This is a genomic window from Lelliottia sp. RWM.1 (genome assembly GCF_016859735.1).
Taxonomy (GTDB): Bacteria; Pseudomonadota; Gammaproteobacteria; order Enterobacterales; family Enterobacteriaceae; genus Enterobacter.
This window is the reverse complement of the sequence record NZ_WLVC01000007.1, coordinates 57,672-114,822: the sequence shown is the minus strand read 5'-3', so window position 1 is coordinate 114,822 and position 57,151 is coordinate 57,672. Positions and strand designations below refer to the sequence as shown.

Genomic DNA, 57,151 nt, shown 5'->3' with positions numbered 1-57,151 from the left:
CACCTGCACGGCAAAACCCACCGTTGGCGCAATAGCAATGCGTAACGCCTGCGGGGCAACCACCCTGAACAGGGTCTGCCCGAAGCTCAGCCCCAGACAGCGCGAGGCTTCCCATTGCCCTTTTGGCAACGCCCGGATACTGCCAAACCAGATATCCAGCAAAAACGCACTGGTGTAGAACGTTAACGCCAGCGAGGCGGCAGTCCAGGGTGAAACGTCAATGCCAAACAGCGCCACGCCGAAGAAGGCCAGAAACAGTTGCATCAGCAACGGCGTCCCCTGAAACAGCTCAATGTAACCCCGGATCAGCCGCTTTACCGTATGTCCCCCCGTCAGACGCAGCAACAGCAGCGGCAAGGTCACCATGGCCCCGCCGACAAAGGCGACGAGCGAAAGCAGCACCGTCCAGCGCCCGGCGAGCAACAGGTTGCGGATAATGTCCCAGTCGGTAAAGGTGGTCATCATGCCTGCACCCCCAGCCATTTGCGTCCTGCTGCCATCATCAGCTGGCGCAGAATAATCGACAGCGCTAAGTAAATCCCGGTCGTCACCAGATACACCTCAAAGCTCAGGAACGTGCGTGACTGGATCAGGTTGGCGGCAAAGGTCAGCTCTTCATAAGAGACCTGAGACACCACCGACGAACCCAGCATGACGATAATGCACTGGCTCACCAGCGCGGGATAAATTCGCTGCAACGCCGGGGGCAGTACCACGCGGATGAACGTCTGCGTACGGGTCAGACCGAGCACGCGCCCGGCTTCCCATTGTCCTTTCGGCGTCACCTGGATCCCGGCGCGGACAATCTCGGTACTGTAAGCGCCCAGATTGACAATCATCGCCAGCAGCGCGGCTTCCCCCGCCGTCATTTTCAGCCCCATGTTGGGCAGACCGAAGACGATAAAAAAGAGCTGTACCACAAACGGCGTGTTACGAATCACTTCTACGTAGCCGCCCCAGATCCGGCTGAACCAGGTCGGCCGCCCGCTGCGAATGGCGGCCCCGAAAATACCGATAGCCAGCCCGCCAATCGTCGCCATCACGGTCAGTTGTACCGTGACCCACAGCCCTGCCAGCAAAGCGGGTAAATAGGGCCAGAGTTCAGAAAAATGAAGTTGTTCTGTCATTCACTCGCCTTAAACGCCAAGGCTTGCAGGCAGAGGGGCTTTCATCCACTGTTCCGACAGCGCGTTCAGCGTACCGTCCTTGATCCCCTGCTCGATCAGCGCATCCACTTTCGCTTTCAGAGCGGGCTCATTCTTTTTCAGGCCAATAAAGCACGGTGAATCTTTCAGCATAAAGCTCGGTACGGGGGCTTTATCCGCGTTCTGGCGGGAAATTGCGGCCACCACAAGGTTGCCGGTTGCCACGTACTGCACCTGGCCGGAAAGATAGGCCGACAACGTGGTGTTGTTGTCCTCGTAGCGTTTCACATCGGCATCTTTCGGTGCGAGGCTGGTCAATACCATGTCTTCCACTGCACCGCGCGTCACACCAATGGTTTTACCGCTCAGCGCACTGGCGTCTTTCAGTTCTGCCCCTTTCGGGCCAAACACACCGAGGAAGAACGGCGCATAGGCGCGACTGAAATCAATCACCTTTTCACGCTCGGCATTTTTACCGAGGCTGGAGATCACCAAATCCACTTTATCCGTTTGCAGATACGGCACGCGGTTGGCGCTTGTGACCGGAACCAGTTGCAGTTTGAGCTTCATCTGCTTCGCCAGATAGCGCGCCATATCGATGTCATAGCCCTGCGGCTGGAGATCGGTTCCGACCGAACCAAACGGTGGGAAATCCTGCGGTACGGCAATGCGGAGGGTTCCGCGTTTTTCAATGTCCTGAAGCTGGTCAGCATGTGCTGGCAGTTGTGTAAACAGACAAGCGACCCCGGCCAGTGCAATCAACAGTTTTTTCATGGTGTTTACCCGTTACGTTAACATGAAACAAAAGATTCGTTGAGTTAACTTTTGCAACTAATGTGCCAGGGTACACAAAACCGATGCTCACGGATAAAAATCATTACGAAGACAGGAAATACAAGACATTTAAAAAACGAAAGGGGAAATAATGACTCATTTCCCCTTTCGTTTATTGCACCAATTTAATGCAAAGCACCAGCCTGACGCCCCATTATCGTTGCTCCAGCTCATCCAGCTGTTGGTAAAGCGTGGCGATCTCGTGAATGCGTGGGCGGCCTTTATCCAGAATCTCATGCAGAAAAGCATTGGCTAGCAGGTTGATTAAACTGTTCACCGACGAATAGCTGTCGTAGGCGGATACGCTGTCGAGCGGAGCACAAAGCTGCCAGTTCGACAGCGGAAAAAGACCGTGCGCCTGCGGCTCACACATCAACAGAACCGGAATACCGTCGGTTTGCAACTGTTGCAGCAGCGGGCGAATAATGCGGGGACGGCGGCGAAACGCCATAACTACCACCAGATCGTCCGGGGTGAAATCCACCAGCTCTTCGCTCAAACTCTGCCCCGGCTGGGGCAGCACCAGCACCTGGCCGCGCGCCTGTAACAGCTGCTGGCGCAGGTGAAGCGCCGCAGGATAGGCATTTCGCATCCCAATAATGATGATCCGCCGCGCCCTGACCATGCAGGCCATCGCCTCGGCAAATTGCCGGGCATCCAGGGCATTCACCCACTGCGTCAGGTTGGCCATCTCCTGCTTGTAGTGGCGCGCCAGCAAAGTGTTGCCCTGTACCGCATCACGGTTATCCGTCAGCGGCATGCCGCTCTGACGCAACGTGCGCAGCTCCTCACGCATATCCTTATACTTTTCGTAGCCCAGACGCTTAAACAGGCGGCTTACCGTGGCTTTCGATACTCCGCTCAGTTGTGCCAGTTCGGCACTGTTGTAGCTAATGAGGTCGTCGAAGTGATCGAAAATGAAATCGGCTACCCGCTGTTCCTGCGGCGAGAGTGACCCATACTGCCCTTTCAGTCGTTCATCAAGCTGTTCCATAAGACCTCTGTAACTTTCGTTTCACTGCACGCCTCTCATACTCCAGGCGGCAATGCGCGTTACTGCAACGCGAATGGATGTAGGGTATCTGCCTTTCATTATGCATGCCATCTTATTAAAAAGATGCGTTATGGCTGGCGTGAAACTTTTCTCTCAGAACTGGAACAGCTTTTGCAACCCTCAGATCCTCTTTCGGGTCATGAGGACTCCCCATGCACAGTAATGTTTCCGTACACGGGATGGCAGTCGCCCCCCACCATCTTGCCAGCCAGAGCGCGCTGGCTGTCTTGCGCGAAGGTGGCAGCGCCATTGAGGCGATGGTCGCGGCAGCCGCCACGATAGCCGTTGTCTATCCCCATATGAACGGTCTGGGCGGCGATGGCTTCTGGCTTATCATCCCACCCGATGGCGAGCCGGTTGCTATCGATGCCAGCGGTGCGGCAGGCTCGCTGGCGACGCTGGACGCCTACCGCGATCACGCGCATATCCCTCATCGCGGCCCGCGTGCCGCCCTCACCGTGGCAGGCACGGTGAGCGGTTGGGACGAAGCACTGAAGGTTTCGCACGAAATGTGCGGCAAGGCGCTGCCATTGAGTCGCCTGCTGTCTGATGCCATTGGTTACGCGCGGAACGGCACGCCGGTTACGGCCTCTCAGGCCAGTGCCACGGCCAGTAAATTAGCCGAATTGAAAGAGGTTCCCGGTTTTGCCGAGACCTGGCTTGTGGACGGTGAAACTCCTCAGGTCGGGAGCCGTTTTTATCAGCCTGCGCTGGCCTCTACCCTGACACAGCTGGCCGAAGAGGGGCTGGACAGTTTTTATCGTGGTCCGCTGGCGGAATGTCTGGCCCGCGGCATGGAAAAATATGGCCTTCCCATCACCCTTGCCGATCTGAATCAGCACGTCGCGCGGCGGACCACACCACTCAGGCTACAGCATCAGCAGGGCGAGGTGTGGAACCTCGCGCCACCCACGCAGGGGCTGGTGTCACTGGCCATCCTCGGGATCACCGATTGCCTTAACATGGCGGATGCCGATGACGCGACCACCCTGCACCGCATTGTGGAAGCCACCAAACTGGCCTTTGGTCTGCGGGATGCCCACATCACCGATCCGCGCGATCTGAAAACGGATATTCAGGGCCTGCTGGAGCCCGCCAAACTTCAGGCGCTGGCTGGGCGAATTGACGATAACCAGGCTGCGCCGTGGGGCACAGGTAAAGGCCCAGGGGACACGGTGTGGATGGGTGTCATGGACAGCAGTGGCCTTGCTGTCTCGTTTATCCAGAGCATTTACCATGAATTTGGCAGCGGCGTGGTCCTGCCCGACACGGGGATTGTCTGGCAAAACCGTGGGGCATCTTTCAGTCTCGATCCTGCCCACCTTCTGGCCCTCGCCCCCGGTAAACAACCGTTCCATACCCTGAACCCGGCAGCGGCAAGACTGCATGACGGACGGGTGATGGTCTATGGCTCTATGGGCGGTGACGGACAACCGCAGACCCAGGCAGCCCTGTTTACACGCTATGTGATCCAGGGCGTGCCGCTACAGGAGAGCATCACCCGCCCGCGCTGGCTACTGGGGCGCACCTGGGGCCAAACCTCCGACACCTTAAAACTGGAGGGACGCTTCTCATCGCACACGCTTGACCATCTGCGGGCGCTGGGCCATGACGTCGAAGTGTTCCCGGACTTTAGCGAAGCGATGGGGCACGCAGGGGCGATTGTTCGCCACCCCAACGGCCTGTTTGAAGGCGCATTCGACCCACGCAGCAACGGCTCCGCCGCCGGATTCTGAGGAGAAACCCACCCATGACTACCCCCCAACCCGACTGGCATACCTACCTGGCCCAGATGGAGTCCCTTCTGGGCGTCGAACTGGATGACGCTCGCCGCACCGAGCTACAGCTCCAGTTCAGCCGCATTGCGGCCATGGCTGCGCCGTTGATGGCATTGCCACTGGATGACCGTCTGGAGATCGCAGGAGTATATAAAGCATGATGCTACACGCCATGAGTATGAGTGAAATCCAGCGGGCGTTAGCCGCAGGCGAACTCAGCGCCCGCGAGATTGCGCGTCAGACACTGGATGCTATCGCTGACCTAAACCCGCAGATCAACGCCTGGACCGCCATCACCGAAGAACGGATGCTGGCGGAGGCCGACAATATCGATACCCTGCGTCGGGAGAAACGTCCCCTGCCGCCGCTGGCCGGAATTCCCTACGCGGTGAAAAATCTGTTTGATGTTGCCGGGCATACCACCCTCGCCGGCGCGGAGCTGTTCAGCCAGCGTCCTGCCGCCACGGCAGATTGTTTTGCGGTGCGTCAGTTGCGTAGCGCCGGAGGATTGCTCTCCGGAATGGTCAACATGGATGCCTACGCTTACGGGTTTACGACCGAAAACAGCCACTACGGTGCGACACACAACCCGCACGATCTGGCGCGCATTGCCGGAGGGTCGTCGGGAGGATCAGCTGCGGCCGTGGCCTCTGGCCTGGTCCATTTTTCTCTCGGGACAGACACCAACGGCTCCATTCGCGTGCCCGCCTCTTTATGCGGACTCTACGGGCTGAAGCCAACCTTTGGCCGCCTTTCCCGTTCCGGCAGCCACCCGTTTGTCGCCAGCCTGGATCATATCGGCCCTTTCGCCCGTCGGGTGAGCGATCTCGCATCGGTTTACGATGCCCTTCAGGGACGCGATACCAGTGACGGTTTTCAGGCGGAGAGTTCGCGGGAGCAAACCCGTCCGTTGCTTTCAAGAGGGCTGGAGGGATTGCGTTGCGCTGTGCTCGGCGGGTACTTCGCGACCTGGAGCGACAGCGATGCGCGTGATGCCGTTGCACGCGTGGCAAAAGCGCTTGATGTGCGCGACGAATTGCTTTTCCCGGAGGCGGAACTGGCCCGTTCAGCTGCCTTTATCATCAGCGCATCAGAGGGGGGAAATCAGTATCTTCCGGCGCTTCGCACCCTACCGGAACGGTTTGAACCGCACTCCCGTGAACGTCTGCTGGCAGGGGCGATGATCCCTTCTGCCTGGTATATCCAGGCTCAGCGTTTTCGTCGCCACGCCCAGCAGACATGCAAAGCCCTGTTTACCCAGGCCGACGTGCTGATCGCCCCCGCCACACCCTGCAGTGCTACGCGGATTGGTGAGCAAACAATGGAGATCAACGGTCAGTCACTGCCAGTTCGCGCCAGCATGGGGATGCTCACTCAACCAATTTCGTTTTTAGGGCTACCGGTCACGACCGTACCGCTGCGTACCTCTGAAGGACTTCCCATTGGCCTGCAACTGATTGCTGCGCCGTTTAACGAACAGGCCTGCCTGCGTGTTGCGCGGGTACTGGAAGAGAGCGGGATCACCGATGCCCGTCCAGCGGAGATGGTGCAATGATCAGTCACGATGACATTAACCTGCCATGGGTACTGGCCGACGTCACCGCAGCGTTTTATCGCTATGAGGATGCGCTGGTCAGTAACAATATTGCGGTGCTGGATGAACTCTTCTGGCATGACAAAAACACCGTGCGACTGGGGGCGGGAGAAAACCTGTACGGTATTGATGAGATCCGTGCTTTTCGTGCCGCGCGCCCTTCAGCCGGATTGCAGCGGGTGTTGCGCCATACGGTGATCACCACTTTTGGGGAGGATTATGCAGTGTGCAGTACGGAGTTTACGCGTGAGGGAACGGAGCGAATTGGACGCCAGCAACAGACGTGGGTGAGATTTTCTTACGGGTGGAGGATTGTGGGGGCACAGGTGAGTTTAATGTCCAGTTGACGGACTATGCGGTTAACGCCGTTCACCTTTTGACCTGTGAATATTGTCATTTCTCAACCCGTGAACGGGATAAGGGGGCCGCGCTCCCTCTTATCCATCCCCGCGGCCCCGCAGAAAATCGGTGCTTCGCACTGCGCTCCCCCCTCCAGGCAGCAGAGAAGTCTGGATGATCTTTATCTCTGGAAAGGATGCGCTTCCCGCCAGTGATCGGCGATCTGCTGGCGCGTACAGACCCACACGCGGTCATGCTGCTGGACGTAATCCAGAAAACGTTGCAGTGCGCGGAACCGTCCCGGACGTCCCAAAAGACGGCAGTGCATGCCAATGGACATCATTTTGGGAGCGTCTTCGCCCTCTTCGTAGAGCACATCAAAGCTGTCTTTCAGATAGGTGTAGAACTGCTCTGCGGTGTTGAACCCTTGCGCCGTGGCGAAACGCATGTCGTTGGCATCAAGGGTATAGGGCACAATCAGGTGCGGCTTGCGTGCGCCGTCACTGCACGCCACCTCAGTCCAGAAAGGTAAATCGTCACCGTAGTAGTCACTGTCATAGTCAAACCCACCGTGCTCCACCACCAGCTGACGGGTGTTGGGGCTGTCGCGTCCGGTGTACCAGCCCGTTGGCGGCTTGCCAAACAGATCGGTCAGAACGTGCACCGCTTTTTGCAGGTGCTCGCGCTCCTGAGCGATGTCCATATTCTGATAGTGGATCCAGCGCCAGCCGTGGCTGACGACATCGTAATTCGCGGTTTTAATAGCCCCGACGATATCAGGATGGCGCGCCAGCCCCATCGCCACGCCGAAGACCGTTAAAGGCAGCCCGCGCCGGCTAAATTCATGATGGATACGCCAGAACCCGGCCCGGCTGCCGTATTCATAGAGGGAATCCATCGACATATGTCGGTCCGGGTAGCTGGCTGCTCCGATGATGTCCGAGAGAAATTGCTCAGAACCCGCGTCACCATGCAGCACATGGTTCTCCGCCCCCTCTTCGTAATTGAGAACAAACTGGACGGCAATACGGGCCTGGTTTGGCCACTGCGCGTGCGGTGGTTTCCCCGCATATCCGCGCAAGTCACGCGGATAGTCCTGTTCAAAAAGCGCCATCACGACCCCCTTAAAATTAAAATGGATTCAATGCCTGAAATTTACCGCTCAACGCCTTGCGTTCCGGAAAAGCGAGATCGCCCTGTTTACTGGTCGATAGCCCCAGTGCCACCAGCGATTCAACCATCTTCACCGCCGCACTGACGCCGTCAATCACCGGCACATGCAGCTCACGCGTCAGCTCCTGCGCCAGGGTCGCCATCCCGCCACAGCCCAGCACAATCGCCCCGCTGCCATCCTCTTTAATCGCCTGAATACACCGCGCCCGGACTTTCTCCTGTGCCAGACCGCTACCGTCTTCAAGTGCCAGAACCGGTAAGTCGATCGCATGCAGGGCAGCACAGTGATCCTGAAAACCATACTGGTGCAGAAGGTGGCGAGCGATGATCAGCGTGCGCGGCAAAGTGGTGACAATAGAAAAACGCGTCGCCACCATTGTCGCCATGTGCATGGCGGCTTCCGCGATGCCTATCACCGGCCCCTGAGCCAGCTCACGCGCAGCGAGCAGACCCGGATCGCCAAAGCAGGCGATAACATGACCATCCACCCCATGCTGACGTCCCGCGCTGATTTGCTCGAGAACGCCGACCGCCGCAATGGCTTCATCAAAGTGACCTTCGATAGAGGGCACACCTTCGCTCGGGCAAACGGCCAGGATCTCGGTTCCCGGCGCCGCAACGGCTCGCGCGGCTGCACCGATGGTTTCAGTCATCCCCGGATTGGTATTGGGGTTGATCACTTGTATACACACAGATGACATTACGACTCCTTGTGGCCCGCAAACAGCCGGGCAAAATCAGGTAAGCATTCACCCGCCCGCTCAAAGCAAAGGCTGGCGACAATATGTTCAAAATGGTGCATCAGGGCATCACTTAACGGCTGAAGTGCTTTCTGGCGCAGCAGATCCACCAGCTGCTCATGGTCGTTACAGCGGCAACCCTGACGCCACGGCGCGCCCCATGCGGCGATGACCAGTGACGAACGCTGGCTCAGGCTGGTCACCATTTCAGTGAGCACCTGATTGCCTGAAATGGCCTGCAACTGAATATGAAAATCAGCAGAGTGACGGATCGCCGCCGGGCCGTCGTAGGCCTCGTGCGCCTGCTGTTCCTGACGGATGATCGCCTCCAGTGCCGCCAGGTGCGGCGGCTGACAGTGCGCCAGCACATCGGGCAGATTTGCCACCTCCAGTAATGCGCGGGTACGAAAGATATGCTGTGCCTCTTCTACCGTCGGACTGGCGACGTGTGCACCACGTTTGGGCGTTAACGTGACCATTTGCACAGCCGCGAGTCGTTGCAGCACCTTGCGGATGCCCGTGCGGCTAACGCCAAACACCTCGGCCAGCGCCTCTTCCGGTAATTTGCTTCCCGGCAGCAACTGATGTTCGACAATGGCTGTCATCAGCGACTGATAGATGGATTCGTCTTTGTCATGCAGGTCTGGCGCGGCATGCAGACTTTTCACGTTGTTCATTAACCACTCCACTTTTTACTTTCCGATATCGAATCGTATACATAAAAATAAAATATTGCATACAAGATTTATTATTTTGGCCTGGATCCTGCAACACCGTTTGTAATCCCATTAAACGGGTTTTCATTCACAGGAGCAGGTTTCATGCCAAATACACAAAACGCGCATCAGGTTAAGGCCGCTGATTCCGGTGCTGTATACAGCCCTCGGCTTTGCAATGAGGATCTGGCACCCACGCGTGACCAGAACTGGAGCTGGTACAACATCTTTTCTTTCTGGATGTCGGATGTTCATAGCATGGGGGGATATGTTGTCGCCGCGAGTTTCTTCACGCTCGGGCTGGCAAGCTGGCAGGTGTTGCTCTGCCTGCTGGTGGGGATTTGTATTGTGCAGTTATGCGCCAATCTGGTGGCGAAACCAAGCCAGATGGCGGGCGTGCCTTATGCAGTCATCTGCCGTCAGGCCTTTGGCGTGTTCGGGGCCAACATTCCGGCGGTGATCCGCGGGCTTATCGCCTTTGCCTGGTACGGCATTCAGACCTACCTTGCCGCAAATGCCCTGATGCTGGTCGGGCTGAAATTCTGGCCGTCGCTGAGCGCCCTGACCACGGATTCATTCCTGGGGCTGTCGCATCTTGGCTGGGTCTGCTTTGCCATCATGTGGGTGCTACAGGCGATGGTCTTCTGGCATGGTATGAGCGCCATTAAGCGCTTTATCGATATCGCCGGTCCGGCTGTCTATGTGGTGATGCTGGCGCTGGCAGGATGGATTGTATACAAGACGGGTTTCGACGGGATCTCCTTTACCCTCGCCAGCAAATCGCTGAGCGCGGGCGAGCAAACCTGGCAGATGATTACCGCTACGGCACTGGTTGTCTCTTACTTCTCCGGCCCGCTGCTCAACTTCGGTGACTTCTCCCGTTACGGTAAAAGCATGGGTGAGATCCGCCGGGGCAACCGCTGGGGCTTACCATTCAACTTCCTGTTGTTCTCGATTGTCACCGTGGTCATTGTTTCCGGCACGCAGTCGCTGTTTGGCCGCATGATCACCGATCCGATTGAAACCGTCAGTCGTGTAGGTAACGACCTGGCCGTGGCGATTGGCCTGCTGACCATGATTACCGCCACTATCGGTATTAACATCGTGGCGAACTTTGTCTCCCCGGCGTTTGATTTCTCCAACTGTTCACCACAGAAGATCAGCTTCCGCACCGGCGGGATGATTGCCGCCGTCGGCTCTATTCTGTTAACCCCGTGGAACCTCTTTAACTCCCCGGAACTTATCCACTACACCCTGGATGTGCTCGGCGCGTTTATCGGCCCGCTGTTCGGTATTCTGATTGCGGACTTTTATCTGATTAAACGCGGCAACGTTTCCGTAGACGATCTATTTGACGATACGCCGAAAGGCAAATACTGGTATCGCAACGGCTTTAACCCGAAGGCCATTGGGGCACTGATTCCCTCCGTGGCGATTGGTCTGGTCATCAGCTTTATCCCTTCCCTGCACGAAGTGGCAAACTTTAGCTGGTTTATCGGTGTGTTCCTGGGGGGCGCAACCTACCGCTGGCTGGCACGCGAAGAGCGCGTTGCAGCCACAGAGACACACTTTCGCGCAAACATCGCAGCGCAAAAAGAGTAACCCCGCCTGACCTGGCCGCAGCACAGTGCTGCGGCTCCTCTCATACTGGCACTGTTTTTGCTTTTTCCTGCTTACCCGCAACGCAAACAATAAGGCAGGAATCATGATGGATTATCAGACAGCGATCCGCGGCGCATTCTTTGATATTGCCGAAGTCTGCGACAGCGCAGACGCTATCGCCCACCACGCACGCTACCTTGACGATGGGTTGTTGTTTATTCAGGACGGCAACATCGTGGCGCACATGGCCTGGCGTGAAGGTGAGCAGTACCTTGATCCCCATAAAGGTTACACCGACCTGCGGGGCAAGCTGTTGCTGCCTGGCTTTGTCGATGCACACGTCCATTATCCGCAAACGGAGATGATTGGCGCGTTTGGCGAGCAGCTTCTGGAGTGGCTAACCACCTACACATTTCCAGTGGAGAGTCAGTTTGCCGATGAAGCGTATGCCGCCGGGATAGCCGAATTTTTCGTGAATCAACTGGTGAGCCACGGCACGACGACGGCGCTGGTGTTTTGCACATTACATCCTGAATCCGTCGACGCGCTGTTTCGCGAGGCCCTGCGCCTCAACATGCGGCTGATTGCTGGTAAAGTGATGATGGACCGGCATACACCTGATTACCTGACCGAAACCGCCGGACAGAGCTACCGCCAGACGCGGGAGCTTATCCTGCGCTGGCAGCATCAGGGACGGCTGGGGTATGCCATTACACCACGCTTTGCCCCGACCTCCTCCCCTGAGCTTCTCGCTGCAGTCAGCCTGCTCAGAGAGGAGTTTCCGGACACCTGGCTGCAAACCCACCTGAGCGAAAACCCGAACGAAGTGGCCTGGGTAAACGATCTCTGGCCGGAGCATGAGCGTTATCTGGATGTGTATCACCACTATGGACTGACCGGAGAGCGCAGCGTTTTTGCCCATGGTATTCATCTGCACGAGAAAGAGTGGCAGTGTCTGCATGATACCGGCTCGGCGGTCGCGTTTTGCCCCACGTCTAACCTGTTTCTCGGCAGCGGTCTGTTTCGCTTACCCGCCTGCTGGCAAAACAGAGTGCGGATGGGCATCGGAACAGATGTGGGGGCGGGAACGACGTTCAGCATGCTGCGCACGCTGGGCGAGGCCTATAAGGTCGGTCAGTTACAGAGCTACCGGCTACGCGCCAGTGAAGCCTTCTACCACGCCACGCTGGGCGGCGCACATGCCCTGCGACTGGATCACAAAATTGGTAATTTCACTCCAGGTAAAGAGGCCGATTTTGTGGTGATTGACCCGGCAGTAACCCCGTTACAGCGCCTGCGTAATGGACGCTGTAAGGATGTGTATGAGCAGTTATTCGTGCTGATGACTCTGGGAGATGAGCGCAATATTAGCGAAACCTGGGTCAATGGTCAGCAGGTATGGTCAACTGCCACGGTAAGTTGACCAGCCTCCCGGTGCAATGACAAACGGCAGATGGAAGTGCTCATCTGCCGTCTCTCCCACCACAAAATCAATTTGCGCGCAGGGGTAGACCGTATTGCGGCCCGTTGCGCTAAACCACAGACCTGTCTCCGCCACCAGGCGGTAGTGCCCCGCCGTCAGGAAGGGGACAAATTCACGGATACGACCGTTATCATTGGTGATCTCCGCCGCAACCACCTCACCGTTGCACTCAAGACGAACCGTCACGCCCTGTGCGGGTTTACCTGTGGAGATATCGAGAATATGGGTACTGAGTGTATTCATTCGCCAACCACTCCTTCCAGCCGTAATAACGTGATTTCGCGCAGTTGCGTCAGGGCTGACTGCACCTCTTCAGCATCGCTATTTTTCAGACGCTGTTCCAGTGCCTGCAGGATCGCCTCTCCGCTACGTCCTTTCGCGCGGATCAAAAAGACACGCCCAAACCGGGCCTCATAACGGGCATTCCCCTCCCTCAGAGACTGTGTAAGATCGGCGTCGCAGTCGTTAACCGCAGACTGCTCCTGGCGAGACATCGCCGCGTGCGTCTGCTGGCCTGCTGGCTTTTCCCCGATACGGGGATGAGCGCTGAGCGCCTGAGCCAGTGCGGCTTCGTCCCAGGCGAGAGAAATCCCATGCCCATAATCAAACAAGGCTGACAGGCTGGCAAAAGGACGGGCATCTGCCAGGGCCTCAGACCAGCTCTCAATGGCCACACACGGACGTAAGCAGGCGACAGCCTCGTCGTGCTCCAGTCGATTAAAATCATTCAGTGCAATCATGGTGTTTCCCGTTGAAATCGTGTTGTCAGGTCATTGCACAAAGCACGCCACTCTTTCGCACTCTGTGAAACAGTCGATTCCCGGCCCCTGGTTTGGAAATTATTGATTCACAAAATGGCAACATCAGGGTCAACACGCACCACGTCAGTGCACATCACGCGGGAATGATGCCGTTAACTCTTACTTTGCCACTCTGGTACGCAAATTGCTCTTTCCCGTTACACCACCTGCAAAAGGAGAGAAGCATGAAAGCCATCGTGATTGGTGCGGGGATTGGCGGATTAAGCGCAGCCGTGGCACTCAAAAATGCCGGCATTGTGTGTACCGTGTTTGAAGCTGTGAAAGAGATCAAGCCCGTAGGCGCGGCCATCTCCGTCTGGCCTAACGGCGTGAAGTGCATGAACCATCTTGGCATGGGCGAGATGATGGAAACCTATGGCGGCCCGATGCATGAGATGGCCTATTGCGACTATCAACGCGGCGATATTCTCACCCAGTTTAGCCTCGCGCCGCTGGTGGCGCGTACAGGCGGCAGACCCTGCCCTGTATCGCGCACCGAGCTGCAACGGGAAATGCTCGATTTCTGGGGACGCGACGCGGTGCAGTTCGGCAAACGCGTCACGCAGGTCAATGAGACGGCCGAGGGCGTCACCGTCCACTTTATGGACGGTACAACGGCGCAGGGCGATTTTCTGATTGCTGCCGACGGCAGTCATTCAGTGTTGCGTCCATATGTTCTGGGCTATACCCCGGAGCGTCGCTATGCCGGTTACGTTAACTGGAATGGTCTGGTGGAGATTGACGAAACCATCGCCCCTGCACATCAGTGGACGACGTTTGTCGGCGAAGGCAAACGCGTATCGCTGATGCCCGTCTCCGGGGGGCGTTTCTATTTCTTCTTTGACGTACCGCTACCAGCGGGGCTTGCTGAAGATCGCAGCACCCTGCGGGCCGATCTCACCCGCTATTTCAGCGGCTGGGCCGAGCCGGTACAGAAACTTATCGCGGCGCTTGATCCCACAACCACCAACCGGATTGAGATCCATGATATCGATCCGTTCGACAGCCTGGTGCGCGGCAACGTCGCCCTGCTGGGCGATGCAGGACACAGCACCACGCCGGATATCGGCCAGGGCGGTTGCGCCGCAATGGAAGACGCCGTGGTGCTGGGAGATTGTCTGCGCGAAAAACACAACATTGAGCTGGCGCTACGTCAGTATGAGGCCCTGCGCTGTGACCGCGTCCGCGACCTGGTACTCAAGGCACGCAAACGCTGTGACATCACTCACGGCAAAGATATGGCGCTGACTCAGGCGTGGTACAAAGAGCTCGAAGCAGAAACCGGCGAGCGCATTATTAATGGCCTGTGCGACACCATTCAGGGCGGACCTTTAGGCTGACACTGTTGCCTTACCGGCAGGAAGGATAACCATGAGAAGAGAACTCCCTACCCCACCCGCCCATTGCACCTTTGAGCCAGAAGACTGGCTGCGCCTGGCGAAATGCTGGCATCCGGTCGCGCGGGCATGTGACATTGGCCCGGCCCCGGTTAAAGCCACCTTGCTCGATGAACAACTGGTGATCTATCGCATTAAAGACCAGGTGGTGGTTGCACGCGACGTCTGCCCCCATCGCGGCGTGCCGCTGACGCTCGGATTTCACGACGAGGAGGGCATTATCTGTCCTTACCACGGTTTACGTTTTGGCGAGGACGGACGTTGTAACCGAATTCCCTCAAGCCCTGACCAGCCCGTGCCGGCAAAACTGAATCTGACCAGCTTTGCCGTGGAAGAGCGCTATGGCCTGATCTGGACCTGTCTCGCCTGGGAGCCTGAAAACCCGATGCCGCTCCCCACGATGCCCCACTGGGACGACGCAGGGTTTCAGCAGATTAACTGCCCGGCGTTTGAGGTTAACGGCTTTGCCGGTCGCCAGGTGGAAGGGTTTCTCGATGTCGCCCACTTCGCGTGGATCCACACGGATACCTTTGCCGACCCGGATAACCAGGTCGTTCCGGTGTATCAGCCGCAGGAAACCGGGTTTGGCTTCATTGCGGATTACTGGAGTTCGGTGAGCAATTACCCGGCCAACTCTGATTTGCGTGCGCCGGAAGGCTTCCAGTGGTTGCGTCATTTTGAGATGCACCTGCCATTTACCGCCACGCTTACGATCCACTTTCCGGGCGAATCACGGCTGGTGATCATGAACGCCGCCTCACCGGTATCTTCCCGCGTGACGCGTATGTTTGCCCCTATCGCGCGGAATTTTGACCTGCATATTCCGGTTGAAGATGTTCATGCCTTCAATTTACGGGTGTTTGAAGAAGATCGCCTGATGGTGGAGACCCAGCGGCCGGAAAGACTTCCGCTGGATCTCACTCTGGAAGCCCATATTCCTGCGGACAGAAGCTCTATTGCCTATCGCCGTGGGCTGAAAAAAATGGGTTTTGGCGAATTTTTCCTGGTGTGACTGGAGGCGCGTCATGAGTGAGATGCTGAGCGTTATGGTTGAGGGATTATGGCGTCAGGGCGATAAGAGCCTGGCGGTCAGGCTGGTTTCAGCCAACGGGGAGACACTTCCTGACTGGCAACCTGGGGCACATATCGACGTCCATCTGCCTTGCGGGATTGTCCGTCAGTATTCGCTGACCGGGCAGCGTGAGGAAAAGCGCTATCTTATCTGCGTGGCGCGGGAAGCGCAGTCTCGCGGCGGATCACGCTATATTCATGAGACGCTACGCCCCGGTCAGACGTTGCTTATCTCCTCACCGCGCAATCTGTTCCCGCTACAGGAGGCACAGCACGTTCTGCTGCTGGCTGCGGGTATTGGCATTACGCCGCTGTACGCGATGGCCTTGCATCTGGAGGCCTCAGAAACACCGTTTACGCTGCATTACTATGTCAAACACCCAGGCAGTGCTGCCTTCCTTCAGGCCCTGTCACGCCCGTTCAGGTATGGTACTTACGTGCTCCATAGCTCCCGTGACGGGCAGAGCCCACGCACCACACTGATGGAGGTTCTGCCTCCGCCTGATGGGGGTTTACATGCCTACGTCTGCGGCCCGGAAGGTTTTATGGCTCAGGTACGTGATGCTGGCGTGTCCCTGGGCTGGTCCGAGACGCAGATCCACAGCGAGGCTTTCCAGCCGGTGTCGTCCTGTTCTGGCAGCGATAACGGCGACGTTTTTACCGTCACCCTCTCCTCTACCGGTGAAAGCTGGCCTGTACCTGCGGATAAGACCATCGCCCAGGTGCTGCTGGCTAACGGCGTTGCGGTTCCGCTCTCCTGTGAAATGGGGATTTGCGGCGCGTGCCTGACGCCCGTGATTGATGGTGTGGTGGATCACCGGGATACGGTTCAGTCGGCGGCGGAGAAAGCCGCTGCGGATCAGCAGGTAGCGCTGTGCTGCTCCCGGAGTCACTCAGGGGAACTGGTGATTGGGCTATAGGGATGGTTGAACCACAAGGTGATGTGTCATGCCTTGTGGTTTGTCTGTGGGTTGTCAGAACGCAAAAATGGAATAATCCACGCGTAAGTTCCCGGTCAGATCGGGGATCCCATCTCTTTTCCGCTCGCCGTAGAGATAGTGCTCTTTTCTGTTGAGTGACATATACAGAATGCCCAACTGGTCATCACCATTTTTCTTGAGCGCATCGGCCGCCACCGTCGTCAAAAACTTTGTGACTATCACACCTGCGGCATACGCGGGATTTGCCGCCCCCAGAATCAACGTGCCCATGTTTGCGGCAAAACGGTCAAACTCAGGATGGTTCACAATGCTATCGAGTTGCTCACCGATAGCTCGTACGTTGTCGTCTCCCTCCGTTGCAATAAGACACCAGTTAAAATCCTCCGGGATCGCCACAGACTGATAGAGCACATATCCGGTATCCCCAAACGTCAGAACCGCATTGTCTTTAACGTTGGCAATTTCAGTCAGCACCCGCGTCGACGCAATCTGTCGAACAGCCTGTTCAAGAAGCTGTGCCTTCCTGGCTGTATCGATTTCGGCGATCCACGCATCCAGTATCGGTATTTGGTCATCGGCCGTGACAAAACTGATCAGCTTAACTTGCGCAAGGTCACGTTTGAAAAAGAGAAACGCATTCTCATGGTTATCAAATATGCGCAGTTTATTAATCCGGAAATAAAACATGATCGTCTCCTGAGGCGAATGGGCTCATTCATTTACGCGTCTATGAAAAACACACCGGCGCTGGACTGCTCAGGATAAAAGTGTATGCCTCATTTTATGGCCAAAAACTGCGACTAACGATTGACTGCCCGCCTCAAATTACGACGAACCTCTTAACGCTCATCTCTCACCCTCAGTGCATATTCTCAGTCTACAACCTGCAATGTTTCCGGGAGCAACCAGCCGTGTTTCGCGGACAATAAGGGGAACAACATGTTTGGACTGGAGATGCTTGATGTACTGATTGGGCTTATGACCGTCTATTTCATGTTTGGAATAGCCTGCACGTCCATCGTGGAGGCCATTTCTGCCGGAACGGGTTTTCGTAGCAAAAATCTGGAAGCTGCGCTTAACGAGTTATTTTCAGGAGAACTGGCCCCAAATACGCAATTTGTCACGCAATTTTTTGACCATCCATTGATCCAGTCGCTTAGCAAAGGGAACGCAGGACGCCCCTCTTACATTCCGTCGGCAATTGTCGGACAGGTTGTGCAGGCGCTCGTCATTGGGCGGAGTGCGATGTCGACACTCTCCGCTGGGGTAAACGCCCTGCCGGGCTCCGTCGAGGATAATCGCATAAAAGGTGTTCTTGACACGCTGGTGATGCAGACAGGTAACGACACCGACAAATTTCGTAAAGCGGTTGAAGCACAATTCGATGCTGCAATGGATCGTGCTTCCGGCTGGTACAAGCGCCGAACGCAGACCATAACGCTGATTGTTGCGGCCTTCCTGGTCAGCAGTGCAAACGTTGACACAATCAACCTGGCGACATTGCTGGCAGCCAATCCGGTAGCACGGGAGCAGATGCTGGTAATAACGGAACAATACACGCGAGAGAATCCCCATCGCGTCAGTAATGACCCTGGCTCACCGCCCGTCGATCCGGCCGAAAAAGCCAGAACTGACTACAACCAGGCCATGTCGGCTGTGCAGTCTGTTGGTTTCTCGCTCGGATGGAAGACCCTTCCCATCGGATGGGGATACCTGACAAAAGCCATTGGTTTGCTTATCACCATCTTCGCCGTCTCGCTGGGCGGCCCGTTCTGGTTCGACATTCTTCAGCGCGTTATGCAGATACGCTCCACCGGGCCAAAACCGCCTGAACCCGGCAAATCCAGGAAAAAGAACACATAAGGCCGGATGTATATCGGGCTTTTACTCTTTTCCGCGAGCGCCGTCAGGCACGAACTCAGCAGATAGCCTTATCGACTCATGCTCAGAAAAGGGGGTTTTATGATACTCACGCCTGTACAAAAAAGCCTGTGTGAACGCGTTCTGAATGCGTTCGAAACAGGCTCTGCCGGAGGGGATTATGCGGCAATCGCCATCTTCCATGATGGCCCACACCGGATTCGACAAATCACCTATGGCCGTTCGCAAACAACGGAATATGGAAACCTTCAGGAACTGATTAGCCAGTATGTCAACGCGAATGGGCTATTCAGCGCGGCACTGGCCCCGTTCGTGTCTCTGATTGGGCAAACACCCCTGGTGGATCATGCCCAGTTCATCTCTCTGCTGGTGCAGGCTGGCAGTAAAGACCCCGTCATGAAGTCCGTGCAGGATACATTTTTTGATGCGCGATATTTCACTCCCGCATTTAACTGGGCGCAGAAGTACGGTTTTCAGGAGGCGCTCTCCATGCTCGTCATCTACGACTCCTTCATCCATAGCAATGGTATTCTCCCCTTCCTGCGCTCCCGCTTTCCGGAAGTTCCCCCAGCGAATGGCGGCAATGAACGTAAATGGATTACCCAGTATGTTGATGTCAGGGACGCATGGCTAGCGACACACAGCAACCCTGAGCTCCACCCTACCGTTTACCGAACCAAATGCTTGCGATTCGAAATTGCGCGCGGGAACTGGGATCTCTCTCAGATCCCCATTAATGCGCATGGCGTCCTTGTCGAACCGTCGCCCACCATACCGCTCCCGACGGGTAATACGACCCAGCCGGTTATCGCCAGTACCGTCGCGTTTATCGGCTCGCCCGCGGCGGGGAGTGGCGGCGCCGCTCCCGTCACAAACAGCTCCCCAGCGGTTGCTCTTGCATCAGGCTTTGCAGCCAATGTCGCGTCCAGTGCCATCGAGCAATGGACCTTCTTTGGTGGACAACGTTACAACCGCAAAGGATCTATCCTGCAGATTGGGCATAAAGAGGGTGAAGATGGCTGGTGGCAACGGGTCGGCCAGTACTGGGAGAACATTGGACGAGATGATCTGGACGGCCGGGATCATGAATGGCCCTGGTCGGCAGCCTTTATTTCCTGGATCATGCGCCAGTCTGGTGCGGAGAACCGCTTCGCATATTCCGCCTCGCATGCGACGTACATCAGCAAATCTATCCGGGACAGAAACCAGGGGAATACCAACGCACTGTATTGGGGATTCAGGCTAAACGAACGCAAACCCCAGGTGGGGGATTTGGTGTGCTGGGACAGGGACAGCGATAAAGTCGTCGATTACGATCATCAACATCTGGGTCATTACAACAGCCATACGGATTTGGTCGTTTCCGTGAGCGCTGATGAAATCGAGATTATTGGCGGCAATGTCGGAAACTCGGTAACGCGACGCCCGCTGGCACTGACTGATGAGGGCTTTCTCTCTGCCAGTGTTCAGGGTGGCGAAACGCTTTTCGCTTTGATGGGATACCGGTTTCCGTAAATCGTATTCTGAAATGAAAAAACCCTGTGATATTGCTATCACAGGGTTTTCAAATTTGGCGGAAGCGTAGAGATTCGAACTCTAGAACCCTTTCGGGTCGCCGGTTTTCAAGACCGGTGCCTTCAACCGCTCGGCCACGCTTCCTAAGTGAGGCGCACTATAAACACCTCATTGCGTCCTGTAAAGCATGAACACAATCGTTCGCCTGAAAAATAGCCAAAGCGCGTTTAATCGGTTGAATAGACAACGCATTGGCCATTTTATCAGCATAAAATCGTACCGCTGAGCCTTAGTGTTTTTTGATGTACATATCTTTGGTGTAGTAATACCCCAGTTTATCCGGAGTAAAGCCCCCCACCCACGGTTTCACCAGATGCGTGCGGACATAGTGATATACCGGAATTGCCGGCACATCACGGCCCAGTAGATCTTCCGCCTGCTGATAGAACGCGCCGCGCTCTTGCGTGGTTTTCGCTTTTGCGGCGTTAACCAGCGCTTCATCATAGGCCGGGTTGCTGTACTGGCTGGTGTTTTCGCTGTCACCGGTGCGGAAGTTGTTCAGGAAGGTCGCCGCATCGTCATAATCCGCAATCCAGGCGTAACGCACTGCATCGAAGTTATGGGTATGCATCGTATCCAGCATGGTTTTCCACTCCTGGTTTTGCAGCTTCGCCTCCACGCCGAGATTTTTCTTCCACATGGAGCTGGCGGCAATCGCAATACGCTGATGCGATTCGGAGGTGTTGTAGAGCAGATTAAAGCTCAGAGGATGACCCGCATTGAAACCAGCTTCATTCAGCAGCTTTTTGGCTTCGGCAATGCGTTTGTCCATCGGCCAACTGGCGTAATCAGGATTGTGCAGCGTCACGCCGCCAATCTCAGGCTGGCTGATAAGCCACGCCGGACGCTGCCCCTGCCCTAACACTTTTTCAGCAATGATGTCTTTATCAAGTGCCATGTTCAGCGCTTTACGTACACGCACGTCGTTGAAGGGAGGCCGCGTGGTGTTGAATTCATAATAGTAAGTGGCAAGCTGCGGGGAAACGTCCAGCTCTTTGCCCATGGTTTTTTGCAACTGCGCAAACTGATTGATAGGCACGGTATAGACGATGTCAATTTCCCCGGCCTTATAACGGTTTACATCGGATGCTTCAGAGGTGATCGGCAGGTAGGTCACTTTGTTGATCACGGTGTGCGCATTGTCCCAGTAGCGCGGGTTACGCTCGGCAACTATCCGCTCGTTGACCACCCACTGCGATAATGTGTAAGCTCCGCTGCTCACAAAGTGTTCCGGCTTGGTCCATTTATCACCATAGCGGCCAATCAACACTTTATCGACGGGAACCAGTGACGGGTGCGCCAGCATCGCAAGGAATGCCGCATTTGGCTGGGTGAGCGTCACTTCCAGTGTGGTGTCGTCAATGGCTTTTACGCCCAGCGAATCAGGGGCTTTTTTCCCTTGTGCGATATCCGCCGCATTGGTGATGTGCATATTGCCCGGGTAGCTGGCATACGGAGAGGCGGTTTTCGGGTCAACCAGACGCTGCCAGCTCCACACCACATCCTGTGCGGTAATGGCGGTTCCGTCACTCCAGGTAATGCCCGGACGCAGGTGGAATGTCCAGACCGTATTGTCTTTATTTTCCCACTTTTCAGCCAGACGAGGCTGTATCTCACCTGTAGGGGATACACTCACCAGCCCTTCGAACAAATCGCTGATAATATTGAATTCGACATCGCTTTCGACTTTATGCGGGTCGAGTGAAGCGGGCTCGCTACCATTATTCCTGACCAGTTCCTGTTTCTCTGCCAGTTGGGTTCCTGCCGGCACATTAGCCGCCCACGTCGCTGTGCTGGCGCACAGGATGCCTGCGGTTAACAAAGAGAGTGTAAAGTTAGTGCGTGTTTGTGGTTTCATTTCCTTCGCCTTATTGTCTGTTTTTTTGACGATCCGGGAATTACTCTTAGCGTCCAAAGTGAAAGAACGCAATATTTTTCAGTAACCTATAAGATGTTGATCTGAATAAACTCGCTAAACCGCTGTTCATTCTGCGGAAAAGTATTTCTGTAGAAGAAACAACCACCCCTTAGCCTAAGGTGTTGAGTAAAGATGGGTAAAACCACTTTGTTACTGACGCGCTGTTTTCTATTCTTGCCGTTAATTACATCTGTCATAAGAGAGTGACTCATGGATCGTATTATTAGTTCTTCACGCGACCGCACATCGCTGCTCAGCACCCACAAAGTGCTGCGTAACACCTATTTCATGCTCAGCCTGACGCTGGCGTTTTCTGCCATCACCGCGACGGCCAGTACTGTACTGATGCTGCCTTCGCCGGGGCTGATCCTGACGCTCGTCGGTATGTATGGTTTGATGTTCCTGACCTATAAGACGGCGGATAAACCGGTTGGTATTTTGTCTGCATTCGCCTTCACCGGCTTCCTGGGCTACATTCTGGGGCCCATTCTGAACGCGTATTTGTCTGCCGGTATGGGTGATGTGATCGGCATGGCTCTGGGCGGAACGGCGCTGGTGTTCTTCTGCTGCTCGGCCTACGTACTGACCACGCGCAAAGACATGTCCTTCCTGGGCGGTATGCTGATGGCCGGTATTGTGATTGTGCTGGTCGGCATGGTTGCGAATATCTTCCTGCAACTGCCTGCCCTGCACCTGGCGATTAGCGCTGTGTTCATCCTGATCTCCTCAGGTGCAATCCTGTATGAAACCAGCAATATCATTCACGGCGGCGAGACCAACTACATCCGCGCAACAGTGAGCCTGTATGTGTCGCTGTACAACATCTTCGTCAGCCTGTTGAGCATCCTGGGCTTCGCCAGCCGCGATTAACTCATACTGAGCTGAAACAGGCCCCGCTTATGCGGGGCTTTGTTTTTTGCTACACTGCACCGGTTTTTGACTGACGTGTGAATGACTATGTTGAGCTTTGAAGGTAGAGAGATCGAAACCGACAACGACGGTTATCTGAAAGAAAGCAGCCAGTGGAGCGAAGCGCTGGCAGAGGTGATTGCAGAGAAAGAGGCGATTGTCCTGTCGCCAGAACACTGGGAAGTGGTGCGATTCGTGCGCGAATTCTATCTGCAATTTAATACATCTCCTGCTATTCGCATGCTGGTAAAGGCGATGGCGAACAAATTTGGCGAAGAGAAAGGCAATAGCCGCTATCTGTATCGTCTGTTCCCGAAAGGCCCGGCAAAACAGGCGACCAAAATCGCCGGTCTGCCAAAACCAGTGAAATGCATTTAATAGCGAATACCAAAATTAACGTATTCCCGGCCGGGTTGATGGGGTTCTGTCAGAACGTTATCGACCCGTGCGCTGCGTGGCCCACCGGCTTTCAGCCATGCCACAAGCTTGCTGACCTGTTCCGCATCACCACAGGCAACCACCTCCACGCTTCCATCATCCATATTGCGCGCATACCCCGTTAAACCAAGCTGGATCGCCTCGCGCTGCGTGCTGTAGCGAAACCCAACGCCCTGAACCATGCCGTAAACCCAGGCCATTGTGCAGACTTTTGACATCTTCATTTTCCTTATCCGTGCCTGGCGCGTTGCATTTCCTCACTGAACTCGGGAAAATGGCGGCCATTTCATTGGAATCGACAGAATAGCAAATTATGAGTGTACGTTTAGTGTTAGCCAAAGGCCGCGAGAAGTCATTACTGCGCCGCCATCCCTGGGTCTTTTCCGGCGCAGTTGCCCGCATGGAAGGCAAAGCCAGCCTCGGTGAAACCCTCGATATCGTTGACCACCAGGGAAAATGGTTAGCGCGCGGCGCATACTCGCCTGCATCCCAAATCCGCGCCCGTGTCTGGACATTCGATAAAGACGAAACGATTGATATTGCCTTCTTCACCCGCCGCCTGCAGCAAGCCCAGCAGTGGCGTGAATGGCTGGCAAAACGTGACGGACTGGACAGCTACCGCCTGATTGCCGGTGAGTCGGACGGGTTGCCAGGCGTGACAATCGATCGCTTCGGTCACTTCCTGGTGCTTCAGTTGCTGAGCGCGGGCGCGGAATACCAACGTGCGGCGCTGATTAGCGCCCTGCAATCCCTCTACCCGGAATGCGCGATTTACGATCGTAGTGATGTGGCGGTTCGTAAAAAAGAGGGTATGGAGCTGACACAAGGCCCGGTAACAGGCGAACTGCCACCCGCCCTGCTGCCTATTGAAGAACATGGCATGAAACTGCTGGTGGATATTCAGGGCGGTCACAAAACCGGTTATTACCTCGATCAACGTGACAGCCGTCTCGCAACACGTCAGTACGTTGCAAACAAGCGCGTCCTCAACTGCTTCTCCTATACCGGCGGGTTTGCGGTTTCCGCACTGATGGGGGGCTGCAGCCAGGTCGTGAGCGTCGATACCTCCCAGGAGGCACTCGATGTGGCCAAACAAAACGTCGAGCTGAACAAGCTGGATCTGAGCAAAGCCGAGTTCGTCCGAGACGATGTCTTTAAGCTACTGCGCAAATACCGCGATCAAGGTGAAAAGTTCGACGTGATCGTGATGGATCCACCGAAGTTTGTCGAAAACAAAAGCCAACTGATGGGGGCATGCCGCGGTTACAAAGATATCAATATGCTGGCTATCCAGCTGTTGAATCCAGGCGGTGTACTGCTGACCTTCTCCTGCTCTGGCCTGATGACCACAGATTTATTTCAGAAAATCATCGCTGACGCCGCAATAGATGCTGGCCGTGATATACAATTTATAGAGCAGTTCCGTCAGGCAGCCGATCATCCGGTGATCGCTACCTACCCGGAAGGGCTGTATCTGAAAGGGTTTGCCTGTCGCGTCATGTAACTTGAAAAGAGAGATGTTGCCCACACATTGAGTGTATGTAATGTTTCCCGGGAGGTGACTATGATTGCCAGCAAATTCGGTATCGGCCAGCAGGTCCGCCACACCTTGCTAGGGTATTTGGGTGTGGTCGTGGATATCGACCCGGAATATTCCCTCGATGAACCGTCAGCAGATGAACTGGCGGTCAATGCAGAACTTCGCGCTGCGCCCTGGTATCATGTGGTGATGGAAGATGACGATGGACAGCCTGTGCATACGTATCTTGCGGAAGCCCAGCTAAGCGGCGAGTTGCAGGAAGAACATCCGGAACAACCCACAATGGATGAGCTTGCCCAGACCATCCGCAAACAGTTGCAGGCCCCTCGCCTGCGGAACTGATAATGTTAAAAAGCCCGGTATCCGCCGGGCTTTTTTTGTTACTTCGCCAGTCCCAGACGGGGAAGTTCAATCGCCGGACAGCGATCCATCACCACCTTCAGCCCCGCCTCACGTGCCAGCACCGCAGCTTGTTCATTGATCACGCCTAACTGCATCCATAGAGTTTTCGCGCCAATGGCGATAGCGTCTTGTGCTACGCCCCATGCCGCCTCTGAGTTGCGAAAGACATCCACCATATCGACTTTTTCAGGCACGTCGGCCAGCGTGGCATACCCTTGCTGGCCTAACAACGTCTTCCCGGCGACTTTTGGCGACACCGGAATGACATGGTATCCCTGATCCAGGAGATATTTCATCACCCGATAGCTTGGGCGATCGGGTTTATCGCTCGCCCCCACCAGCGCAATAGTACGAGTCGACGTCAGAATGTCCGCAATATCGTTCTCTTTCATGGTCTTCCTCCTGGCTTTTTCTAAAGTGTACGTCAAACCGGACATCACAACCATCCATCCCATACAGATGTATGAGGGCAAAATAGCGGAATATGTCTATATGTTAGTAAACGTGATAACCGAAAAATTTAGATACATTATTGCGAAAAAGATATTTTCAACAGGAGCACCCTATGAGAACCGGCATTGCCTCTGCTGTGATTGCTTTAGTGATGCCAGTCTGCGTATTTGCGACCACGCTTCGGCTCTCTACCGATATTGACCTGTTGGTGCTGGACGGTAAAAAAGTATCCAGCTCGCTACTCCGTGGTGCAGACAGTATTGAACTCGATAATGGCCCGCACCAGCTTGTGTTTCGGATCGAAAAAACAATCCGCCTCGCAAACCACGAGCAGCGGATGTACATCTCTCCGCCGCTTATCGCCAGCTTTAACACTCAGCGCATCAGCCAGGTTAATTTTAGTCTGCCCCGTCTGGAAACAGAAAAAGAGTCACAGGCTTTCGAATCAGCCCCTCGCCTTGAACTGCTTGATGGTGACGCGATGCCTATACCGGTAAAACTGGATATTTTGGCATTGACGAAAACGCCAAAAGGTCCTGATTACGAAGCCGATACTGAGATCTACAACAAAGCAGGGAAACGTGCTTCGCTACCGCAGTTTGCCACAATGATGGCTGATGACAGCACGCTGCTCTCCGGTGTATCGGAACTGGATGTTATTCCACCGCAATCTCAGACACTCACCGAACAACGCCTTAAATTCTGGTTCCAGCAGGCTGACCCCGATACACGTGCCCGGTTTCTGCAATGGGCGAAACAACAACCTTCGTCCTAAGCCACATTTTTTTGCCCTTTCTCTTGCAGCATCAGGCGCTTCCCGTCATCTTGTAGCCAGTTAACCTGACGGAAAAGATTATGGAACTGACAACACGCACGCTCCCGGAACGCAAACACATTGCGCTGGTGGCGCACGATCACTGCAAACAGATGCTTCTTAACTGGGTTCGCCGCCATCAGGCGCAGCTGGAAAAACACACACTCTCTGCGACGGGCACAACCGGCAATCTGATCAGTCGCGAAACAGGATTAGCCGTCAATGCCATGTTGAGTGGCCCGCTGGGTGGCGATCAACAGGTAGGCGCACAAATTTCGGAAGGTAAAATTGATGTTCTGATTTTCTTCTGGGACCCGCTTAATGCCGTGCCACATGACCCGGACGTCAAAGCGTTGCTGCGTCTTGCCACTGTATGGAATATCCCGGTGGCAACCAATCTCTCAACAGCGGACTTTATTATTGACTCGCCACAATTCAACACGCCGGTGGAGATCCTGATCCCGGATTATCCGCGTTATCTGGCAGAACGACTGAAATAGAGGTCGTGCCGGGTGGGATGAATACCCACCCGGCAATCAGACTAGGGTTTTTTCGCCACGGGCACATCTATCCCCTTCAACACCTCAACAAACCCTGACGGCTCATCTTTGTTGAACAGTAGCCATACACGATGGCGCGCACGCGTAAGTGCGACATACAACAAACGACGCTCCTCTGCATCCGGATAGTCTTCAGGTGTGGGCAATAATGCCTGCTCCATCACCGACTCACGCGCTGGCGCTGGGAAACCGTCACTTCCGTCTTTTAGTCCCACTACAATGACATAATCTGCCTGCTGCCCTTTACTGGCGTGGATCGTCATGAAATCGATCTGGAGCGTAGGCCAGCGGGTTGCTGCTTTTTCAAGCGAAGCAGGTTTGAGATGGTGGTATCGCGCCAGTACCAGAATACGTTCGTCCGGTTTAGCGTAGCCACTCAGTTTGTCGAGAAGCGGTTCAAGCTGGTCATCAGCCAGCAACATGACGGCTTTCTTATCTCCCACTGTCAGGCTGTTGAGTGGTTTAACCAGTTGATGCGGGTTTTGCTGAATAAAGCGGTTGGCTATTTCGCCAATCCGCGAATTGAAACGATAAGTTGTATCTAAATCGCTGCGGTCACCTTCACCAAAGTAGTGGTGAAACGCAGTGGTCAATGAAAGTTGCGCCCCGCTGAAGCGGTAAATTGCCTGCCAGTCATCACCGACGGCAAACAACGAGGTATGTTTGTTTTGCGCGCGCAAGGCCGATAACAGTGCCGCACGCTGCGGGGAGATATCCTGAAACTCATCCACAAGGATATGCTTCCAGGGGCTCACAAAGCGGCCTTTTTCCAGAATAATAATGGCCTGGTGGATAAGTCCGGAAAAATCGACCGCGTTTTCATCCTTCAACGCCGTTTTCCAGGCTTTCAGCAGCGGAGCCATCAGTTTGACGCGTTTTGAAAACAGTGCACGGATCGTTTCCGGCGCACTCTCAATCATCTCTGCCTGAGTGCCGCCATGCATACGCATCAGGCTTACCCAACGGTCAAAACGCGAACCTAAGCGGCGTGCCAGTTTTTCATCCTGCCAGAAGCTGCCTTCAGGGATCTCCCAGTTCAACTCTTCTTCCAGCCACTGCCGCCACCCTTTTGCCTGCGCTTTTTTCTCACTGCACTGTTGCTGCCAGGCGCTGATAAAAAGTGCCTGACGGGCCCGAGTATCATTTTCCAGCTTACTAATAGAGGGGACTTTTTTGCTGCCCTGCTGGATTATTGATAACGCCAGTGCATGGAACGTCCTGGCGGTGATATCACGAGTATGTAGCCGCGTCTGGATACGTTCATCCATCTCCTGTGCTGCCTTGCGGCCAAATGCCAGCAGCAGAATTTGGTCGGCAGTAGCTTCACCTGTCGTCAGCAACCATCCCGCGCGGGCAACCAGCACCGACGTTTTACCACTCCCTGCCCCCGCCAGCACGAGTAGCGATTGCTCACCGTTGACCACCGCACGAGCCTGCGCAGGATTCAAAGGTGACGATTCAATATGGCTGAAGAAATCGGCGTACTGCGTAAGCATGGTCTCGGTCCATGCCTGATTATGGGCAAGCCGGCTTTGGTCAACATCATTCAACCACGCCTGGCATTGACGCCAGGCGTCCCGGCAATTATCAAACTCATCCAGACGTGAAACGGGAATGGGAAGTGCGGCAAGCGCCCGGCTTATTTTTTGCTGCAAACCCGCGGTTTGCTGGCGGGTAAGCCATTTCTGCTGCTCACTGCTTTGCGCGATCTCATCCAGAACCTGGTGCAAAACCTGTGCCGCGACGAGGCTCATATCGCCACTCCACTGCTGCCAGAGCGTATTCAGATGATGATGAAAACGCAGCGTTTCAGCCCACTCCGTCCCGTGAAGTCGTACCACTTTTCCCGCCGGAAGTACGAACTCCAGTTCGCCCCATACCAGCCCTCGCTTGCAGTGGATCGCCAGAAGTTGATTAAACGGAATGAGATATTCGTGACGTTCACCAGAGACTTTAACCCCTGCATTAAGCAGCACAACCTTGTCGTACGGGTGCTGCGCCAGGCGTTTGCCCAAAGAAGTTGCTTTCAGTTCCATGTCCAGCCGAATCCACGAAGAGATAATTTACCTGACAGTTTAACTGCCAGTTTTAAGGTGCTCCAGCCTAAAAAAACGTTACAATCACTTAGCGTTAATCATATCGAAAGGAACTGAGGATTTATGCGTACCGTTCTGAATGTTTTGAATTTTGTCCTTGGCGGTTTTGCCACCACACTTTCCTGGCTTTTTGCCACTCTGGTAAGCATTGTGCTCATTTTTACCCTGCCACTGACACGCTCCTGCTGGGAAATAACCAAACTGTCCTTTATCCCATATGGTAATGAAGCCATTCATGTTGATGAACTGAACCCGGACGGAAAAAATTCGCTGATGAATACAGGCGGAACCGTACTGAATATCCTGTGGCTGATTTTCTTTGGCTGGTGGCTGTGTCTGATGCACATCTTTGCTGGCATTGCACAATGCATCACGATCATTGGCATTCCGGTGGGTCTCGCTAATTTCAAAATTGCCGCTATCGCGCTGTGGCCAGTCGGGCGTCGGGTTGTCCCGGTAGAAGTCGCGCAGGCTGCACGTGAAGCAAATGCCCGTCGTCGTTTTCAGTAATAAGGACTGGCCCTGCTGATGCTAAGCCCATTATTTCGCCGCTATACATGGAACAGCACCTGGCTTTATAACGCCAGGATTTTTATCGCACTGTGCGGTACTGTCGCCCTGCCCTGGTGGTTGAATGACGTCAAACTGACCATCCCACTCACCCTTGGCGTTGTTGCCGGGGCGCTGGCCGATCTGGACGATCGCCTGACCGGACGTCTGCGAAATCTGGTTATTACATTACTCTGTTTTTTCATCGCCTCTTCATCGGTCGAACTGCTGTTCCCGTGGCCATGGCTGTTCGCGTTGGGACTGACACTCTCCACCAGCGGTTTTATTCTGCTGGGCGGGCTGGGCCAGCGTTATGCCACCATCGCGTTTGGTGCACTACTGATTGCTATCTATACCATGCTGGGCGTGTCACTCTATGACCAGTGGTATCAACAGCCTCTGCTGCTGTTGCTGGGTGCAATCTGGTACAACCTGCTCACGCTAACCGGGCATCTTATTTTTCCGGTTCGGGCATTGCAGGATAACCTCGCCCGCAGCTACGAACTGTTGGCCCAATACCTGGAGCTCAAATCCCGGTTATTTGACCCGGATATAGAAGAAGAGAGCCAGGCCCCGCTTTACGATCTCGCCCTGGCAAACGGGCAGCTTGTCGCGATGTTAAATCAGACGAAAGCCTCCCTGCTCACGCGCCTGCGCGGCGATCGTGGACAGCGAGGGACGCGCCGCACATTACATTACTACTTTGCTGCACAGGATATTCATGAACGTGCAAGTTCATCACACGTTCAGTACGCCGCCCTGCGTGAGAAGTTTCGCTATAGCGATGTTATGTTCCGCTTCCAGCGCTTACTCTCAATGCAATCTCAGGCTTGTCAGCAACTGGCAAGGTCCATTTTGTTGCGCACGCCCTATCAGCACGACTCGCGCTTCGAGCGAGCCTTCAGCCATCTTGACGCAGCACTCGACCGCGTTCAGGCCAGCGGAACATCTCCGGAGCAAATAAAAGCCCTGGGTTTCCTGCTCAATAATTTGCGTGCGATTGATGCCCAACTGGCGACCATTGAGTCCGAACAAGCAATGGCAATGCCAGGAAACGACGCAGAAAACCAGTTGGCTGATGATAGCGTGCACAGCTTTAGCGATATGTGGTTGCGTTTGAGCCGCAACTTTACGCCAGAATCCGCGTTATTCCGCCATGCGGTCAGGATGTCACTCGTGCTCTGTGTAGGCTACGCCTTTATCCAGATCACCGGATTGCACCATGGTTACTGGATACTGCTAACCAGTCTGTTTGTCTGCCAGCCAAACTATAACGCCACGCGCCACCGACTGGCGCTGAGAATCATCGGGACACTGGTGGGGGTTGCCGTCGGATTACCCTTGCTGTATTTCGTTCCCTCACTCGAAGGGCAACTCATCCTTATTGTGATTACTGGCGTACTCTTCTTCGCATTCCGTAATGTGCAGTATGCACATGCGACCATGTTCATCACACTGCTGGTATTACTGTGCTTCAACCTGCTAGGGGAAGGGTTTGAAGTCGCACTTCCCCGCGTCATCGATACCCTTATTGGCTGTGCTATTGCCTGGGCGGCTGTGAGTTTTATCTGGCCTGACTGGCGCTTTCGCAATTTACCACGCGTGCTGGATCGGGCAATGAATGCCAACTGTCGATACCTTGATGCCATTCTTGAGCAGTACCATCAGGGACGTGATAACCGTCTGGCCTATCGTATCGCCCGGCGCGATGCGCATAACAGTGATGCAGAATTAGCTTCGGTTGTATCCAATATGTCAACGGAGCCACGAGCAACAACTGAGATACGGGAAACCGCATTTCGTCTTTTGTGTCTCAACCACACATTCACAAGCTATATCTCTACACTGGGTGCGCACCGTGAGAAGCTGACCAACCCCGGCATCCTTACCCTGCTGGATGATGCGGTATGTTACGTTGACGATGCCCTGCACCACCGCCCATCAGATGAGCCACGAGTTCAACAGTCTCTGGACGAACTTGCTCAACGTATTGCTCACCTGGATCCTGGCTCCGACAACAAAGCGCCACTGGTCCTCCAGCAAGTCGGCCTGCTTATTGCTTTGCTGCCGGAAATTTGCCGACTGCAGCAGCAAATTGCTACCTGGCGGAATGATTCTCACGTGGCTCAGTCAGCGCATTAAACCATTCTGTTAGCTCCCGGCGAATGGGCGTCGGGAGCGCCGCTTCATGCAGCCCCTCGATTGCACCTTCCAGCGCAAACAGCACTTTAATACCCAGTTGTTTGTTGTTCTTTCTTATTTTCAGCCAGCTTGTCTTTGCACCAAGCCCTCGTAGCGTTTCTTCATTTGTGATACCCGCTTCATAGAGCAGTACTTCGATCTGAAACGTCAGGTTCGGAAGATCTTTCAGTCGGTTTCGTTGATGTCGCTGATGTCGCTCCTTCCTTGCCGATTCCAGTGCAAAGGAAGAGAGCTGAAGTAACCTTTCCCTGTCCTGCCAGAGCCCCTCATCCACCCGGTAATAATTGAGAAGGACTGGACGCCCCCGTTTCAATAAAGTCAGAAAAGAAGAAGAGTGCTTTACACAGTACCTGGTGCTTTGCTCACAGGCGCGAAGATAGAGCTCACCCTCGGAAACCATGGCAAATACGGCATCGTCAACCGCAAGGGTATAACCGCCAAAAAGTGCACGATGCTGGATATCGCCTAACGAGGAGAGATATTCCTGTGATTTATAAATCCGTTCACAAGATATCTTTTTCATGATATTTCCCTTTAAAATCATCAAGTAACAACGCTTTTTCTTACTACCGGATCCAGTAGCAGAAAAATAGGCAACTTCTTCTTCTTGAGCAAGATGATTTTTCACAACATGCCAACAACAAACAAAATTTGCGAGTTGCTTTCCGAAAATGAGGTTGATCTTTAGGCACACAGGGGTTACTGTATATTCATACAGTAACTACAGGGCTGGAATGATTATGTACACTTCAGGCTATGCAAATCGCTCAACATCTTTCTCTTCTACCGCAGGCAATGTCGCGCAGAAATCCGTCGAGCGCGTTTCAACAGGGCTTATCAGCGAAGTGGTTTACCGTGAAGACCAGCCCCTGTTAACGCAACTCTTATTGCTGCCGTTATTGCAGCAGCTTGGTCAACAATCTCGCTGGCAGCTTTGGCTAACACCCCAGCAAAAATTGAGCCGCGAATGGGTTCAATCAGCAGGACTCCCGCTGACAAAGGTGATGCAGATTAATCAACTCTCGCCGTGCGATACAGTTGAGTCGATGATCCGGGCATTACGTACCGGAAACTACAGTGTGGTAATTGGCTGGTTGCCGGAAGAATTGACGGAAGAAGAACATTATCGGCTGGCTGAAGCTGCAGAAGAAGGTGATGCGATCGGTTTTATCATGAGACCTATTCGCCCTGTTCCTCACGGCAAAGGACACCTGTCTGGGCTAAAAATTCACTCTAATTTGTATCATTGAGTAAAATTGAGATTTTTCTTGGAATTTTTTTCGACCACAAGACGCGCAATTAGTTCAATGCGGTAAAACTGCGGCAAGGCTTGTCTGGTGCGGTTCTCATTAATTTTACTGCACAAAATCCGTTCAAAAAATGTTAAATAATAGGTATACGGAACTTTTTTTTTCATATGCCTGACGGAGTTCACACTTGTAAGTTTCTAGCTACGTTGTAGACTTTACATCGCCAGGGGTGCTCGGCCTAAGCCGAAGATATCGGTAGACTTATATTTGACCACGCCCCCAGGTGAAGGATTTAACCGTGATTTCTCCTTGAGATTTTCATGGCAAATTTTGGATGATAACGAGGCGCAAAAAATGAAAAAGACAGCTATCGCGATTGCAGTGGCACTGGCTGGCTTCGCTACCGTAGCGCAGGCCGCTCCGAAAGATAATACCTGGTATGCAGGTGGTAAACTGGGCTGGTCTCAGTTCCATGACACTGGCTGGTACAACAGCTCCCTGAACAACGACGGCCCAACTCACGAAAGCCAGCTCGGTGCAGGTGCGTTCGGTGGCTATCAGGTTAACCCGTATGTTGGTTTTGAAATGGGTTACGACTGGTTAGGTCGTATGCCATACAAAGGCGACACCGTAAATGGCGCTTTCAAAGCTCAAGGCGTTCAGCTGACCGCTAAACTGGGTTACCCAGTAACTGACGATCTGGACGTGTACACCCGTCTGGGCGGCATGGTATGGCGCGCTGACTCCAGCAACAACATTGCTGGTGACAACCACGACACTGGTGTTTCCCCAGTATTCGCTGGTGGTGTTGAGTGGGCTGTGACCCGTGATATCGCTACTCGTCTGGAATACCAGTGGGTTAACAACATTGGCGACGGCAACACCGTTGGTGTTCGTCCAGACAACGGCATGCTGAGCGTAGGTGTTTCCTACCGTTTCGGCCAGCAGGAAGAAGCAGCGCCAGTAGTTGCTCCGGCTCCGGCTCCAGCTCCAGAAGTACAGACCAAGCACTTCACTCTGAAGTCTGACGTTCTGTTCAACTTCAACAAAGCAACTCTGAAACCAGAAGGTCAGCAGGCGCTTGATCAGCTGTACTCTCAGCTGAGCAACCTGGATCCTAAAGATGGTTCTGTAGTAGTTCTGGGCTTCACTGACCGTATCGGTTCTGACGCTTACAACCAGAATCTGTCTGAAAAACGTGCTCAGTCTGTTGTTGATTACCTGATCTCTAAAGGTATCCCAGCTAACAAGATCTCTCCACGTGGTATGGGTAAATCTAACCCAGTTACCGGTTCTACCTGTGACAACGTGAAAGCTCGCGCTGCACTGATCGATTGCCTGGCTCCAGATCGTCGCGTTGAGATCGAAGTTAAAGGCATCAAAGACGTTGTAACTCAGCCAGCGGCATAAGTTATCGTCTTTAAAAAAAACCCCGCATAGCGGGGTTTTTTATTGTCCAAAGAAAAGTGAAACGCTATTTTTTACCCAGCAGCGCCTGTAAATCGTTCTTCAGTGTCGACATCTGGCTCGCATACTTTTCTTTGTGCTCGGCATCTTCAATCAGTTGCACAATCGTTTCAGATAGTGTTTTTCCACGCCGCTGAGCAAGCCCTGCCAGTCGCTGCCAGACCATAAACTCCAGATCGATAGACTTTTTGCGGGTATGCTGATGCTCAGCATTAAAATGCCGTTTACGGCGAGCGCGGATAGTTTGCTTCATCCGGTTCAGTAACGCCGGATTGATATGCTTCTCTATCCAGCTATTAACCTTCACCGGTTCATTTTCTAAGGTCAGCAAAATATCCACTGCGTCTTTCGCCGCGCTGGCTTCGATATAGCAGGTGATCAGCTCGCCTTCACGATGCTTTTTGACCAGGTACTTCCATTTCCATCCGCTTTCGAGGTTTTCCAGTTGTTGATATTTCATTGCGTTCTCAGTGTTACCACGTAACTCTGTTCAGAATATCAGTTTTTTGGCAATCTGCTGAAAAGAAATCATATCCTGTGAATCGATACGGTGCTTTCGCTGCCGGAAATGCAGAATACCGCATGGGCAGAATCCACCGCTTACGGTATACTCCACGGTTTTACATCTGACTAAAAAACATCAACTTTGACCATTACGAAACTTGCATGGCGTGACCTGGTTCCAGATACCGAGAGCTATCAGGAACTGTTTGCACAGCCAGAACTCACCAAAGAAAACGAATTCATACTCAGCGAGACACAACCACGTTTGCATTATGCGCTGGAGCAGGTGTTAAGCCCATGGGCAACATCTCCTTTCATGCTGCTCAAAGCTCCGGAAGAAGCCGAGTACCTGACACTTCTGGGTGATGCAATGCGTCAGTTGCAGCCAGAAACGGACTCAGTCTATGGTGGTCAATATCGTATCGCTGGGCGTGATGTTACTTTCGAACCCGCTTTGAAGGCTGATGACCGCTTTGCGGCAAAAGGCGAAGTGATCACCGCTAATTGGGTCGAAGCTGAACAACTGTTTGGCTGTCTGCGCCAATTCAACGGCGAATTATCACTGCAGCCTGGTCTCGTACATCGAGCGAACGGTGGTGTGCTAATCATCGCTCTGCGCACGCTTCTTGCCCAACCGCTGCTATGGATGCGCCTGAAAACGATTGTCAGCCAGCAACGTTTTGACTGGGTCGGATATGATGAGTCTCGCCCATTACCCGTTGCTATCCCATCAATGCCGTTGTCACTCACAGTGGTACTGACAGGCGATCGTGAATCGCTGGCCGATTTTCAGGAGATGGAGCCAGAACTAGCCGATCTCGCCGTCTACACCGAATACGAAGACAATCTTCAGATTGCCGACGGTGATGATATGGCCCAGTGGTGTCAATGGGTGATGTCCGTTGCAACACGCTATCAATTACCGACACCGGCGACTGACGCCTGGCCTGGCTTAATTCGTGAGGCAGTCCGCTATACAGGCGATCAGGAAACATTGCCGCTTTGCCCACTGTGGATCAGCAAACAACTTCGCGAAGTGGGAGTCATAAGCGGAGAAGGCTCCTTTACAGGGGAGCAGCTTACCCAAATGCTTGCACAGCGCGAGTGGCGTGAAGGCTATCTCGCTGATCGTATGCAGGATGAAATTCTGCTCGAACAGATTCTGGTAGAAACCGAAGGCGAGCGCATCGGCCAAATCAATGCCCTGTCGGTCATTGAGTTCCCAGGCCATCCTCGTGCGTTTGGTGAACCTTCACGTATCAGTTGCGTCGTGCATGTTGGTGACGGTGAATTTACAGACATCGAACGTAAAGCAGAACTTGGCGGCAATATTCATGCTAAAGGCATGATGATCATGCAGGCGTTCCTGATGTCGGAGCTGCAACTTGAGCAGCAAATCCCCTTCTCTGCTTCACTGACTTTTGAGCAGTCCTACAGTGAAGTCGATGGTGACAGCGCCTCAATGGCTGAGCTGTGCGCGCTCATCAGCGCCCTGGCTGAAGTGCCAATCAACCAGAATATCGCCATCACTGGTTCCGTCGATCAGTTTGGTCGTGCGCAGCCTGTTGGCGGGCTGAATGAAAAAATTGAAGGTTTCTTCTCTATCTGCCAGCAACGTGGTCTTAATGGCAAGCAGGGTGTCATTGTCCCTGCGGCCAACGCTCGCCACTTGAGTCTGAGCCAGGAGCTTCTTAACGCCGTGGAACAGGAGCAATTCGCTATCTGGGCCATTGAAGGCATTGAGGATGCTCTTCCTTTACTGACTAATCTGGTATGGGATGGTGAAGGTCAAACAACATTGATGCAGACGATACAGGAACGTATCGCTCAGGCAACACAGCAGGACGCTCGTCATCGTTATCCATGGCCGTTACGCTGGCTAGGCTGGTTTAATCCGAACTGATCGGACTTGTTCAGCGTACACGTGTTAGCTATCCTGCGTGCTTCACTAAAATAAGGCTTACTGAGAACATGGTAGATAAACGCGAATCCTATACAAAAGAAGACCTTCTTGCCTCTGGTCGCGGTGAACTGTTTGGCGCTAAAGGCCCACAGTTACCGGCTCCGAGCATGCTGATGATGGACCGTGTCGTGAAAATGACCGAAACAGGCGGCAATTTCGATAAGGGCTACGTAGAAGCGGAACTCGATATCAATCCGGACCTGTGGTTCTTCGGTTGCCACTTTATTGGCGATCCGGTAATGCCAGGTTGCCTGGGCCTTGATGCAATGTGGCAGTTGGTTGGCTTCTATCTGGGCTGGCTCGGCGGCGAAGGCAAAGGCCGCGCACTGGGTGTAGGTGAAGTGAAATTCACCGGTCAGGTTCTGCCTTCTGCGAAGAAAGTCACCTACCGTATTCACTTCAAACGCATTGTTAACCGTCGTCTTATTATGGGCCTGGCGGATGGCGAAGTGCTGGTTGATGGCCGCCTGATTTACACCGCAAACGATCTGAAAGTTGGCTTGTTCCAGGATACGTCTGCTTTCTAATTACTTTTCTGTTTTACATCACCAGAAAAGGCGAAACCTCCGCATTGCGGAGGTTTCTGTTTCTAAAGAGACGTCATCAAGCAAGAATTACCCTGTCTCCGATGGCTTCTCGCCAGCCTCCCAACCATTGTGACCTTTGATTTATCGTCTGATAAGGACACATTTCTTTTGAGCGTCCGGCGATGCCCGCCTGATAACCACGTTGATGAGCCCGTTCCAGGCGATCTCGTTTCTGTCTCTTCATGCCTCGTTTCCCTCATTCTTTGGTCTGGTGGAAAGAAAACAGTGGCTGCAAAATGTGCAACCACAGATAACGAATAACCCGAATCACTCTCAGCGTCAATGCGCAAAATTCACGCCAGTGTCATATTTGTGAGCTATACAAAAAACCATTTGTACAAAAAATGTGATGCGGCACAGGTAACAAGCTGAAGTCAAAACGAAAAAAAAAGCGCAATCAGCGTGTTGCTGACCGCGCCTTATGTCGATGAATTTTACTTATGGAAGCGGCGAAATCTCACGAGCGATACTGGCCGATTCTTGCGCCCACCCTTGCGCTAACACTTTCACCATCTCGTCGTATCCATCTTTTTGCTGTTTCAACTCAAGATGGAAAGGACGTTTAATCAACTGCCCCTGATGGTTTAATAGCCACTCACCGCTTATCACCACTTTGCCATCATAGCGACCATGGAATCCTGTCACGGTAACATTCAGGGTGTCCTGATCACTTCCCAGAGGCTGTGAGGCGACAACCCAGCCTGGGAGCTGGCTCCCAAGATTGGCAACCAGCGTATTACGCAACTGCTGGTCAAGCGGGCTGGCCCACAGGTTATTCGTGGCAATAACGTACTGCACATCGCTGGTCTGATAGACCACACCATTACCGGCGAGATAATCAGGCACAGCGACTTGCTCTACCCATAGCAGGCGATTACCCTGGCTGGCCGTGCTTTGCCCCCCTGTCTGCGTCGAGAGGGGCAACTGATAGTAACTCTTATTTTCGACACCAGAACTGCAGGCCGTTAAAAACAGAGCGCCAACAATCAATAGCCACTTTTTCATTCTTTTGCCCTCTTCGGCTCAGGATCCTTTTTGTCTTTCGCTTCAAACACCAGCGCATTGCTCTTCTCATTGAGCGTTTTAAGCACAGGCTGCAGTTCACGTAAAACCTGATCAAGACGTTGCATATCTGCCACCATCTTGTTATAGGCAGCCGAGCCCGGCTGGAAGCCCTGCATACTGCGATTCAGCTCGCGCAATGTTTTCTGCATATCCTGCGGCAATTGCTGCATAGACTGGCTTGCAGTGATCTTGTTGATATTATCCAGCGTGGTCTGCAGACGGCGCATCGTCGCCTGGCTCTCACTCAGCGAGCTTGTTGCGGCTTCAATCATCGGATTCAGTGGCAGATTATTAATCTTATCCAGTGTTTCCATAAGACGCTGCTGGATCTGCGCAAGGCCGCTACTCACTGTTGGGATAATCTTGTAGCCGCCAAATTCGCGGATACCGGTAATTGCAGGTGCTTTCGGATAGAAGTCCATATCCACATACAGTGCCCCCGTTACCAGGTTACCGGTTTTCAGCGACCCGCGCAGGCCACGGTTCATTAATTCAGTGATGTGCGCGCCAATATCCTGATTTTCACCAATCTGGTTGATGAGACGCTCAGGTTCAATACGGATCAGAACAGGGATACGGTAATCATCATCCAGGACCTGACGAAGTCCAGGAACAAAGAACGGAACTTGCCCAACGGTCCCCAGACGAATGCCACGGAACTCAACAGGCGCTCCCGGCTGCAAACCGCGAACCGAGTCTTTAAAGAACATCAGGTAGTCAATGTGATCGGTATAGAGAGCATCCTGAATGCTTTTCTGATCATCAAACAGCCTGAACGGCGTCTTTTCTGCAACAGGCTGACCGAGATCCATACCTTCCGGTACATCAAAACTTACACCACCGCCAAAGAGCGTGGTTAAGGATCCCATTTCTACACGCATACCCGCCGATGTCAGATCCACCGCGATCCCGCTGTCTTTCCAGAAACGGACGTTACTGGTCACCAGCCGGTCGTTAGGTGCATTGATAAACAGTTGATAACTGATGGTTCTTTTTTGCGGGTCAAACGAACTCGTCTCAACAGAGCCAACGCGATAGCCGCGGAACAATACGGGATCACCCGCCGTTAACTGACCGGCTTTTTTGCTGTCGAGGATCACACGGATACCTTTTGCATCCGGCGGAGCAAGTGGCGGTGAATCCAGAAGATTATATTTTCCGGGTGCGTTGCCCTTGTTTCCCGGCTGCAGCTCAATGTAAGCCCCGGAAAGTAACGTCCCCAAACCACTGATACCCTCACGACCAATCTGTGGTTTTACAACCCAGAATACGGAATCACTGTGCAACAGTTTTTCCATTCCAGCATTCAGACGAGCCTTGATTTCAACATGGGTCAAATCATCAGTCAGGGTTGCCGTTTCCACGACCCCCACATCTACGCTACGGCTTTTGATGGTGGTTTTACCCCCTTCAATTCCCTCTGCATTTGTGGTGATAAGCGTGACTTCCGGCCCCTGGTGACTGTAATGATAAAACAGTATCCATGCACCAATCAGTGCAGTTACGATTGGGAAGATCCATACCGGAGACCAGTTTTTGACCTTCTGCACTTTAGCCTCTCCACTCTTATTTTCCATGCTCTTACTCTTCCTCATGGCTTGACTCTGGCTCACGATCCCACGATAAACGAGGGTCGAAGGTCATGGCCGCAAACATGGTCATAATAACGACCAGCGCAAACATCAGCGCCCCCATAGCGGGATAAATACTCATCAGTCCTCCCATACGCACCAGCGCCGACAGGACGGCAATGACAAAAACATCAATCATTGACCAGCGACCGACAAATTCAACAACTTCATAAATCAGGTGCATGCGCTCACTGTCGCGCTTACCGTGTCCCTTCGCATCCCAGCAAAGCCAGGCGATCGCGATCATTTTTAATGTGGGAACCATAATGCTGGCAATGAAAATCACCAGTGCTACGGGATACGACCCTTCCCCCCATAACAATATGACACCCGCCATAATTGTTGATGGCATTTTATCGCCGAGCAAATCGGTGATCATAATGGGCAATATGTTGGCAGGTAGATAAAGCATGATGGATGTCACCAGCAGGGCCATCGTCCACTGGAGACTATTCTTACGCCGTACATGACCTCTTGTGCCGCAGCGCGGGCACACATCCATCCCGGCAGGCAAAACCGCGGTACAGCAGGAACATGAACGTAGCCCCTGGCGGATCCCCGGCACTCCCACTTTTACCGTCTGTGGGAATGTCGGTGCTGGTGCAATGTCATCCCACGCCCAACGTCTGTCTACGCACTGAAAAGCCCGTAACTGTAGTACACAATACAAGCACCAGGGAACAAAACTGCTACCGATTCCTACATCGCCATACGCCATTAGCTTCACAAAACTAACCAGAATCCCCGCCAGAAAAATCTCCGCCATTCCCCAGCTTTTCAGCTGAAACAGGATCCGCGCGAGTTTTATTTTGAGAGCAGCAGGCATCCGCACACGATTAACCAGCAGCAGGATCACCACCAGACAAAAAGCCGGAACAATCTGGACAAACAGGAGAAAAAACGTGCCCAGGCTGGCGTAATTTTCTGAGAACATCACGCCAGGTATTTCGAGTAAATCAACCTGGCTGGTTATCCCTCCCACCTTCATATAAATGAAGGGGAAGAGATTCGAGAGCAACAACATGAACAAGGCAGCAATAGCATAAGCAGTGGGACGCTGCCTTGGCGCGTCCCACTCTGTTGTCAGCGTAGCGCCACAACGTGGGCAGAGAGCTTTATGTCCGTGACCCAGCTCTGGCAGCGCCACGAGCATATCGCATTGCGAGCATAATATATGCCGGTCGGCATGGTGCTGGTCACACATATGTTATCCCTGTTTATACGCCGTTTTTCAGAGACTCAAGGTACTCCCAGCGTTCAAATGCTTCCTCCAGTGCCTGTTCAGCCTGGGTAAGCTCTGCCAATATTTTCTGAGTATAGTCGTGCGACTGCGTAAAGAAGGAGGCATCTGCTACCTGAATTTGCAGAGCTTCGAGTGACGCTTCCAGCTCCTCAAGACGCTGAGGCAGCCCTTCGAGTTCGCGTTGCAGGTTATAGCTCATTTTCACAGTCGGTTTTTTAACAGTTTCTGCTTTTGCGACAACAGGTTCCGTTCCCACTTTGAGTTTTGACTGTTTTTGTATGAGCGACTGAGATTGCTGTCCGCGTGCATCGTGATACCCGCCGACGTACTGACCAATACGCCCTTCACCTTCAAAAATCCAGCACTCGGTTACGGTGTTGTCAACGAACTGACGATCGTGACTCACCAGCATCACCGTACCCTGATAACCATCGATCAGCTCTTCCAGCAGTTCCAGGGTTTCGACATCCAGATCGTTCGTCGGTTCATCAAGAATCAACAGGTTACTTGGTTTCAGGAATAAACGGGCCAGCAAAAGACGGTTACGCTCACCACCGGATAACGCACGGACAGGCGTCATGGCACGTTTAGGATGGAACAGGAAGTCCTGCAAATAGCCCAGTACATGGCGTGGCTTCCCGTTCACCATCACTTCCTGTTTACCCTCGGCAAGGTTGTCCATCACCGTTCTGTCCGGATCCAGCTCAGCACGGTGTTGGTCGAAGTACGCCACTTCCAGTTTCGTGCCGCAATGCACGCGTCCGCTATCAGCCTGTAACTGGCCTAACATCAGTTTGAGTAGCGTAGTTTTACCGCAGCCGTTAGGGCCAATCAGGGCAATTTTATCGCCACGCTGTACCTGGGCAGAAAAGTCTTTGACCAACACTTTTCCGTCCACCTGATAGTTAACGTCTTCCATTTCAAAGACAATTTTTCCGGAGCGGGACGCCTCTTCAACCTGCATCTTCGCGCTGCCCATCACTTCACGGCGCGCACTGCGTTCATTACGCATCGCTTTCAGGGCGCGGACACGGCCTTCATTACGGGTACGACGCGCTTTGATCCCCTGACGGATCCAGACTTCTTCTTGCGCCAGCTTGCGGTCAAACTCAGCATTCTGGAGTTCTTCAACGCGCAGGTTCTCTTCTTTTTCCAGCAGATACGTATCGTAATCACCTGGATAGGTGACCAGCTTGCCGCGATCGAGATCGACAATACGGGTCGCCATGTTGCGAATAAACGAACGGTCATGCGAGATAAAGATAATCGTGCCGTTAAAGGTCTTCAGGAACCCCTCCAGCCAGTCGATAGCTTCAATGTCCAGGTGGTTAGTTGGCTCGTCCAGCAGCAACACTTTCGGACCACTTACCAGCGCGCGGCCCAGTGCCGCTTTACGCAACCAGCCACCAGAGAGAGACGCCAGTTCCATATCAGCTTCCAGGCCCAACTGCTCCAGAACCTCGGTGATGCGGCTTTCCAGTTGCCACAGTCCGTGGTGATCCAGCAGTTCCTGTAAGCGCGCCATCTCATTGAGGTTTTTCTCGCTTGGATCGGTCATCACCAGATGTGAGATGTCGTGATAACTCTTCAGGTATTCCGCCTGTTCAGAGATCCCTTCTGCGACAAAGTCATACACGCTACCCGCAACATTGCGCGGCGGATCCTGCTGCAAGCGGGAAACAATCAGATCCTGCTCGTATACAATACGTCCGTCATCCAGACCTTGCTCACGGTTAAGGATCTTCATCAGCGTGGATTTACCCGCACCGTTACGGCCTACCAGACAGACTCGTTCATTATCTTCGATGTGCAGTTCAGTATCATCGAGAAGGGGCGCATCGCTGAAAGACAGCCAGGCGCCGTGCATGCTAATTAGTGACATTTATTTTTCCTTTCAGACTGCGGTAATCAACCAGCAGTTGTGGATTTGACGATTACGGGCAAAGTCCTGAGACAGCGTTTTTTGGCTAATTTCTTGTGCTTTCAATCCCAGTGCTGCCAGCCCGTCATTATCCATGCGGAAGCCGCGTTTGTTGTTCGAGAACATAATCGTGCCGCCTTTACGCAGCAGACGTTTTAGATCGGTCATCAGACGCAAATGATCGCGCTGGACGTCAAAGGTATCTTCCATTCGCTTGGAGTTAGAGAATGTCGGTGGGTCGATGAAGATCAGATCAAACTGCTCATCTGTCTCACGCAGCCAACCCAGCACATCCGCCTGAAGCAGACGATGTGGGCGACCGGTAAGCCCATTCAGACGCAGGTTGCGCTCTGCCCACTCCAGATACGTGCGGGACATATCCACGGTGGTCGTGCTGCGTGCGCCACCAAGCCCAGCATGCACGCTGGCGCTGCCGGTATAGGAGAACAAGTTAAGGAAATCTTTACCTTTACTCATCTGACCCAACATACGACGTGCGATGCGGTGGTCAAGGAACAGACCTGTATCCAGGTAATCAGTCAGGTTGACCCAAAGGCGAGCGTTGTATTCGCCCACTTCGATAAAATCACCTTTTTCACCCATCTTCTGATACTGATTTTTCCCTTTCTGGCGCTCACGGGTTTTCAGAACCAGCTTGTTTGGCGCAATACCAAGCACACTGATAGTGGCAGCAATAATATCTAACAGACGCTGACGTGCTTTCTGCGCATCAACGGTTTTTGGTGGAGCATACTCCTGCACCACAATCCAGTCCGCATAGCGGTCAACGGCAACGTTATATTCTGGCAGGTCTGCATCATATAAGCGGTAGCATTCGATTCCTTCCTGCTTCGCCCATTTTTCAAATTTTTTCAGGTTCTTACGCAGGCGGTTAGCATAATCTTCCGCCACAGATGATGGCTTACTATCACCCTCTTTTTCCGTCAGATGGTAGTTTTTCTGCACGCAGTCCAGTGGACCATTTTTGGCTTTGAACTGACGCTCAGCACGCAGTTGCAGGCAACTCAGCAGCTCCGGGGAGGCACTAAACAGTGACAAATTCCAGCCACCGAAAGCGTCTTTCATCGTGCGACCCAACAAGCTATGCAGGGCAATCAGCGCAGGTTCACTATCAAGACGTTCACCGTACGGCGGGTTACTGATTACCGTTCCGTAGGGGCCTTTTGGCAGAGGATTGCTGAGCTGCGCCACATCCTTCACCTCAAAGGTGACAAGATCGGCGATACCTGCGCGACGGGCGTTGCTGCGCGCACGCTCAATGACCCGAGAATCACTGTCTGAACCATAGAAATGCGACGTGTAATCCGCCAGCCCTTTACGAGCGCGAACCTGCGCTTCGGCTTTGACTTCTTTCCAGATGGCCTCGTCATGCTGCGCCCATCCACTAAAACCCCAGTGTCCACGATGCAGACCCGGAGCCCGGTCTGTTGCCAGCATTGCTGCTTCAATGAGTAACGTGCCAGAGCCACACATCGGATCGAGCAGAGGTGTACCGGCCTGCCAGCCTGAACGCATCACTATTGCTGCTGCCAGGTTCTCTTTGATCGGCGCGATACCCGCACGATCGCGGTAACCACGCTGGTGGAGACCTTCTCCGCACAGATCCAGGGAGATATTCGCCGTTTCTTTGTTGAGCCACACGTTAATGCGCAGATCGGGATTTTCACGATCGACATTCGGACGCTCCAGGTTTTTACGGGTGAAGCTGTCGACAATCGCATCTTTTACCTTCAGCGCACCGTACTGGCTGTTACGAATTTCGTCATTCAGCCCACTAAAATGCACGGCGAAAGTTGCATCTGGTGCAAAAATCTCTGTCCAGTCAATGGCCTGTACGCCAAGGTACAAGTCAAGATCGCTATAAACCTTACATGCGCCCAGAGGCAGCATGATGCGCGACGCCAGGCGACTCCACATCAGGCTCTGGTAAATAAGCCGCGTGTCGCCCTCAAAGTGGACACCACCCTGAACCACCTGACAGGCTTGCGCCCCCAGGCCTTCAAGTTCAGTTTTTAACAGCTCTTCCAGCCCACGGGCCGTACTGGCAAACAGAGAATTCATATCGTCACTTATTACTCTAAGAAAATTGCTGCGCATTATAGCTAATATGGAGTGTATGTCATAAAGTTGAGGGCTTATTTTCATTCGTTCGAGGGTATGAACAGTGGTGACGTTATCCAGGCTTTTTATTCATCCGGTCAAATCAATGCGCGGCATTGGCCTGACTCATGCGCTTGCTGACGTCAGCGGTTTCGCCTTTGATCGCATTTTCATGGTAACTGAACCAGACGGAACCTTTATTACGGCACGTCAGTTTCCACAAATGGTGCGCTTTACACCATCCCCTTTGTATGATGGTTTACACCTGACTGCCCCCGATGATTCCAGCGTCGTCGTCCGCTTTAGTGATTTTGCGCCTGTCGATGCGCCGACCGAAGTCTGGGGTAACCATTTCACTGCCCGTATCGCGCCTGATGAGATCAATCAGTGGTTGAGTGGCTTTTTCTCCCGTAGCGTCCAGCTACGTTGGGTCGGCCCCGAACTGACCCGGCGAGTGAAGCGCTATGAAGCGGTTCCACTCTCCTTCGCTGATGGATTCCCGTTCCTGCTTACCAGTGAAGCATCTCTGCGTGATGTGCAAAACCGATGCAAAGCGAGCGTTCAAATGGAACAGTTCCGTCCTAACCTGGTCGTTACAGGAGCACAGGCGTGGGAAGAGGACACCTGGAAAGTCATTCGTATCGGTAGCGTGATTTTTGATGTAGTGAAGCCCTGTAGTCGCTGCATCTTTACCACGGTCAGCCCCGAGAAAGGCCAAAAACACCCGTCCGGCGAGCCACTTAAAACACTGCAATCTTTCCGGACAGCGCAGGATAACGGCGATGTTGATTTTGGACAGAATCTGATCCCGCGTAACAGCGGCATGATTCGCGTGGGTGATGAAGTCGAGATCCTCGCAACAGGTCCTGGCAAAGCGTATGGGACCGGAGTGACAGAAGAAACGGTCAAGGTGGAAGTTCACCCAACACGTGCAGTGACGCTTCAGTGGCAAGGGCAAACGCTGCGCGGGAATAATCAGCAGGTGTTGCTTGAGCAACTCGAACAGGCAGGTATTCGCGTTCCGTATTCATGTCGCGCGGGGATCTGCGGGTGTTGCCGTGTGACGCTGGTTGAAGGGGAAGTCACTGCGCTGAAGAAATCAGCCATTGGGGACGATGGTACAATCCTTTGTTGTAGCTGTGTGCCTAAAACGTCATTACAGCTAGCACCTTAAACAGCTTGCTCAAGGCTGAAAGCATCTGCACGTAGCTGTGGTTTGAGCCTGTCATTCATCACTTTAATCGCATCACCCAACTGCATCATGCGTCCGGCAATCGTCACACTGGGTTGCGCCAGCAAACACAAGGCTGCATTTTCACCGGGTTCAACCACCAGCAAACTCACCTCTTCCGCCGTATCGCTGAGACTCACACTGGCAGCATCACCTGTCACCGGCATCCAGCTGATACCGTGCGCCAGAAAATGCCAGCTTTTAGGCATCTGGGGTTTAAGGAAACGGATAGCAACCAGGGCGTTTAGCACCAGTTCAGCACGCTGTTCTTTAGACAGCTCAAGGTCACGGCATTTCTCTTCAAATGAGAAATAAAGCGCAGCATCATCGACGCAAAAGCCTGAAGGGGCGAACGCATCCGGAGTAAGCATACGGCGTGCAAAACGAGAGCGAAACAACATGCCATTGGCTAAATCCAGCATCATGCGATCATGTTCGTCGCAAAAATACCAACGCCAGTTATCGTCAGGTTTAATTCGCATTTGTCTCTCCCGTCCCCGAAACATCCTGTTCTAAAAATGTCCTGATTGTCGCTTCGTTTATAACATCAATAATAAAAGACCATAATGTCTAAATAAGCAACAGTGACGGAATATAAAACAACCAGGGCTGGAAATAAAGCCCTGGTTGTCTGATTACGAGAAAAGATTAGATATGAGTGACGATTTCTTTAATCAACTGCGGGCCTTTAAAAATAAAGCCAGAATAGATCTGAACCAGAGATGCTCCGGCAGCAACCTTCTCACGTGCAGCAATGACAGAATCAATTCCACCCACACCAATAATGGGAAGCTGTCCTTTTAATTCGGCAGACAGAGCACGAATAATTTCTGTACTTTTTAATTGTACCGGACGACCACTCAAACCACCCGTTTCGTCACAGTTTTTCATTCCCTGAACCAGGGAACGATCGAGGGTGGTATTGGTTGCAATAACACCATCGATATTATGCCGAACTAAACTATCTGCCACCTGGATCAATTCTTCGACAGAAAGATCCGGAGCGATCTTAACCGCGACAGGAACATATTTATGGTGGATCGCCTGCAGCTCATTTTGTTTATTTTTAATGGCACTCAGCAGATCGTCCAGTGCTTCACCATATTGCAAAGAGCGCAGCCCCGGCGTATTCGGTGAGGAAATATTCACCGCAATATAACCGGCATAAGCGTAGACTTTTTCCATACAAATCAGATAGTCGTCTTTGCCCTGCTCTACTGGCGTGTCTTTATTCTTGCCAATATTGATGCCTAACACGCCGTCAAAATGTGCTTTTTTAACGTTCTCAACCAGATGATCAACACCAAGGTTATTAAAGCCCATCCGGTTGATCAACCCTTCGGCTTCCACCAAACGGAACAAACGCGGTTTATCATTACCTGGTTGCGGACGCGGTGTCACCGTCCCGATTTCGATGGAGCCGAACCCCATCGCACCCAGTGCATCAATGCACTCGCCATTTTTATCCAGACCCGCCGCCAGACCCAGTGGGTTTTTGAAGGTCAGTCCCATGCATTGCACAGGTTTTTCTGGCACGTTCTGACGCACCAGTGCTTCCAGTGGCGTACCCGTGATACGGCGTAATTGCTGAAATGTAAATTCATGAGCGCGCTCTGGATCGAGCTGGAAAAGGGCTTTACGAACGAAGGGGTAGTACATGAACTCTCCTGGATTCCCGGTGTGCAAACCGGGGGCGTATTATCTGCGATTGTCTCAAGAAAGGGAATTGACCTGCGGCAAAAAAGACGCGTAAAACGCAATCGTTTACTTCGCAGCCCTCTCTTTATGCAGTTTTCTGCATTTTAATTGCAGATAAATCATTTAGTGGAATAACACCGCAATGTCACACTCCTGAAAATTGTTATTAATGTTAGATAAAAGCAAACAATTGGTTATAAGGAGCATACATGCGCGTCATCACTCTGGCTGGAAGTCCACGCTTCCCTTCTCGTTCCAGCGCATTACTGGAATATGCCCGTGAAAAACTTAACGCTCTGGATATTGAAGTGTGCCACTGGAATCTGCACAACTTTGAACCGGAAGATCTGCTCTACGCCCGATTCGATAGCCCGGCGCTCAACACCCTGATTGAACAGCTCAAAGAGGCTGACGGGTTAATCGTGGCGACCCCCATCTATAAGGCTTCTTTTTCTGGCGCATTAAAAACCTTGCTTGATCTGTTACCGGAACGCGCTCTGGACGGCAAAGTGGTTTTGCCGCTGGCAACCGGCGGTACAGTAGCCCATTTACTGGCTGTCGATTACGCCCTGAAACCTGTCCTCAGTGCCTTAAAGGCGCAGGAGATCCTGCACGGCGTCTTTGCTGATGACTCGCAGGTTATTGATTATCAGCATAAACCGCACTTCACGCCGAATCTGCAAACCCGTCTCGACAGCGCACTGGAAACCTTCTGGCAGGCCTTGCACCGCAAAGATGCTCAGGTTCCTACATTGACTCAACCACAGGGGGTTGCACATGTTTAAAACATTGACCCGTATTGGGCTGGCAGGGCTGATGGCGATTTCAGCCCTGGCTCAGGCGGCGGAGAATGCACCAGAAAGCCTGCGAATTGGCTACCAAAAAGGCAGCGTCAGTATGGTTCTGGCAAAAAGCCACCAGCTGCTGGAAAAACGCTATCCGGAGACAAAATTCTCATGGATAGAGTTTCCTGCCGGACCACAAATGCTGGAAGCGCTCAATATCGGCAGTATTGATCTCGGCAGTACTGGCGATATTCCACCTATCTTCGCGCAGGCTGCCGGAGCGGATCTGGTTTACGTTGGCGTTGAACCGGCAAAACCCAAAGCCGAAGTCATCCTTGTTCCTGAAAACAGTGCCATTAAGAACGTGGCTGAGCTAAAAGGTCACAAAGTGGCGTTCCAGAAAGGCTCCAGTTCACACAATCTGCTGCTGAGAGCCTTACAGGAAGCGGGGCTTAAATTCACTGATATTCAGCCTGTTTATCTGACTCCGGCGGATGCGCGAGCTGCGTTCCAGCAAGGAAATGTTGACGCATGGGCTATCTGGGATCCGTACTACTCCGCAGCGTTACTACAGGGTGGCGTAAGAGTATTAAAAGATGGCACAACGCTGAAACAGACCGGTTCGTTCTATCTCGCAGCGCGTCCATATGCGGAAAAAAACGGAGCATTTATTCAGGGCGTTCTCGACACCTTTACTCAGGCAGATGCGTTAACCCAGAGCCAGCGTCAGGAAAGCATTACGTTACTGGCAAAAACAATGGGGTTACCTGAGCCTGTTATCGCCAGCTATCTCGATCACCGTCCACCGACCACGATTACCCCGCTGAATGAACATGTTGCGGCACTTCAGCAACAGACTGCAGATCTCTTTTATCAAAATCGCCTTGTACCAAAGCAGGTAAACATTCGTGACCGTATCTGGCAACCCGCAAGCAAAGAAGGAACGAAATCATGAGTCTGAATCTTTTCTGGTTTTTACCCACCCACGGTGATGGACACTATCTTGGCACAGAAGAAGGTTCCCGCCCGGTTGACCACGGCTATCTGCAACAAATTGCGCAGGCTGCAGACAGGATCGGTTTTACCGGAGTACTGATCCCAACAGGACGCTCCTGCGAAGATGCGTGGCTGGTGGCCGCGTCGATGATCCCGGTCACCCAACGTCTGAAGTTTCTCGTGGCGTTGCGCCCAAGCGTTGTCTCCCCTACCGTGGCTGCGCGCCAGGCGGCAACCCTTGACAGGCTTTCAAACGGACGAGCCCTGTTTAACCTGGTGACAGGCAGCGATCCACAAGAATTAGCGGGCGATGGCGTGTTCCTTGATCACACAGAACGTTATGAAGCCTCTGCTGAATTCACCCGCGTCTGGCGTCGTTTGCTGGAAGGCGAAACCGTCACCTTTGAAGGAAAACATGTTCACGTCCGTGATGCGAAGCTCTATTTCCCTCCGGTACAGCAGCCACGCCCCCCTCTCTATTTTGGTGGGTCATCCGATGTCGCGCAGGATCTGGCCGCAGAACAGGTTGACCTCTATCTGACGTGGGGCGAACCGCCTGAGCAGGTAAAAGAGAAAATTGCCCAGGTGCGCGCCAAAGCTGCGGCACTGGGTCGTAGCGTGCGTTTTGGCATTCGCTTGCATGTCATTGTGCGCGAAACCAATGAAGAAGCCTGGCAGGCTGCTGACCGTCTGATTTCACATCTGGATGATAACACCATCGCGAAAGCCCAGGCGGCGTTTGCCAAAACGGATTCCGTTGGGCAACACCGGATGGCCTCACTGCATAATGGTAAACGCGAAAACCTGGAGATCAGCCCGAATCTGTGGGCGGGTGTCGGCCTGGTTCGTGGTGGCGCAGGGACTGCACTGGTTGGGGATGGTCCAACCGTCGCGGCGCGTATTAATGAATATGCGGCGCTTGGGATCGACAGCTTTATTTTGTCCGGATATCCGCATCTGGAAGAAGCGTACAAAGTGGGTGAACTGTTATTCCCGCATCTGGATGTTGCCATCCCGGAAATTCCACAACCCCGGACATTGCAGCTACAGGGCGAAGCCGTGGCTAACGAGTTTATTCCCCGGAAAGTCGCGCAAAGCTAAGGAGCCACCATGTCTGCCACATCGCAAAAATGGCTGCTGCGTGCTGCCCCCTGGTTTTTACCCGTCGGGATCGTCATCGTCTGGCAACTCGCCTCTTCTGCGGGCTGGCTATCGAGCCGCATTCTGCCCTCTCCGGAAGGGGTCGTTGAAGCATTCTGGTCACTCAGCGTGAGCGGTGAATTATGGCAACATCTCGCGATCAGCTCCTGGCGTGCAGTGATTGGCTTTTCGATTGGCGGAAGTATTGGCCTGACGCTCGGCCTGATTAGTGGCTTATCCCGTTGGGGCGAGCGGTTGCTGGATACCTCAATTCAGATGCTACGCAACGTGCCGCATCTGGCATTAATTCCGTTGGTTATTTTGTGGTTTGGCATCGATGAAAGCGCCAAGATTTTTCTCGTGGCTCTGGGAACGTTGTTTCCGATTTACATTAATACCTGGCATGGGATCCGCAACATCGATCGTGGTCTGGTGGAGATGGCGCGCAGCTACGGGTTATCTGGCTTTTCTCTTTTTATCCATGTGATCCTGCCGGGCGCCCTGCCCTCCATCATGGTTGGCGTCCGGTTTGCTCTCGGTCTGATGTGGCTGACATTAATTGTCGCCGAGACTATTTCAGCTAACGCCGGAATTGGTTATCTGGCCATGAATGCCCGTGAATTTCTGCAAACCGACGTGGTGGTGGTGGCCATCATTCTTTACGCCCTGCTCGGTAAACTGGCAGATGTCAGCGCCCAGTGGCTGGAACGAAGCTGGTTACGATGGAACCCGGCCTACACGACTCAGGAGGTTAAAGCATGAATACCGCCCGACTGAACCAGGGGACACCGCTTCTACTGAGCGGCGTCACTAAACGCTACAGTAAAAACACCATTCTTAATGCGCTGGATCTGCATATCCCCGCCGGGCAATTTGTGGCCGTTGTGGGTCGTAGCGGCGGCGGCAAGAGTACCCTCCTGCGTCTTTTAGCAGGGCTGGAATCTCCCAATGGCGGCGAGATTCTGGCAGGTACAACACCGCTGGCAACTATTCAGGATGATACCCGCATGATGTTTCAGGACGCTCGCCTGCTGCCCTGGAAAACGGTGATTGATAACGTCGGCCTGGGTCTGAAAGGTAACTGGCGGGGCAACGCGCATCAGGCATTGGCAGCTGTGGGTCTGGAAAACCGCGCCGGTGAATGGCCTGCCGCGCTTTCAGGCGGACAGAAACAGCGCGTGGCGCTGGCCAGGGCACTGATTCACCGCCCCGGATTGCTGCTGCTCGATGAACCGCTCGGTGCACTCGACGCCCTGACACGAATAGAGATGCAGGATCTCATCGAGACCCTGTGGCAGGAGCATGGCTTTACGGTACTGTTGGTAACTCATGACGTGAGCGAAGCTGTGGCAATGGCCGATCGCGTGTTACTCATAGAAGAAGGTAAGATTGGTCTTGATCTGACGGTTGATATTCCACGCCCGAGACGTGTCGGCTCTGCAAAACTGGCTGAGCTGGAAGCGGAAGTGCTGGATCGGGTAATGAAGCGTGATGTGAGTGAAAGAGCATTAATTAAAGCTAATGGCTGATGCCCTCATCCCGGCCCTCTCCTGAACGGAAAGGGAAAAAACCGATGACCCGGTCTAACACGGGGCGAGAGAACATCGTAGCCCGGTAAGCATAGCGCTACCGGGCTTTTTCATATTACGCCAGCGCCTTAGCAATCTTCTCGTACAGATCGCCAGACAAGTTTTCCAGCCCTTTTAACTGCTCGAGCGCGGCGCGCATTTTCGCCTGGCGTTTCGCATCGTAGCGTTTCAGACGAATCAGCGGCTCAATCAGACGTGAGGCCACCTGCGGGTTACGGCTATTCAGTTCAGTCAGCATTTCAACCATGAACTGGTAGCCACTGCCATCTTCAGCATGGAACGCCGCCGGGTTGCTGCTGGCAAATGCACCAATCAGCGAACGAACACGGTTCGGGTTGCTCATGGTAAAGGAGCGGTGCGTCAGTAATCCACGCACAGTTTTCAACACATCCGCAGACGGGCTGGTGGATTGCAAAATGAACCACTTATCCATAACCAGACCATCCTGATGCCATTTGTCGTCATACTCTTGCATCAACGCATCACGACACGGCAGTTCAGCGGCAACGCTTGCGGCAAGCGCAGCGAGCGCATCCGTCATGTTGTCAGCCTGGTGATACTGCGTACTAACCAGCGTGTCGGCCAGTTCCACTTCGCCAAAGGCCAGATAGCGCAGGCAGGTATTACGCAGAGAGCGTTTGCCGATATCCGCATGTTCCACACGATACGCGTCAAGCTTGTTGGCGTTGTATATGGCCAGGAACTCATCCGCCAGCTCGGTTGCCAGTGTGCGGGTTAGCGCTTCGCGCACCGCCACGATAGCAATTGGATCGATGATATCGAACAGTTCAGCAATCTCGCTTGCCGAAGGTAGCGTCAGAATTTCTGCGGCCAACGCGGGGTCGATCGCTTCATCAAGCAGGATCGCGCGGAACGCATCAGCCACGTGAACCGGCAGAGACAGCGGTTGTCCTTGCTGATGACGATTAACGTTCAGCTTGATGTAGGTTGCCAGCAGGCTTTGTGCGGCATCCCAGCGAGAGAAGTCATTACGCGCATGACGCATCAGGAACGTGAGCTGCTGATCGCTCCATTTGTATTCCAGCTTCACTGGCGCAGAGAATTCACACAGCAGAGCAGGAACCGGCTGGAAGTAGACGTTATCGAAGATGAACGTCTGCTCGGCCTGCGTGACGTTCAGCACATGATGTACCGGGTGACCGCCTTTTTGCAGTGGGATCACTTTTCCTTCGTTATCATACAGTTCAATACTGAACGGAATATGCAGAGGATGTTTTTCTTCCTGCTCAGCCGTCGGTGGTGTGCGCTGGCTGATGGTCAGGGTGTACTGCTCCGTTTCCGGGTTGTAATCGTCTTTGACCGTGACAACCGGCGTACCAGCCTGGCTGTACCAGCGACGGAAATGGGACAGGTCGACGTTAGAGGCGTCTTCCATTGCCTGCACAAAATCATCACAGGTGGCCGCACTGCCATCATGACGTTCAAAGTAAAGCTGCATCCCCTTCTGGAAGTTTTCTTCACCGAGCAGCGTATGGATCATGCGAATGATTTCAGCACCTTTCTCATACACCGTCAGGGTGTAGAAATTGTTCATTTCAATCACTTTATCCGGACGGATCGGATGTGCCATTGGGCTGGCATCTTCCGCAAACTGCAGACCACGCATCGTACGCACGTTGTTGATACGGTTAACCGCGCGCGAACCCAGATCGGAGCTGAACTCCTGATCGCGGAAGACCGTTAAGCCCTCTTTGAGGCTCAACTGGAACCAGTCACGACAGGTCACACGGTTACCTGTCCAGTTATGGAAATACTCGTGACCAATAACGCGCTCAATATCGAGGTAATCTTTATCGGTTGCGGTATCAGTTCGCGCCAGTACGTATTTGGAGTTAAAGACGTTGAGGCCTTTGTTCTCCATTGCGCCCATGTTGAAGAAGTCGACTGCAACGATCATATAAATGTCGAGATCGTATTCAAGACCAAAGCGCTCTTCATCCCACTTCATCGAATTGATAAGGGAGGTCATTGCCCACGGAGCACGGTCAAGGTTGCCACGGTCAACAAACAGCTCCAGCGCGACTTCACGACCTGAACGGGTTTTGAAGGTATCGCGCAGTACATCAAAGTCACCCGCGACCAGCGCAAACAGATAGCACGGTTTCGGGAACGGATCCTGCCACTGCACCCAATGACGGCCATTTTCCAGCTCGCCTTCACCTACACGGTTGCCGTTAGAGAGCAGGAATGGGTAGAGGGCCTTATCAGCGATAATTCTGGTGGTGAAACGAGCCAGAACATCCGGACGATCGAGATACCAGGTGATGTGACGAAAACCTTCCGCTTCGCACTGGGTGCAAAGCGCAACACCAGAGAGGTAAAGCCCTTCCAACGCGGTATTAGCCGCAGGACTAATTTCGTTCACGATGCGCAGCGTGAAGTGTTCAGGCAGGCTGTTAATGACCAGTTGGTTGCCTTCTTCTTTATAGTCAGACCACACTTCATCATTAATATGCACGGAGACCAGCGTCAGGTCTTCACCATCAAGACGCAGCGGTACTGCAGTCGCGCTCTGGCGCGATACCTGGCTCACCGCCGTCACAACGGTTTTAGTGGCATCCAGGTCAAAAGTCAGATCGATATCGCTAATCAGGTAATCCGGCGCACGATAGTCGTGGCGGTATTTGGCTTGTGGCTGTTGTGTCATAGAAAACCTTATGCATCGTTTGTCGAATAACGAATCCAGTCTATTCCTGTTGTGTAGATCGCGCTATGCAGAATGTTCATCTTTTCAGTTACAAACACCTTTTTCGCTACATTTGTATAACACGCGGCACAAAATGCCCTCGACCATAACGTGAGCTTATGTTGTGATCGGGGTTCAATAAATCGCTAAACAAGGTATACTCCAGCGGTTTCTGTAGTTGTTTATTGTACTAAACGCTCCTGTGAGAGGATGCTACTGCGCACCTATGACTCAATTCGCTTCTCCGGTTCTGCATACGTTGCTGGATACCGATGCGTATAAACTGCATATGCAGCAAGCCGTTTTTCACCACTATTACGATGTCCATGTCGCGGCTGAGTTTCGCTGCCGGGGTGATGACTTGCTGGGTATCTACGCAGATTCCATCCGCGAACAGGTCGATGCTATGCGGCATCTGACGCTGCAAGACGATGAATATCAGTGGCTTTCAGGGCTACCTTTCTTTAAACAAGACTACCTGAACTGGCTACGTGATTTCCGCTATAACCCGGAACAAGTGACCGTTACCAACAACAACGGTAAGCTGCATATCCGCCTGGAAGGTCCGTGGCGCGAAGTGATCATGTGGGAAGTCCCGCTTCTGGCGGTCATTAGCGAACTGGTTCACCGCTACCGCTCACCGGAAACCGGTGTCGAACAGGCCGTAGCGTCACTGGAACATAAACTGGCCGAATTTACTCAGTTGACCGAAACACTGGATATGTCTCACTTCCGGTTGATGGACTTTGGCACGCGCCGTCGTTTCTCCCGCGAAGTACAGCAGGCCATTGTTGAGCGCCTGCAAAAAGAGTCCTGGTTTGTCGGCACGAGTAACTATGATCTGGCCCGTCGTCTGGATCTGACCCCGATGGGCACTCAGGCTCACGAGTGGTTCCAGGCGCATCAACAAATCAGCCCCGACCTGGCAACCAGCCAGCGTGCGGCTCTGGCCGCCTGGCTCGATGAATATCCAGATCAGCTCGGTATCGCACTGACTGACTGCATTACCATGGATGCCTTCCTGCGTGACTTTGGGCCCGAATTCGCCACACGCTATCAGGGATTACGTCATGATTCAGGGGATCCAGGAGAATGGGGTGAGAAAGCTATCGCGCACTATGAAAAACTGGGTATCGATCCGCTGAGCAAAGTGCTGGTCTTCTCTGACAACCTTGATCTGCCGAAAGCTGTCGATCTCTATCGCCAGTTTTCCTCCAGAGTTAACCTGAGTTTTGGGATCGGGACACGA

General features: G+C 53.3%; 55 protein-coding genes and 1 tRNA gene (2 of these 56 only partly in view). 30 read left to right on the top strand and 26 right to left on the bottom strand.

The window, feature by feature from the left end; genetic code table 11:
- The 4 genes from GF617_RS08500 to hpxU form a co-directional block, all read right to left on the bottom strand.
- Positions 1-462, bottom strand: the 5' portion of a protein-coding gene (locus GF617_RS08500) for an amino acid ABC transporter permease (RefSeq protein ID WP_181623721.1). 195 nt of this gene lie to the left of the window's left edge; the window shows 462 of its 657 coding nt (coding positions 1-462); the start codon lies at positions 460-462; its stop codon lies off the left edge, out of view.
- Positions 462-1,127 carry an amino acid ABC transporter permease gene (locus GF617_RS08495; RefSeq protein ID WP_181622968.1) on the bottom strand — a complete coding sequence of 222 codons (666 nt, stop codon included), beginning with the start codon at positions 1,125-1,127 and terminating at the stop codon, positions 462-464. The genes GF617_RS08500 and GF617_RS08495 overlap by 1 nt, the downstream gene beginning before the upstream one ends.
- Positions 1,128-1,136: 9 nt before the next feature.
- Positions 1,137-1,919 (bottom strand): transporter substrate-binding domain-containing protein, encoded by a 783-nt coding sequence (locus GF617_RS08490; protein ID WP_181622967.1) that lies wholly within the window; start codon positions 1,917-1,919, stop codon positions 1,137-1,139.
- 214 nt (positions 1,920-2,133) lie between these two features.
- Positions 2,134-2,973 (bottom strand): MurR/RpiR family transcriptional regulator HpxU, encoded by an 840-nt coding sequence (gene hpxU, locus GF617_RS08485; RefSeq protein WP_181622966.1) that lies wholly within the window; start codon positions 2,971-2,973, stop codon positions 2,134-2,136.
- A 212-nt stretch (positions 2,974-3,185) separates the two neighbouring features.
- On the opposite strand from hpxU, the gene hpxW reads away from it, so the two are divergent.
- The 4 genes from hpxW to hpxZ are packed head-to-tail and all read left to right on the top strand — an operon-like array spanning position 3,186 to position 6,752.
- Positions 3,186-4,769 (top strand): oxamate amidohydrolase, encoded by a 1,584-nt coding sequence (gene hpxW / locus GF617_RS08480; RefSeq protein WP_203451494.1) that lies wholly within the window; start codon positions 3,186-3,188, stop codon positions 4,767-4,769.
- 14 nt (positions 4,770-4,783) lie between these two features.
- Complete coding sequence (gene hpxX / locus GF617_RS08475) at positions 4,784-4,972, top strand: oxalurate catabolism protein HpxX (protein WP_181622964.1); 189 nt, start codon at positions 4,784-4,786, stop codon at positions 4,970-4,972.
- Entirely contained in the window at positions 4,969-6,366 is a 1,398-nt protein-coding gene (locus tag GF617_RS08470) for an AtzE family amidohydrolase (protein ID WP_181622963.1), read from the top strand. The genes hpxX and GF617_RS08470 overlap by 4 nt, the downstream gene beginning before the upstream one ends.
- Positions 6,363-6,752, top strand: a complete 390-nt coding sequence (gene hpxZ / locus GF617_RS08465) for an oxalurate catabolism protein HpxZ (protein WP_181622962.1) — start codon at positions 6,363-6,365, stop codon at positions 6,750-6,752. Before GF617_RS08470 ends, hpxZ begins: the two co-directional genes overlap by 4 nt.
- Positions 6,753-6,925: 173 nt before the next feature.
- On the opposite strand, the gene puuE is transcribed toward hpxZ, so the two are convergent.
- The 3 genes from puuE to GF617_RS08450 are packed head-to-tail and all read right to left on the bottom strand — an operon-like array spanning position 6,926 to position 9,334.
- Complete coding sequence (gene puuE, locus GF617_RS08460; protein WP_203451493.1) at positions 6,926-7,858, bottom strand: allantoinase PuuE; 933 nt, start codon at positions 7,856-7,858, stop codon at positions 6,926-6,928.
- A 16-nt stretch (positions 7,859-7,874) separates the two neighbouring features.
- A complete protein-coding gene (hpxA, locus tag GF617_RS08455) occupies positions 7,875-8,618 on the bottom strand; it encodes an allantoin racemase (RefSeq protein ID WP_203451492.1) in 744 nt (247 codons plus the stop codon).
- A complete protein-coding gene (locus tag GF617_RS08450) occupies positions 8,618-9,334 on the bottom strand; it encodes a GntR family transcriptional regulator (RefSeq protein ID WP_181622959.1) in 717 nt (238 codons plus the stop codon). The genes hpxA and GF617_RS08450 overlap by 1 nt, the downstream gene beginning before the upstream one ends.
- Positions 9,335-9,478: 144 nt before the next feature.
- On the opposite strand from GF617_RS08450, the gene GF617_RS08445 reads away from it, so the two are divergent.
- Together GF617_RS08445 and guaD are read left to right on the top strand one after the other, a co-directional pair.
- Positions 9,479-10,975 (top strand): NCS1 family nucleobase:cation symporter-1, encoded by a 1,497-nt coding sequence (locus GF617_RS08445; RefSeq protein WP_181622958.1) that lies wholly within the window; start codon positions 9,479-9,481, stop codon positions 10,973-10,975.
- Positions 10,976-11,081: 106 nt separating this feature from the next.
- On the top strand, positions 11,082-12,398 hold the full coding sequence (guaD, locus tag GF617_RS08440) for a guanine deaminase (RefSeq protein WP_181623720.1): 1,317 nt from the start codon (positions 11,082-11,084) through the stop codon (positions 12,396-12,398).
- Here guaD and uraH read toward each other — a convergent pair.
- Both uraH and uraD read right to left on the bottom strand, forming a co-directional pair.
- The gene (uraH, locus tag GF617_RS08435) at positions 12,378-12,701 is read right to left on the bottom strand and encodes a hydroxyisourate hydrolase (protein ID WP_203451491.1); all 324 of its coding nucleotides are present in this window, start codon (positions 12,699-12,701) and stop codon (positions 12,378-12,380) included. The genes guaD and uraH overlap by 21 nt on opposite strands.
- Positions 12,698-13,198 (bottom strand): 2-oxo-4-hydroxy-4-carboxy-5-ureidoimidazoline decarboxylase, encoded by a 501-nt coding sequence (gene uraD / locus GF617_RS08430; RefSeq protein ID WP_181622956.1) that lies wholly within the window; start codon positions 13,196-13,198, stop codon positions 12,698-12,700. The genes uraH and uraD overlap by 4 nt, the downstream gene beginning before the upstream one ends.
- 245 nt (positions 13,199-13,443) lie before the next feature.
- Between uraD and hpxO the strand changes: the two genes are divergently transcribed.
- The 3 genes from hpxO to GF617_RS08415 are packed head-to-tail and all read left to right on the top strand — an operon-like array spanning position 13,444 to position 16,646.
- Positions 13,444-14,598, top strand: a complete 1,155-nt coding sequence (gene hpxO / locus GF617_RS08425; protein ID WP_203451490.1) for an FAD-dependent urate hydroxylase HpxO — start codon at positions 13,444-13,446, stop codon at positions 14,596-14,598.
- Between the two features lie 31 nt (positions 14,599-14,629).
- Positions 14,630-15,667, top strand: a complete 1,038-nt coding sequence (gene hpxD, locus GF617_RS08420; protein ID WP_181622954.1) for a molybdenum cofactor-independent xanthine hydroxylase subunit HpxD — start codon at positions 14,630-14,632, stop codon at positions 15,665-15,667.
- A gap of 13 nt (positions 15,668-15,680) precedes the next feature.
- Positions 15,681-16,646, top strand: coding sequence for a PDR/VanB family oxidoreductase (locus GF617_RS08415; protein ID WP_203451489.1), 966 nt, complete (start codon positions 15,681-15,683; stop codon positions 16,644-16,646).
- Between the two features lie 54 nt (positions 16,647-16,700).
- Here GF617_RS08415 and GF617_RS08410 read toward each other — a convergent pair whose 3' ends face one another.
- Positions 16,701-17,354 (bottom strand): hypothetical protein, encoded by a 654-nt coding sequence (locus tag GF617_RS08410; protein WP_181622952.1) that lies wholly within the window; start codon positions 17,352-17,354, stop codon positions 16,701-16,703.
- Positions 17,355-17,606: 252 nt separating this feature from the next.
- Here GF617_RS08410 and GF617_RS08405 point away from each other — a divergent pair, with 252 nt between their 5' ends.
- Positions 17,607-18,530 (top strand): hypothetical protein, encoded by a 924-nt coding sequence (locus GF617_RS08405; RefSeq protein WP_203451488.1) that lies wholly within the window; start codon positions 17,607-17,609, stop codon positions 18,528-18,530.
- A 99-nt stretch (positions 18,531-18,629) separates the two neighbouring features.
- Positions 18,630-20,063, top strand: coding sequence for a DUF2272 domain-containing protein (locus tag GF617_RS08400; protein WP_203451487.1), 1,434 nt, complete (start codon positions 18,630-18,632; stop codon positions 20,061-20,063).
- 56 nt (positions 20,064-20,119) lie between these two features.
- Here the strand turns inward: GF617_RS08400 and GF617_RS08395 are convergent.
- Both GF617_RS08395 and GF617_RS08390 read right to left on the bottom strand, forming a co-directional pair.
- Positions 20,120-20,207: transfer RNA gene (locus tag GF617_RS08395), tRNA-Ser, on the bottom strand.
- Positions 20,208-20,352: 145 nt separating this feature from the next.
- The gene (locus tag GF617_RS08390) at positions 20,353-21,981 is read right to left on the bottom strand and encodes an ABC transporter substrate-binding protein (protein WP_203451486.1); all 1,629 of its coding nucleotides are present in this window, start codon (positions 21,979-21,981) and stop codon (positions 20,353-20,355) included.
- A gap of 270 nt (positions 21,982-22,251) precedes the next feature.
- Between GF617_RS08390 and yccA the strand changes: the two genes are divergently transcribed.
- Together yccA and tusE are read left to right on the top strand one after the other, a co-directional pair.
- Positions 22,252-22,911 carry an FtsH protease modulator YccA gene (yccA, locus tag GF617_RS08385; protein WP_154127877.1) on the top strand — a complete coding sequence of 220 codons (660 nt, stop codon included), beginning with the start codon at positions 22,252-22,254 and terminating at the stop codon, positions 22,909-22,911.
- Between the two features lie 87 nt (positions 22,912-22,998).
- Positions 22,999-23,328, top strand: coding sequence for a sulfurtransferase TusE (gene tusE / locus GF617_RS08380; protein WP_203451512.1), 330 nt, complete (start codon positions 22,999-23,001; stop codon positions 23,326-23,328).
- Here tusE and yccX read toward each other — a convergent pair.
- Positions 23,325-23,606, bottom strand: coding sequence for an acylphosphatase (gene yccX, locus GF617_RS08375; RefSeq protein WP_181622948.1), 282 nt, complete (start codon positions 23,604-23,606; stop codon positions 23,325-23,327). The genes tusE and yccX overlap by 4 nt on opposite strands.
- Positions 23,607-23,701: 95 nt before the next feature.
- Between yccX and rlmI the strand changes: the two genes are divergently transcribed.
- Together rlmI and hspQ are read left to right on the top strand one after the other, a co-directional pair.
- Positions 23,702-24,892, top strand: a complete 1,191-nt coding sequence (gene rlmI, locus GF617_RS08370) for a 23S rRNA (cytosine(1962)-C(5))-methyltransferase RlmI (protein ID WP_181622947.1) — start codon at positions 23,702-23,704, stop codon at positions 24,890-24,892.
- Between the two features lie 60 nt (positions 24,893-24,952).
- Positions 24,953-25,270: a heat shock protein HspQ gene (hspQ, locus tag GF617_RS08365; protein ID WP_181622946.1), complete on the top strand. Its 318-nt coding sequence runs from the start codon at positions 24,953-24,955 to the stop codon at positions 25,268-25,270.
- A gap of 38 nt (positions 25,271-25,308) precedes the next feature.
- On the opposite strand, the gene GF617_RS08360 is transcribed toward hspQ, so the two are convergent.
- Positions 25,309-25,722: a CoA-binding protein gene (locus tag GF617_RS08360; RefSeq protein ID WP_181622945.1), complete on the bottom strand. Its 414-nt coding sequence runs from the start codon at positions 25,720-25,722 to the stop codon at positions 25,309-25,311.
- 173 nt (positions 25,723-25,895) lie between these two features.
- Here GF617_RS08360 and GF617_RS08355 point away from each other — a divergent pair, with 173 nt between their 5' ends.
- Both GF617_RS08355 and mgsA read left to right on the top strand, forming a co-directional pair.
- Entirely contained in the window at positions 25,896-26,558 is a 663-nt protein-coding gene (locus GF617_RS08355) for a DUF2057 family protein (RefSeq protein ID WP_181622944.1), read from the top strand.
- 80 nt (positions 26,559-26,638) lie between these two features.
- Positions 26,639-27,097: a methylglyoxal synthase gene (gene mgsA / locus GF617_RS08350; RefSeq protein WP_181622943.1), complete on the top strand. Its 459-nt coding sequence runs from the start codon at positions 26,639-26,641 to the stop codon at positions 27,095-27,097.
- A 41-nt stretch (positions 27,098-27,138) separates the two neighbouring features.
- Here mgsA and helD read toward each other — a convergent pair whose 3' ends face one another.
- Positions 27,139-29,193 (bottom strand): DNA helicase IV, encoded by a 2,055-nt coding sequence (gene helD / locus GF617_RS08345; RefSeq protein ID WP_203451485.1) that lies wholly within the window; start codon positions 29,191-29,193, stop codon positions 27,139-27,141.
- A 123-nt stretch (positions 29,194-29,316) separates the two neighbouring features.
- On the opposite strand from helD, the gene GF617_RS08340 reads away from it, so the two are divergent.
- Positions 29,317-29,763, top strand: a complete 447-nt coding sequence (locus tag GF617_RS08340) for a YccF domain-containing protein (RefSeq protein WP_181622941.1) — start codon at positions 29,317-29,319, stop codon at positions 29,761-29,763.
- Positions 29,764-29,781: 18 nt separating this feature from the next.
- The gene (gene yccS / locus GF617_RS08335; RefSeq protein ID WP_203451484.1) at positions 29,782-31,944 is read left to right on the top strand and encodes a YccS family putative transporter; all 2,163 of its coding nucleotides are present in this window, start codon (positions 29,782-29,784) and stop codon (positions 31,942-31,944) included.
- Here yccS and GF617_RS08330 read toward each other — a convergent pair.
- Positions 31,901-32,527: a TfoX/Sxy family DNA transformation protein gene (locus GF617_RS08330; RefSeq protein ID WP_203451511.1), complete on the bottom strand. Its 627-nt coding sequence runs from the start codon at positions 32,525-32,527 to the stop codon at positions 31,901-31,903. The two genes, yccS and GF617_RS08330, sit on opposite strands and share 44 nt — an antisense overlap.
- Positions 32,528-32,744: 217 nt before the next feature.
- On the opposite strand from GF617_RS08330, the gene sulA reads away from it, so the two are divergent.
- Positions 32,745-33,254, top strand: coding sequence for an SOS-induced cell division inhibitor SulA (gene sulA, locus GF617_RS08325; RefSeq protein WP_181622939.1), 510 nt, complete (start codon positions 32,745-32,747; stop codon positions 33,252-33,254).
- Positions 33,255-33,608: 354 nt separating this feature from the next.
- Positions 33,609-34,664: a porin OmpA gene (gene ompA, locus GF617_RS08320; RefSeq protein WP_181622938.1), complete on the top strand. Its 1,056-nt coding sequence runs from the start codon at positions 33,609-33,611 to the stop codon at positions 34,662-34,664.
- A 64-nt stretch (positions 34,665-34,728) separates the two neighbouring features.
- Here ompA and matP read toward each other — a convergent pair whose 3' ends face one another.
- Positions 34,729-35,181: a macrodomain Ter protein MatP gene (matP, locus tag GF617_RS08315; RefSeq protein ID WP_181622937.1), complete on the bottom strand. Its 453-nt coding sequence runs from the start codon at positions 35,179-35,181 to the stop codon at positions 34,729-34,731.
- A 186-nt stretch (positions 35,182-35,367) separates the two neighbouring features.
- Between matP and GF617_RS08310 the strand changes: the two genes are divergently transcribed.
- Both GF617_RS08310 and fabA read left to right on the top strand, forming a co-directional pair.
- Entirely contained in the window at positions 35,368-37,128 is a 1,761-nt protein-coding gene (locus tag GF617_RS08310) for a Lon protease family protein (protein WP_203451483.1), read from the top strand.
- 68 nt (positions 37,129-37,196) lie between these two features.
- On the top strand, positions 37,197-37,715 hold the full coding sequence (gene fabA / locus GF617_RS08305) for a bifunctional 3-hydroxydecanoyl-ACP dehydratase/trans-2-decenoyl-ACP isomerase (RefSeq protein WP_042319996.1): 519 nt from the start codon (positions 37,197-37,199) through the stop codon (positions 37,713-37,715).
- 76 nt (positions 37,716-37,791) lie between these two features.
- Here the strand turns inward: fabA and rmf are convergent, their stop codons facing one another.
- The 6 genes from rmf to rlmKL form a co-directional block, all read right to left on the bottom strand.
- Positions 37,792-37,959, bottom strand: a complete 168-nt coding sequence (gene rmf / locus GF617_RS08300) for a ribosome modulation factor (RefSeq protein ID WP_181622935.1) — start codon at positions 37,957-37,959, stop codon at positions 37,792-37,794.
- A gap of 254 nt (positions 37,960-38,213) precedes the next feature.
- Entirely contained in the window at positions 38,214-38,780 is a 567-nt protein-coding gene (gene pqiC / locus GF617_RS08295; RefSeq protein ID WP_181622934.1) for a membrane integrity-associated transporter subunit PqiC, read from the bottom strand.
- Complete coding sequence (gene pqiB / locus GF617_RS08290) at positions 38,777-40,417, bottom strand: intermembrane transport protein PqiB (protein ID WP_181622933.1); 1,641 nt, start codon at positions 40,415-40,417, stop codon at positions 38,777-38,779. The genes pqiC and pqiB overlap by 4 nt, the downstream gene beginning before the upstream one ends.
- 4 nt (positions 40,418-40,421) lie before the next feature.
- Positions 40,422-41,675: a membrane integrity-associated transporter subunit PqiA gene (gene pqiA / locus GF617_RS08285; RefSeq protein ID WP_181622932.1), complete on the bottom strand. Its 1,254-nt coding sequence runs from the start codon at positions 41,673-41,675 to the stop codon at positions 40,422-40,424.
- A gap of 13 nt (positions 41,676-41,688) precedes the next feature.
- Entirely contained in the window at positions 41,689-43,596 is a 1,908-nt protein-coding gene (locus tag GF617_RS08280) for an ABC transporter ATP-binding protein (RefSeq protein WP_181622931.1), read from the bottom strand.
- A gap of 12 nt (positions 43,597-43,608) precedes the next feature.
- Positions 43,609-45,717 (bottom strand): bifunctional 23S rRNA (guanine(2069)-N(7))-methyltransferase RlmK/23S rRNA (guanine(2445)-N(2))-methyltransferase RlmL, encoded by a 2,109-nt coding sequence (gene rlmKL / locus GF617_RS08275; protein WP_181622930.1) that lies wholly within the window; start codon positions 45,715-45,717, stop codon positions 43,609-43,611.
- Positions 45,718-45,820: 103 nt separating this feature from the next.
- On the opposite strand from rlmKL, the gene GF617_RS08270 reads away from it, so the two are divergent.
- The gene (locus GF617_RS08270) at positions 45,821-46,930 is read left to right on the top strand and encodes a YcbX family protein (RefSeq protein ID WP_181622929.1); all 1,110 of its coding nucleotides are present in this window, start codon (positions 45,821-45,823) and stop codon (positions 46,928-46,930) included.
- Here GF617_RS08270 and zapC read toward each other — a convergent pair.
- Both zapC and pyrD read right to left on the bottom strand, forming a co-directional pair.
- Complete coding sequence (zapC, locus tag GF617_RS08265) at positions 46,927-47,469, bottom strand: cell division protein ZapC (RefSeq protein WP_203451482.1); 543 nt, start codon at positions 47,467-47,469, stop codon at positions 46,927-46,929. The two genes, GF617_RS08270 and zapC, sit on opposite strands and share 4 nt — an antisense overlap.
- A 166-nt stretch (positions 47,470-47,635) precedes the next feature.
- On the bottom strand, positions 47,636-48,646 hold the full coding sequence (gene pyrD / locus GF617_RS08260; protein WP_203451481.1) for a quinone-dependent dihydroorotate dehydrogenase: 1,011 nt from the start codon (positions 48,644-48,646) through the stop codon (positions 47,636-47,638).
- A gap of 248 nt (positions 48,647-48,894) precedes the next feature.
- On the opposite strand from pyrD, the gene ssuE reads away from it, so the two are divergent.
- From ssuE to ssuB, 5 genes are read left to right on the top strand one after another with little or no spacing between them, the layout of a single operon-like run.
- The gene (gene ssuE, locus GF617_RS08255) at positions 48,895-49,470 is read left to right on the top strand and encodes an NADPH-dependent FMN reductase (protein WP_181622926.1); all 576 of its coding nucleotides are present in this window, start codon (positions 48,895-48,897) and stop codon (positions 49,468-49,470) included.
- The gene (locus GF617_RS08250; protein ID WP_181622925.1) at positions 49,463-50,425 is read left to right on the top strand and encodes a sulfonate ABC transporter substrate-binding protein; all 963 of its coding nucleotides are present in this window, start codon (positions 49,463-49,465) and stop codon (positions 50,423-50,425) included. Before ssuE ends, GF617_RS08250 begins: the two co-directional genes overlap by 8 nt.
- Positions 50,422-51,567 (top strand): FMNH2-dependent alkanesulfonate monooxygenase, encoded by a 1,146-nt coding sequence (ssuD, locus tag GF617_RS08245; protein WP_203451480.1) that lies wholly within the window; start codon positions 50,422-50,424, stop codon positions 51,565-51,567. Before GF617_RS08250 ends, ssuD begins: the two co-directional genes overlap by 4 nt.
- A 9-nt stretch (positions 51,568-51,576) precedes the next feature.
- Positions 51,577-52,368, top strand: coding sequence for an aliphatic sulfonate ABC transporter permease SsuC (gene ssuC / locus GF617_RS08240; RefSeq protein ID WP_203451479.1), 792 nt, complete (start codon positions 51,577-51,579; stop codon positions 52,366-52,368).
- Entirely contained in the window at positions 52,365-53,135 is a 771-nt protein-coding gene (gene ssuB, locus GF617_RS08235) for an aliphatic sulfonates ABC transporter ATP-binding protein (protein ID WP_203451478.1), read from the top strand. Before ssuC ends, ssuB begins: the two co-directional genes overlap by 4 nt.
- 115 nt (positions 53,136-53,250) lie before the next feature.
- On the opposite strand, the gene pepN is transcribed toward ssuB, so the two are convergent.
- Positions 53,251-55,863, bottom strand: coding sequence for an aminopeptidase N (gene pepN, locus GF617_RS08230; RefSeq protein WP_181622921.1), 2,613 nt, complete (start codon positions 55,861-55,863; stop codon positions 53,251-53,253).
- Between the two features lie 265 nt (positions 55,864-56,128).
- Between pepN and pncB the strand changes: the two genes are divergently transcribed.
- Positions 56,129-57,151 carry the 5' portion of a nicotinate phosphoribosyltransferase gene (pncB, locus tag GF617_RS08225; RefSeq protein ID WP_181622920.1) on the top strand. Its footprint extends 180 nt past the window's final position, so 1,023 of the gene's 1,203 nt are visible here — the first part of the coding sequence; its start codon is at positions 56,129-56,131; its stop codon lies beyond the right edge, outside the window.

Bases quoted from the DNA above. Each gene is read 5' to 3' on its own strand.
- pyrD (WP_203451481.1), bottom strand. From the start codon at position 48,646: ATGTACTACCCCTTCGTTCGTAAAGCCCTTTTCCAGCTCGATCCAGAG.
- GF617_RS08355 (WP_181622944.1), top strand. From the start codon at position 25,896: ATGAGAACCGGCATTGCCTCTGCTGTGATTGCTTTAGTGATGCCAGTC.
- GF617_RS08415 (WP_203451489.1), top strand. From the start codon at position 15,681: ATGAGTGAGATGCTGAGCGTTATGGTTGAGGGATTATGGCGTCAGGGC.
- hpxD (WP_181622954.1), top strand. From the start codon at position 14,630: ATGAGAAGAGAACTCCCTACCCCACCCGCCCATTGCACCTTTGAGCCA.
- GF617_RS08250 (WP_181622925.1), top strand. From the start codon at position 49,463: ATGTTTAAAACATTGACCCGTATTGGGCTGGCAGGGCTGATGGCGATT.
- fabA (WP_042319996.1), top strand. From the start codon at position 37,197: ATGGTAGATAAACGCGAATCCTATACAAAAGAAGACCTTCTTGCCTCT.
- puuE (WP_203451493.1), bottom strand. From the start codon at position 7,858: ATGGCGCTTTTTGAACAGGACTATCCGCGTGACTTGCGCGGATATGCG.
- ompA (WP_181622938.1), top strand. From the start codon at position 33,609: ATGAAAAAGACAGCTATCGCGATTGCAGTGGCACTGGCTGGCTTCGCT.
- GF617_RS08490 (WP_181622967.1), bottom strand. From the start codon at position 1,919: ATGAAAAAACTGTTGATTGCACTGGCCGGGGTCGCTTGTCTGTTTACA.
- hpxX (WP_181622964.1), top strand. From the start codon at position 4,784: ATGACTACCCCCCAACCCGACTGGCATACCTACCTGGCCCAGATGGAG.
- GF617_RS08280 (WP_181622931.1), bottom strand. From the start codon at position 43,596: ATGTCACTAATTAGCATGCACGGCGCCTGGCTGTCTTTCAGCGATGCG.
- ssuD (WP_203451480.1), top strand. From the start codon at position 50,422: ATGAGTCTGAATCTTTTCTGGTTTTTACCCACCCACGGTGATGGACAC.
- uraH (WP_203451491.1), bottom strand. From the start codon at position 12,701: ATGAATACACTCAGTACCCATATTCTCGATATCTCCACAGGTAAACCC.
- yccX (WP_181622948.1), bottom strand. From the start codon at position 23,606: ATGTCAAAAGTCTGCACAATGGCCTGGGTTTACGGCATGGTTCAGGGC.
- rlmI (WP_181622947.1), top strand. From the start codon at position 23,702: ATGAGTGTACGTTTAGTGTTAGCCAAAGGCCGCGAGAAGTCATTACTG.
- yccS (WP_203451484.1), top strand. From the start codon at position 29,782: ATGCTAAGCCCATTATTTCGCCGCTATACATGGAACAGCACCTGGCTT.
- mgsA (WP_181622943.1), top strand. From the start codon at position 26,639: ATGGAACTGACAACACGCACGCTCCCGGAACGCAAACACATTGCGCTG.
- GF617_RS08445 (WP_181622958.1), top strand. From the start codon at position 9,479: ATGCCAAATACACAAAACGCGCATCAGGTTAAGGCCGCTGATTCCGGT.
- ssuC (WP_203451479.1), top strand. From the start codon at position 51,577: ATGTCTGCCACATCGCAAAAATGGCTGCTGCGTGCTGCCCCCTGGTTT.
- hspQ (WP_181622946.1), top strand. From the start codon at position 24,953: ATGATTGCCAGCAAATTCGGTATCGGCCAGCAGGTCCGCCACACCTTG.
- GF617_RS08390 (WP_203451486.1), bottom strand. From the start codon at position 21,981: ATGAAACCACAAACACGCACTAACTTTACACTCTCTTTGTTAACCGCA.
- guaD (WP_181623720.1), top strand. From the start codon at position 11,082: ATGGATTATCAGACAGCGATCCGCGGCGCATTCTTTGATATTGCCGAA.
- uraD (WP_181622956.1), bottom strand. From the start codon at position 13,198: ATGATTGCACTGAATGATTTTAATCGACTGGAGCACGACGAGGCTGTC.
- tusE (WP_203451512.1), top strand. From the start codon at position 22,999: ATGTTGAGCTTTGAAGGTAGAGAGATCGAAACCGACAACGACGGTTAT.
- hpxW (WP_203451494.1), top strand. From the start codon at position 3,186: ATGCACAGTAATGTTTCCGTACACGGGATGGCAGTCGCCCCCCACCAT.
- GF617_RS08360 (WP_181622945.1), bottom strand. From the start codon at position 25,722: ATGAAAGAGAACGATATTGCGGACATTCTGACGTCGACTCGTACTATT.
- GF617_RS08410 (WP_181622952.1), bottom strand. From the start codon at position 17,354: ATGTTTTATTTCCGGATTAATAAACTGCGCATATTTGATAACCATGAG.
- rmf (WP_181622935.1), bottom strand. From the start codon at position 37,959: ATGAAGAGACAGAAACGAGATCGCCTGGAACGGGCTCATCAACGTGGT.
- pqiB (WP_181622933.1), bottom strand. From the start codon at position 40,417: ATGGAAAATAAGAGTGGAGAGGCTAAAGTGCAGAAGGTCAAAAACTGG.
- GF617_RS08470 (WP_181622963.1), top strand. From the start codon at position 4,969: ATGATGCTACACGCCATGAGTATGAGTGAAATCCAGCGGGCGTTAGCC.
- yccA (WP_154127877.1), top strand. From the start codon at position 22,252: ATGGATCGTATTATTAGTTCTTCACGCGACCGCACATCGCTGCTCAGC.
- GF617_RS08450 (WP_181622959.1), bottom strand. From the start codon at position 9,334: ATGAACAACGTGAAAAGTCTGCATGCCGCGCCAGACCTGCATGACAAA.
- GF617_RS08405 (WP_203451488.1), top strand. From the start codon at position 17,607: ATGTTTGGACTGGAGATGCTTGATGTACTGATTGGGCTTATGACCGTC.
- hpxA (WP_203451492.1), bottom strand. From the start codon at position 8,618: ATGTCATCTGTGTGTATACAAGTGATCAACCCCAATACCAATCCGGGG.
- hpxU (WP_181622966.1), bottom strand. From the start codon at position 2,973: ATGGAACAGCTTGATGAACGACTGAAAGGGCAGTATGGGTCACTCTCG.
- sulA (WP_181622939.1), top strand. From the start codon at position 32,745: ATGTACACTTCAGGCTATGCAAATCGCTCAACATCTTTCTCTTCTACC.
- GF617_RS08330 (WP_203451511.1), bottom strand. From the start codon at position 32,527: ATGAAAAAGATATCTTGTGAACGGATTTATAAATCACAGGAATATCTC.
- zapC (WP_203451482.1), bottom strand. From the start codon at position 47,469: ATGCGAATTAAACCTGACGATAACTGGCGTTGGTATTTTTGCGACGAA.
- ssuB (WP_203451478.1), top strand. From the start codon at position 52,365: ATGAATACCGCCCGACTGAACCAGGGGACACCGCTTCTACTGAGCGGC.
- helD (WP_203451485.1), bottom strand. From the start codon at position 29,193: ATGGAACTGAAAGCAACTTCTTTGGGCAAACGCCTGGCGCAGCACCCG.
- hpxO (WP_203451490.1), top strand. From the start codon at position 13,444: ATGAAAGCCATCGTGATTGGTGCGGGGATTGGCGGATTAAGCGCAGCC.
- ssuE (WP_181622926.1), top strand. From the start codon at position 48,895: ATGCGCGTCATCACTCTGGCTGGAAGTCCACGCTTCCCTTCTCGTTCC.
- matP (WP_181622937.1), bottom strand. From the start codon at position 35,181: ATGAAATATCAACAACTGGAAAACCTCGAAAGCGGATGGAAATGGAAG.
- pqiC (WP_181622934.1), bottom strand. From the start codon at position 38,780: ATGAAAAAGTGGCTATTGATTGTTGGCGCTCTGTTTTTAACGGCCTGC.
- GF617_RS08495 (WP_181622968.1), bottom strand. From the start codon at position 1,127: ATGACAGAACAACTTCATTTTTCTGAACTCTGGCCCTATTTACCCGCT.
- pepN (WP_181622921.1), bottom strand. From the start codon at position 55,863: ATGACACAACAGCCACAAGCCAAATACCGCCACGACTATCGTGCGCCG.
- hpxZ (WP_181622962.1), top strand. From the start codon at position 6,363: ATGATCAGTCACGATGACATTAACCTGCCATGGGTACTGGCCGACGTC.
- GF617_RS08340 (WP_181622941.1), top strand. From the start codon at position 29,317: ATGCGTACCGTTCTGAATGTTTTGAATTTTGTCCTTGGCGGTTTTGCC.
- pqiA (WP_181622932.1), bottom strand. From the start codon at position 41,675: ATGTGTGACCAGCACCATGCCGACCGGCATATATTATGCTCGCAATGC.
- GF617_RS08400 (WP_203451487.1), top strand. From the start codon at position 18,630: ATGATACTCACGCCTGTACAAAAAAGCCTGTGTGAACGCGTTCTGAAT.
- rlmKL (WP_181622930.1), bottom strand. From the start codon at position 45,717: ATGAATTCTCTGTTTGCCAGTACGGCCCGTGGGCTGGAAGAGCTGTTA.